Raw genomic sequence first — 57671 nt, 5'->3', positions numbered from 1 at the left:
TTGTTTTATAATTGAAATAGAAGTCCAACAACGAGTTTCTGTTGAGTCCTTCGTAAAAGTTCTCGTAATTAATACTTCCCGGTTTATTAGGGCTGGCAGGGCTGTATTGCTTACCTGAAAGCTCAGAATAATCAAGACCTGCATTCAAATTGAATTTTAAACCTTCCAAAAACGGGAGGTTGTAGTCGATATTGAAATTCGTAATATTTCGTTGGTTACGAGCTCTGTTATTATTGTTGGCCAATGTGAAAACAGGGTTGGTAAACGCCAAGTTCTGACCTACATGCTGAAAGAATGATCCATCCGGATTGTATACCGCCTGTGTTGGGTCAAATCCTACCGCTGCACCAATAGCACCGTGATCGGCAAACTTATTGTCGTCTATAATCCCTTTTGTGGTTAAGGTCAATTTCAAATTATTGTTTAAAAGACGTTTAACTGCTGAAAGGTTGATGGAATTACGTTCGTATAAATCGCCAGTTAAAATCCCCTGTTGTGAGGTGTGGTTAATGTTGGCACGGAAATTAAAACTTTCATAACCTTTTGAAACCGTGACATTATGTATGGCTCCAACGGCAGTTTGATAAATATGTTTCTGCCAGTCTGTGTTGGCATTTCCTAATAAACTAGCATTGTAATTGGAGTCCGTGAGGGCAATTGCTCTCACTTGATCAGCAGAAAGCACATCCACATAATCGCTTACTGTTCCAACAGACGCTTTTAAATCGTATTCTACTTTAAACGGCGAATTGGTCTTTCCTTTCTTGGTAGTGATCAAGATCACACCATTTGACGCTCTCGAACCATAAATTGCAGTTGCAGAAGCATCTTTTAAGATGACAAAATCCTCAATGTCATTTGGATTGATGGCATTCAATTGATTTCTTACACCTTGCACGCCACGTTGGTCCAATGGTAAACCATCTACAACAATTAACGGAGAGTTGTTTGCGGATAATGAAGCACCACCTCTAATTCTGATTTCAGAGCCACCACCCGGATCTCCACCTCCGGAAGTGATACGTACCCCGGCAGATTTACCTGCCAACAATTGCTCAGGAGATACAATGGCACCTTGATTAAATTCTTTTTCACCAATTTTTTCAACCGCACCTGTAGCGTCTTGCTTAGTTGTTGAACCATATCCAATCAAAACGATTTCGTCCAATTGAGCAGTATCCTCTATAAGCACAACGTTCAATCGCTGTTGTCCTGTATAGATGATTTCCTGAGATCCATATCCAACATAAGAAAACACGACAACATCGCCGTTATTTGCGCTGATGCTGAAGTTACCATCAAAATCTGTAGTAGTTCCTGTGGTAGTTCCTTTAATTACAATATTTACGCCCGGTAGGGGTAATGCATTAGCTTGATCTGTTACAGTCCCAGAAACAGTGGTTTGAGACCACATGACTGAGGGTATTAAAAATACCAATAACATTAAGCTATTCATAAATGTTTTCATACACTATTTTTAAAGTTGATTGTGTTAATAATTCACTTATATTTTCACTTCTTGGGTTAAACTTAAATAAATTTTAATTGGATTGCAGAATTAACATTGTCATATTCATAGCGAAAACGTTTTCGTGTTGACAACTTTTTTGTGTTTGGGGGGAATAATTTAAATATAATCAAAATAACGTTCAATTAGTAACAATGCCATACCTTTAGTTTTCGCTATTGAATTTGTGGTTAATTATAATTACATTATTGGCAATTAAATGCCATCTTTTGGCGATAGGTTATTATGAAGAAGAAAATTACTTTAAAACAAATAGCAAGAGAATTGGATGTCTCTATTTCAACAGTGTCTAAAGCGCTGAGAGACAGTATAGAAATTAGCGAAGATACCCGGCAAAAGGTACAGGCTTTTGCCAAACTTTATAACTATAGGCCCAACAACATCGCACTGAGTCTTAAAAACCGAAAAACCAAAACCATCGGGGTTATCATTCCAGAAATTGTCCATCATTTTTTCTCAAAAGTCATTAGTGGGATTGAGTTGGTTGCGAATAAAAGAGGTTATAATGTCATTATTGGGCTTTCCAACGAATCCTTTGATAAAGAGGTGATCAACATGCAAATGTTGGCCAATGGTAGTATTGACGGATTTATCCTTTCCATTGCCAAGGAAACTTTACAACAACAAGATTATCATCATTTTAAGGAGACCATTAACCAAGGAATGCCTATCGTGATGTTCGACCGTATTGTGAATGAGATCCACTGTGATAAAGTGATCATTGATGACTTAAAAGGCTCAAAAAATGCGGTGTCAAAACTGCTGTCCAATGGCTGTAAAAACGTGGCCATTATTACTACAAAAGATTATGTTAGTGTTGGAAAACTTAGAACTCAGGGGTATTTGGAAGCTTTAGAAGCTTATGAAATTACTCCAGATACAGATTTAATCCTAAAGGTAGATGACGAATTGGTTTCTGACGACCGTTTGGAATCCTTGGAAAGGGAGATTGAGGGCTTGTTTCAGAATAATAAAAATATCGATGGTGTTTTTGCTGTGAATGAGCTGTACGCCATTATAGCTATGAAAGTGGCTCGTAATCTGGGCATGAAAATCCCAGATGATATTCAGTTTATTGGCTTTACCGATGGCGTGCTTTCTAAGCATGCCACCCCGAGTTTGTCAACGGTAAGTCAGCACGGCCAGGAAATGGGGGAGGCTGCAGCAAAACTGCTGATAGACAACCTTGAGCGTGATGACGAAGAAGAGCGGTATACCACAATTGTTATTGAAACCGAGCTCATTGAAAGAAACTCGACAAAATAAGAAGTGCTTTTTCTGGGATGAAAGGAAAAGATCCATGGTGATTTTAGCGTAAGGCTTTAAGACGTAGAACATAAGTTGAATTCATTTCCTAAAGAATTTACAGAAGCACCAAAAACATATTGCAGATTTAAAAACTTTACTATCTTTACCACATAATCAAAACTTTGTTTTCACTTCTTACAAATAAGTTTTGATAAGTTTTATCGCTTATCAATAGTATTAATTTAAACATACTATGATGAAAAAGCGTACGCTTGGATTTTGGGAAATCTGGAACATGAGTTTCGGATTTTTAGGAATCCAAATGGGTTTTGCCCTACAAAATGCTAACGTTAGCCGTATTTTCCAAACTTTAGGAGCAGAGATTGATGACATTCCAATCCTCTGGGTGGCTGCGCCATTAACGGGTTTAATTGTTCAGCCCATTATTGGCTATTTAAGTGATAAGACTTGGCATTCCCGTTTGGGACGTCGCCGGCCTTATTTTTTGATTGGAGCCATTTTTGCCTCCTTGGCCTTGTTTGTGATGCCCAATTCACCCGTGCTTTGGGTGGCGGCAGGTATGCTTTGGATATTGGATGCCTCCATAAATGTTTCCATGGAACCATTCCGTGCCTTTGTGGGTGATAATCTTCCCGAAGAACAGCGAACGAGAGGTTTTGCCATGCAAAGTTTTTTTATTGGGATTGGTGCCTATGTGGCGTCAAAGCTGCCGTTAATGCTCACCTATTTTGGAGTGGCCAATACTGCGCCAGAAGGAATTATTCCTGATTCTGTAAAATACTCGTTTTACATTGGTGGTGTGGCTTTTTTCCTGGCTGTTTTGTGGACGGTTATAAAATCGAAAGAATACACGCCTGAAGAAATGAAAATTTTTGAAGAACAGGAAAAGGAATTCAAACCTGTACGTGAAAGTTTTTCTGAAGAGTGGTACCAAAAAAACGGAAAATCACATCTGAACAAAGGACTCCTCATTTTGGCCGTGGGTTTAATCTCCAGTTATTTGGTTTATACCTACGATCTGAAAAAAGATCTTTATGTGCTTACTTTAGGACTGATCACTTTTGGTGGGATCGCCCTTATTATTTCAGGGTATTTGCAAACACATAAAACCAGAAATGGTTTTGTAAATATTGTGAATGATTTCCAGATGATGCCAAAGGTCATGAAGCAATTGGCATGGGTACAGTTTTTCTCGTGGTTCTCATTATTTTCTATGTGGATTTACGCCACTGCTGCGGTAACTGAACATATTTATCAAACCACCGATACCACCTCTATAGCTTATAATACGGGAGCAAACCAAGTGGGCGAAATGTTTGCCAACTACAATATTATCGCTGCTGCGGTGGCTTTTTTACTGCCTTTATTGGCAAAAGCAACCAGCCGAAAATTTACGCATTTCTTGGCTTTGGTGGCAGGCGGACTTGGGATGATGTCACTTTACTTCATCACCAATCCAACAACATTCACCATGGAATGGTTACCAATGATAGGCGTGGGAATTGCTTGGGCCAGTATTTTATCTGTGCCTTATGCCATGCTTTCAGGTGCGCTTCCAGCTTCAAAAATGGGTTATTATATGGGCGTGTTCAACTTCTTTATTGTGATTCCGCAATTGGTGGCCGCTTCAATACTTGGATTTTTGGTGTCCAAATTTTTTAACAACGAACCTATTTATGCCTTATTGATTGGAGGCTGCTCAATGATTTTGGCAGGCATTCTTTCATTAATGGTAAACGACAAAGTAAATACAATAAAACATGACTAGAAAAGCATTCATCTTTGACCTTGACGGTGTGATTGTGGATACCGCAAAATACCATTTTTTGGCTTGGAAAAAATTGGCAGGTAGTATCGGTGTTGATTTTACCGAGCATCAAAATGAACAGTTGAAAGGTGTCAGCAGAGTCAAATCTTTGGAGAAAATTCTTGCTTGGGGGAATAAAACCATTAGCGAAGCTGAATTCACAAAGCTCATGGCACTTAAAAACACCGATTATTTGACCTATATCGATAAGATGGACGAACAGGAAATTCTTCCCGATGTCACCAAAACTTTAGATTTCCTTAGAAATGAAAACCAGCACATCGCTTTGGGCTCTGCAAGTAAAAATGCACGAATGATCTTGGAAAAAGTAAATATCCTCGAAAAATTTGACGTCATCGTTGATGGAAATGATGTCACTAAAGCCAAACCAGATCCCGAAGTGTTTTTAAAATCAGCCCAACATTTAAATGTTCCCCCCGAACATTGCATTGTTTTTGAAGATGCGGTAGCGGGAATTCAGGCTGCGAACAATGCCGGAATGATTTCCATTGGAATTGGCAAAAAAGACATACTTCATGAAGCCGATTATGTCTTTACCGATTTTACGGAAATTGACATTGATTTTTTAAACGAGTTAATCAGCAAGTAGTACAAAGTATTAAGAAAGAATAGTAATAAAAAAGAACAACCTCATTGCGACCCTTGCGAAAAGCCTTGCGTCCATTGCGGTTAAAAAATAAATAAACCACTAAACGTCATTCCGAGCGAAGTGAAGGAATCTCATAATAAAACCGTCATATTATTTCAATCCTCGGAATAGCTTAATAATTATAAAAAATGAATCAAAATTATATCGTACCAAACAATTGGTCCATCATTGAAGAGGGCTTTGAAGCCGATCGTGTCAAATCTTCTGAAAGTATTTTCAGTATTGGTAATGGTGCCATGGGCCAGCGTGCCAATTTTGAAGAGCACTATTCAGGAAAAACATTTCAGGGCAGTTATGTTGCCGGTGTTTATTATCCAGATAAAACCAAAGTAGGGTGGTGGAAAAACGGATATCCGGAATATTTTGCCAAAGTACTTAACGCTCCAAATTGGATTGGAATCAATGTCAATGTCAACGGTGAAGCCTTGGATTTGGCAGCGTGTAAAGAGGTCAGAAATTTTAGAAGGGAACTCAACATGAAAGAAGGTTGGTTGTCCAGAAGTTTTGAAGTGACGCTTCAAAATTCCATCGACCTAAAAGTGGAAACCAAACGCTTTTTGAGTTTGGATATGGATGAGGTTGGCGTCATTCAGTACAATGTAACGCCCTTAAACAATGACGCCCAAATAGTTTTTGAGCCTTATCTCGATGCCGGAATCACCAATGAGGACAGCAATTGGGATGATAAATTCTGGAATATTTTAAGTGTCGGTTCTGAAGGCGATCAAGCGTTTATTGTGTCGCACACCATGATTACTAATTTTCATGTGTGTACCGCTATGCAGACCCAATTGTCTTTAAACGGGAACGTTTTAAATGACACCAAGACCATAAACAAAACTGATAAAACCATTGCTTTTGAATACAGTTCAAAAGTAAACAGGGGAGATACGTTGACGATGACCAAATTCGGCGGCTATACCGTGGATCGCTATCATGATAAAAACGACTTGGTTTCGATTGCAAAGAAAACCTTGACCAACGCCTCAAAACTTGGCTTTGATCACATGCTTAAAGACCAAAAAGAAGCATGGGCAAAGATATGGAAGATGTCAGATATCACTATTGAAGGCGATGTCAGCGCACAACAAGGAATTCGTTTCAATATCATGCAACTCAACCATACTTATTTAGGTAAGGATGCGCGTTTAAATATTGGTCCGAAAGGGTTTACGGGTGAAAAATACGGCGGTAGTACCTATTGGGATACGGAAGCCTATTGTATTCCATTTTATATGGCAACCAAAGATCAAGAAGTAGCCAGAAATTTGTTGACCTATCGTTACAATCACTTGGAAAAAGCCATTGAAAATGCCCAAAAACTCGGATTTAAAGATGGTGCTGCACTCTATCCTATGGTGACCATGAATGGTGAAGAATGCCACAACGAATGGGAGATTACCTTTCAGGAAATCCACCGTAACGGTGCCATCGCCTTTGCAATTTTTAATTTCCACCGTTATACCGGCGATTTCAGCTATATCCCAGAAAAAGGATTGGAAGTGTTGATCGCTATTGCACGTTTTTGGAAGCAGCGCGCGACGTTTTCGACGGAAAAGAATAAGTATGTGATCTTGGGGGTAACAGGACCAAATGAATACGAAAATAATATCAACAATAATTTCCACACAAATTATATCGCACAATGGTGCCTTAATTACACTTTGGAAATCATTTCTAAAATGAAGGATGACTATGCTTCAGATTTGACACGTGTTGTGGACGAAACAAAGTTATTAGACAGCGAACTATCAGATTGGAAAGAGATCGCTTCAAAAATGTTTTTCCCATATTCAGAAGAGCATCAAGTGTATTTACAGCAAGATGGGTTTCTGGATAAGGAATTGATTACAGTAAAAGATCTGCCAAGATCAGAGCGTCCAATCAATCAAAAATGGTCTTGGGATCGGATTTTGCGTTCGCCTTATATTAAACAGGCAGACACACTTCAAGGATTTTATTTCTTTGAAGATCAATTTTCGATAGACGAACTGGAACGCCATTTTGATTTTTACGAACCGTTTACCGTCCATGAAAGTTCCTTATCGCCATGTGTACACAGCATTCAGGCAGCAAAATTAGGAAGAATGGAGCAAGCTTACCAGTTTTATGTACGTACCGCAAGATTGGATTTGGACGATTACAACCACGAGGTTGAAGAAGGATTGCATATCACCTCCATGGCAGGCACCTGGATGAGTATTGTGGAAGGTTTTGGCGGCATGCGCGTTATTGATAACAAACTGTCCTTTGAGCCTAAAATCCCTGAGCAGTGGGATTCTTATGCATTTAAAATCAACTTTAGGAATCAGATTCTTGAAATAAGCGTTGGTAAAACCGAAACGAAATTTGAATTGGAAGGCAATCAAGCTATGGATATTTTGGTTAATGGAAAAGTTATTACCATAAATCCGAATGATGCAGTAACAGTCTAAGCTGATCGTTATCTGATTATAAATTCAAAAATGAGATAGAATGAAGAATTTATTGAGCATTTTAATACTACTTTTAAGCATGACACTTTTTTCGCAAGTAGAAAAAATAGAGCCTCCTTTTTGGTGGACGGAAATGCATAATCCAGAACTTCAATTGATGGTTTATGGTAAGGATATCGCGCAATATGATGTGGCTTTTTCAAACACAATCCAAATTACCGATATTAAAAAAACCGAAAACCCAAACTATTTGTTTGTCACCATCAATACCAAGAATATAAGTCCTGGTACCTATGAACTTCAATTTTCAAAGGACAATAAAATTCTTGAAACAAGGTCGTATGAGTTGAAATCGCGTCGTGAGAATTCAGCCTTAAGAAAAGGCTTCGATTCCAGCGATTTGATTTATTTGATTATGCCCGATCGGTTTGCCAATGGAAATCCGGATATCGACAGTACCGAAGACACTCTTGAAAAAGTGAATCGGGAGGAACTTTCCGGTCGCCATGGTGGCGATATTCAGGGCATCATTAACCATCTGGATTATTTGGACGATTTAGGTGTGACGGCAATTTGGAGCACGCCTCTTTTGGAAGACAATGAGCCCATTTATTCGTATCATACCTACGCGCAGAGCGATTATTATAAAATTGATCCGCGCTTTGGAACCAATGAGGATTACAAACGACTGGCATCAGAAATGCACAAGCGCGATATGAAACTTCTCATGGATTATGTGACCAATCATTGGGGAAGTAAGCATTGGATGATTCTGGATTTACCAAGCAAGGATTGGATCCATTATTGGGAAAATGGCGAAAACGGATTTCAAAGAAGCAGTTATAGAATGACCACGCAATTTGATTCCAACGCCTCTGAAGCCGATAAAGAAGCTTGTATGAACGGTTGGTTTGATACTACCATGCCAGACATCAATCAGAAAAATCCATTGGTGTTGAACTATATGATCCAGAATGCCATTTGGTGGGTGGAATTTGCTGATCTGGACGGATTTCGTGTAGATACATATTCATATAATGATAAAGATGGTATTGCCAAATGGACCAAAGCAATTATGGACGAATATCCTAATTTCAATATCGCTGGAGAAGTTTGGATGCACAATCAGGCACAAATGGCTTATTGGCAAAAGGACAGTAAAATAGGAGCCATAGATAATTACAATTCCCATCTGCCAACCGTTATGGATTTTACCCTTCACGACGCCATTCTGAAAATGTTTTTAGAAGATGAACAGGGTTGGGATAAAGGGATGATTAGGGCTTATGAAAACTTTGCCAATGATTTTCTATATCCAGATATCAACAACATGTTTGTGTTTGCTGGCAATCATGATACCAATCGGATCAATGACATTTATGGATCTGATGTCAGCACCTATAAAATGATCATGACACTTATTGCGACTGTCCGAGGGATTCCTCAGGTTTATTACGGTGACGAATTGGGGATGTTGGGAAATAAGGATTTAAAAGGTGACGGAGATATAAGACGTGATTTCCCTGGAGGATGGGAAGGCGATCTTATGAATGCGTTTACCGCCGAAGGAAGAACTGCAGAACAAACCGAGTATTTCGAGTTTTCAAAGAAAATTTTTAACTGGCGAAAATCGAAATCAGTCATTCATACGGGTAAAACCATGCACTTTGTACCTGAAAACAATGTCTATGTTTATTTTAGATATAATGCTCAAGATAAAGTGATGGTGATCATCAATAACAATCCTGAAGTTCAAATTTTAGATTTAAAACGCTTTGGAGAAATGATAGGTCCAACATCGAATGGAAACGAAATATTGTCAGGAGAAAGAATATCTTTGGAAAATACTTTGACCATTGACGGAAAAGCGTCGATGATCATTGAGTTTTAAGTTTTACTAAAAATTTCACGAATTTCAATTCGTAATCCGCTAAGTTTTGCTAAAAAACAACCTGCAAGGTTTTGAAAACCTTGTAGGTTTAAAACAAAAGATGAAAAGAATTATTTACATACTTGTCATTTTCATTAGTTCACTTTCTTGTGAAACTAAAAAAGAAAAGAAAATTATCATTAAGCCAGCAGACACATCCAAGGTTCAAACAGAAACCATTGAAGGCGATTTTGCCGGAGGCACCTTGTTGCGAATTGATGATTTTCCATCCAATTATATTCCGCCAAGAAAAGTTGATATCTGGTTGCCAGAAGGCTATTCCAATAGTAAAAAATATGCCGTATTGTACATGCACGATGGGCAAATGTTGTTTGATAGCACCATAACGTGGAATAAACAAGAATGGAAAGTGGATGAAACATCCAGTCAATTGATGAGAGACAGCATCACCAGAGATTTTATTGTTGTCGCCCCTTTCAATATTAACGATTTGCGCCACAGTGAGTATTTTCCGCAAAAACCTTATGAATCCTTGCCAAAATCGGTTCGGGATTCTCTTTTTGAACAAGCCAAGTTGGACAATTTTAAGTTTGATACGGTCACCTCAGATAACTATTTGGGCTTTATCGTTAATGAGTTAAAACCTTATGTAGATGCCAATTATTCGGTGTTGACGGATAGAGACAATACATTTGTTGCAGGATCAAGTATGGGTGGATTGATTTCTATGTACGCCATTTGCGAATATCCAAAAGTATTTGGAGCCGCGGCCTGCTTATCAACCCATTGGCCCGGAACGAATCCTAATGATGGCGATTTATTGGCCGATACCATTTTTGAGTATATGAAGGCCAATTTGCCTTCTCCAAAAACTCACCGATTTTATTTTGATTACGGAACGGAAACATTGGATAAATTCTATCCGAAATACGCACAAAGAGTCAACTCGATTTTTAAGGAGAAGGGATATGACCAATCAAATTTTAAAAACCTGAAATTTAAAGGCGCAGAACACACAGAAATCTCATGGCAAAAACGATTGGATATTCCGTTGACGTTTTTGTTGAGAAGGACTGAATAGGACGTTATCAGACCTAACAGGTTTTTAAAACCTGTTAGGTCTTGAAAATCTTAACCTGTCAAAACAAGCAAATTAATTCCTTCCCTTGCTCATTGAGCTTGTCGAAATGAAGGGAATGTGGCTTTAATTCCCGGAAAGGAATTAAAGTCCTGTCTGCCGACAGGCAGGCGGAAGGGTAAAAACTTATCAGATGAAAAATTATATTATAATAATATTCCTATTCGCATCACTCCTGGGCTTCTCCCAAAACCCAAACCGAACATTTGAATCCTTTACTTACGATAACAACGTGTTGGAAATAAAAGTCAACGATGGTGCTTATAAAATCACGCCCTACAGTGAGAATATTGTTGAAACCACTTTTATTCCTAACGGAGAAAATTTCAATGAAAACTCACACGCGGTTGTTCTAAAACCACAACATGTAAAATCAGAATTGCTTAAATCCGATGCTTCTTATGAGTTGAAAACCACTGGAATTTCGGTTACCGTCCAAAAAAAGCCTTTTCAAATTTCATATAGTTATCGTGGCAAGCCCATCATCTCAGAAAAAATGGGCTACGTCAAAAACGACAGTTTGGAGACCATTCAATTTAATCTTGAAAAAGACGAAATTATCTATGGAGGCGGTGCAAGGGCTTTGGGAATGAACCGTCGCGGTCACCGTTTGCAACTTTACAACCGTGCGCATTATGGTTACGAAACCCATTCGGAGTTGATGAACTATACGATGCCAATTATGATGTCATCAAACCAATACATGGTCCATTTTGATAATGCACCTATCGGATTTTTAGATTTGGACAGTAAAAAAGATAACACCCTGACTTATGAAACCATTTCTGGCAGAAAAACCTACCAAGTTATTGTGGGCGATTCTTGGACAGATCTGATCGATAATTATACCGATTTAACTGGGAAACAACCTATGCCACCACGTTGGGCCTTGGGGAATTTTTCAAGCCGATTTGGCTACCATTCCCAAAAAGAAGTTGCGGCCACAGTTCAAAAGTTTAGAGATGAGAGAATTCCGTTGGATGCCGTGATCATCGATATTTTTTGGTTTGGAAAGGACATTAAAGGTCATATGGGAAATCTGGAGTTTTTGAAGGATTCCTTCCCAAATCCAACTCAAATGATCAAGGATTTAAAAGCTGACCATGTGAACACCATTTTGGTAACAGAGCCCTTTATTTTGACCACTTCCAAGCGTTGGCAAGAAGTCGTCGATAAAGATGTCATGGCGAAAGATTCTGTTGGAAATCCATACACTTTCGATTTCTATTTTGGAAATACCGGATTGATCGATATCTATAATCCGAAAGGAAAAACTTGGTTTTGGGATATTTACAAAGGTCTTGCTGAAATGGGTGTGACGGGAGTTTGGGGCGATTTGGGCGAGCCAGAAGTCCATCCATCAAAACTACTTCACGCTACAGGAACGGCAGATGAAGTCCATAATATTTACGGGCACGATTGGGCAGGATTGATTGCAGAAGGTTATAAAGCTGATTTTCCCAACGAACGTCCGTTTATTTTAATGCGTGCAGGATATTCGGGATCTCAGCGTTTTGGCATGATCCCATGGTCAGGAGATGTCAACAGAACTTGGGGCGGATTACAAAGTCAACCCGAAATTGCGCTGCAAATGGGCATGCAAGGTCTGGGCTACATGCACTCTGATCTGGGCGGATTTGCGGGCGACAATCAGGATGCAGAACTTTATACACGTTGGTTGCAATATGGCGTTTTCCAGCCTATTTACCGTCCGCATGCTCAGGAAGAAGTTCCTGCAGAACTGGTTTTCTGGGATGCTAAAACGATGGCAATGGCTAAGAAATCTATCGAATTGCGCTACAGATTATTGCCTTATAATTATAATTTGAGCTTTCAAAATCACAAGAAAGGCACACCGTTAATGCGACCGTTATTTTTTGAAGACGACTCAGAAGCACTCAAAACAGAGGCTTCGGAATATTTTTGGGGCGATGATTTTTTAATCGCACCCATTCTTAAATCTCAAGTTACTGAAAAGGAAATTTACTTCCCTAAAAACGGTAATTGGTTCGATTTTTATACTAATGAAAAGTTTGAAGGTGGAAAAAGAGTCACCGTTAAAGTTGCCGAAGATCAGATTCCGACCTTTGTACGTGGTGGTGCTTTTATTCCTATGGCAAAACCGATGCAAAGTACCAAGGACTATGATGGGAACACTTTTGAATTGCATTACTATTATGATGCTTCAGTTTTGGAAAGTGAAGGGCAACTATATAATGATGATGGATTAACGGCCGATGCCTATGAGAAAGGACACTATGAACTGATGGTCTTTTCATCAAAAGTGAGCGCGAAAGAAATTGAAATTGAACTTTCAACTGATATTGGTTCGGATTATCAATCGCAAACTAAGTCAATTGAACTTGTCCTACAAAACATAAGTGTGAAACCAAAATCGGTTAAAATAGGACGTAAAAAAACGGACTTCACTTATAATAAAGATCAAAAAACCACAACTATTCCTTTAAAATGGAACACTTCAAAAGAATTAAAACTAAACATCAAATTAAAATAAATACCATGAAAAAAATCATTTTGGCAGTCTTCAGTTTTATGCTGATTGTTGCTTGCAAAGAGGAAAAGAAAGTTGAAGCTATCATTGCAGAAGCGACTCAGGAGGAAATTCAACCCATTAGCGATGCCGTGTTGGAAACTGCCGTTATTTATGAGGCCAACATTCGGCAATACTCGCCTTCGGGACATTTTGATGAATTCACAAAAGATATTCCGCAGTTAAAAGAACTGGGCGTTAAAGTGATTTGGTTGATGCCAATTTTTCCAATCAGCGAAACCAAACGTAAAGCTACCGGTGGAGAGGACAGTAAATTTGCCTCCGATTTTCCAGAAGCGGAGCAATCAAAATACCTGGGCAGTTATTATGCCGTATCCGATTTCACCAAAATCAATCCAGAGTTTGGAACCCTTGAAGACTTTAGAAATTTGGTCAAAACTGCGCATGAAAATGGCATTTATGTTATTTTGGACTGGGTGCCAAACCACACAGGTTGGGATCATGAATGGATCAAAAGTCATCCAGATTATTATACAAAGGATAAAGATGGCAACATCACACATCCCGTAGATACGGATTGGACGGATGTAGCCGATTTGAATTATGACAATAAAGAGATGCGCAAAGAAATGATTGCCGACATGCAATATTGGTTGAAGGAAGAAGGTGTTGACGGATTTAGATGTGATGTGGCTGGCTCTGTTCCAACAGATTTTTGGCAAGAGGCGATTCCGCAACTCAGAGAAACAAAAGACATCTTTATGTTGGCTGAAGCTTGGGAACCTGAATTGGCAAAAGATGATTTGTTTGATGCGGTTTATGGATGGGATACACATCACGCCATGAATGCTATGGCTAAAGGAGAAAAAGGTTTAGACGCTTGGAAGGACCGATGGGCGGAAATTGAGTCCATCTACGAAAAAGATGATATTATTATGAACTTTGTAACCAACCACGACGAAAATTCATGGAATGGCACCATCAATGAACGTATGAAAGGCGCTGCACCGTTAATGACCGCGTTTAGTTACGTGATCCCAGGAATGCCGTTGATCTATTCAGGCATGGAGTATGATTTGGACCACCGATTGAAGTTTTTCGAAAAGGATTCCATTCCTAAAACGAAAGCAAAAATGTGGCCTTTGCTTGAAAAACTCGGAAAGTTGAAAAATACAAACCCTGCTTTAAATGGTGGGAAAAATCCAGCATCTTATAAAAATCTGGAAACTACAAACGATAAGGTATTGGCATTTCAACGGAGCAAAAATAATATCACCGTCACTTTTGTTGGGAATTTTTCAAATAAAGAGCAGTCGTTTGCTGCGCCTCTAAAAGGAAGTTTTACAGATTATATGACTAATGATCCTATCGAAATGAATGACAATGTGCTTGTTTTAAAGCCTTGGGAATATCGAATCTTAACAAATTAATTATGAGGAATTTTTTATGGTGTTTTCTTTGTAGCTTCGTTTTATTAAGCTGTAAAGAAGAGAATAAATTGATGACAATAAAAGAGAAAAAAGAAGCGCCTTTTATTTGGGAAGGTGCCAACCTATATTTTTTGCTGACGGACCGTTTTAATAATGGCGATACCTCAAATGATGTAAATTTTGATCGGACAAAAGAAACCGGCAAATTAAGAGGTTTTGAAGGAGGTGATTTAAAAGGCATCACACAAAAAATAGAGGACGGGTATTTTTCCGACTTAGGTATTAACGCTATTTGGATGACGCCTATTGTAGAGCAAATCCATGGCGGCACCGATGAAGGCACGGGCATTACTTACGGATTTCATGGATATTGGACCAAAGATTGGACGGCTATTGATCCAAATTTCGGGACTAAGGAAGATTTAAAAGCTTTGGTTGCCGCAGCACATAAAAGAGGAATTCGGATTTTACTGGATGCCGTAATCAATCATACAGGTCCGGTTACCCCAGTGGATCCTGTTTGGCCCGACGAGTGGGTGCGTACAGATCCTACCTGCGATTATACATCTTATGATTCGACCATTTCATGTACGCTGGTGAAAAATCTTCCAGATATTAAAACAGAAAGTGATGACGCTGTTGATTTGCCGCCACAACTTGTTGAAAAATGGAAAAACGAAGGGCGTTATGAACAGGAAGTTGCCGAGTTGGATGCTTTTTTTGAGCGTACTGGACATCCCAGAGCACCACGTTTTTATATCATAAAATGGCTAACGGATTATATTACCGAGTTTGGAATTGATGGCTATCGCGTAGATACGGTAAAGCACGTTGAGGAAACTGTTTGGACAGAGTTTAGAGCGGCATGTGATTTCGCCTTTAACGAATGGAAAACCAACAATCCAGAGGCCGTATTGGATGACAACGAATTTTACTTGGTAGGAGAAGTTTATGGTTATGGCATTTCAACAGGGACATCTTATGATCTTGGGGGTACCTCTATTAATTATTTTGAGGATGCGTTTAACAGTTTGATCAATTTTGAATTTAAATATCATGCCGCAAAACTCGATTATGAAAGTCTGTTCAATAAATACACGAACAAACTTGATGGTGACTTGAAAGATTTTGGCGTCTTAAATTATTTATCGTCACATGACGATGGTGAACCTTTTGATCCTAAACGAGAAAAATCGTTTGAAACTGCTACAAAATTATTATTGGCTCCTGGAACGTCACAAATTTATTATGGTGATGAATCTGCGAGATCCTTGGTTATAGAGGGAACTGTCGGTGATGCCACCTTAAGATCTTTTATGAACTGGGATCAGATGGCATCTGACGAAAATACCCAATCGATTTTAAACCATTGGCAAAAATTGGGTCAGTTCAGAAAAAACCATCCTGCCGTGGGCGCTGGGGTTCATCAAATGATCACCGAAAGTCCGTATGTGTTTTATAGAAGCTATACTTTAGATGATTATGAAGATTTGGTCATTATAGGTTTAGATCTTCCAAAGGGTCCTAAAACTTTAAACGTGGGCAGATTGTTTGAACATGGTACGCCATTGCGTGATGCCTATTCTAATCAAGATGTGGTGGTTGAAAATGGTGAAGTTAAAGTGGATTCCGAATTTGATATGGTGCTATTAGAGTTGAAATAATATTAAGTGAATTAAGGAGCAAGCTGGGCTTTTTTAATTTTTCATTGGTCTCAAATAAAGTTGAAACTATCTGTTTTAAGTGGATCTAACTTTAACCGCTAAAAATTTTGACACGAATCTAACAGAATTTCAGTCTATTGTAAAACCTCATGTCAGAACGTTTTAGGTTAAGATGGCTCTTTTATATCAATTGGTTTGGCTAATCAAAGAATCGTGGCGTTTTATTTAAAGCGGCGCGATTCTTTTTTTATAGCCTCCTCAAAAAGTCGTAAATTTGAGAAGATGTAAAAGTTATGAGAGATATCAATGATCAATTGGATTCGCCGTTAGCGCTCAAAATAAGTTTCGACAAGCTTTTGGAGCGTTATGAGACAATGGCGCAAAGTGATGATCCTTTTATGGTCGAAAAAGCGGAGCGTGTGTTGCAAGCTGGGAATTCTGTTCCTGAGCTAAGAGATGGTTTCAGTGATCCTACATTGCTGGAGACTTATCAAAAGGAAATCCAGATCATTCTTGAGGATTCTTTCAGCGAGGTTCTCACCCTAAACGAAATCAAGACGGCATCAATGCCGTTGCACGACCTCAATTTCAATGCGTCATCACGATTCAAATCCATCGTTGAAAACGCCGGTCAGGATTTTAGTTTAAAAATCTCCAATATGCCCGAAGATGATCATTACAGGGTAGCCTGTACCATCATTTTATACTTTTATTATGGCTATCAGATGAGTTTTAAAAGGTCTCTCTTTTACGAGATCCCAGATGCCAAGGGGATTTTACGAACTTATAAAATCTTGTTCAATGCCGATTTTGCCGAGGTTGTGAAAACAGCGTCAGCACCAGAGATCACTGAAGAAGATTACCGTTTGTTGTTGGGTAATTTTGAGGATATTGATTTATGGCGAGAGAAATTTCCTCCCCATAGTTATATTTATAAAGGTTTTACGATTAACAATATTTTTGATGTTACCGATGATCGGTCAATTTCTGATATCAAGTCCACGTTGTTGATCTCTGGAAAACGGAAGAATGATAATTTCATTGATGATTTTCAAGTAACGTTTGAATCTTTATTCAATATTAAAAATCTAAAAGTGGGTTTTGTTATATATAATAAGGAAAGTCAGACTTTTGAACGCGTTGAAGGAAAGTTTATTGAGAGTTATCTGCTTACGGATACGGCCATAGTGCCTTGTCAGAGTGCGCTTTGTGGCGATTCTTACAAATCACTTATTACCGAGAAAGAATATTTTTCAATTTTGGATGTGGAACAATGCTATCACAAGTCGCACGAGCCATTCTATAAAAATTTATACGATCAGAATATTAAGAGTGCCATCTTCGCACCCATCTCCAGTGAAGGGGGGTTGTTGGGAGTGTTGGAGATAGTTTCCCATAAAGTAGATGAACTCAACAGCGTGAATGCTAATTTATTGAGAGACGTCATGCCTTTTATTGTGTCTTCAGTGTTGCGATCAAAAGAGGAGGAAAAACATTTGATTGAAGCTGTTATTCAGCAAGAGTGCACCTCCATTCACCCAAGTGTGTCCTGGAGATTTGAGAATGCTGCGCGGGCTTTTCTTGACAATAAAAGAATTGAAGGCAAGACCGTTGCTTTTGAAGAAATTACTTTTGAAGATGTCTATCCACTCTTTGGACAAATTGATGTTATGGGCTCTTCGGAAACGAGAAATGAGGCGACACGACAGGATTTGTCCTTACAATTAAGTTTGTCAAAAGAAATAATTGAAGCGCAATTAAAAAAGGAACGCTTACCTATTTATGAGCAATTGTTACATCAGTTAGAGGTCTTTTTTAATTCCTTGGATCATCAGTTTATAGTCGATAGTGAGCAAGAAATCGGTAGCTTTTTTGAAAATGAAATCCATCCTTTGTTTGAGTTTATTGAGCAAAAGAATAATGCGCTTCGGAAGCATATTGAGAATTATTTCGCTAAAATAGACAGGAGTTTAAATCTCATATATTATCATCAGAAAAACTATGATGATACCATTGCCATGATCAACAAAAATATGACCCATATTCTTGATCATAAACAAGTGGAAGCGCAACACATGTATCCACATTATTTTGAGCGTTATAAAACAGATGGCGTGGAACATAATATGTACATCGGAGAATCCATAACAAAAGAGTATGGTTTCCATAAAATATATCTTTATAATTTAAGGCTTTGGCAGCTCCAGGTCATGTGCGAAATGGAGAATGAGTTTTATAGAAACAAACCCGATTATCCTTCATCTGTTGATGTGGCCTCAATGGTTTTGGTGTTCAATAAACCTTTGACCATTCAATTTAGGATGGATGAGAAACAATTTGATGTGTATGGCACCTACAATGCAAGTTATGAGGTGGTTAAAAAACGAGTGGACAAAGCGCTCATTAAGGGTACAAATGAACGCGTGACCGTAAATGGTAAATTGACCATCATATATTCTCAGAAAGAGGATGAGGAGGCTTACCTGAAATACATTAAATTCTTACAATTTAAAAAAGTATTTGACACCCCTATTGAATTGCTGGAATTGGAAGATCTTCAGGGCATCGCTGGTTTAAAAGCCATTCGAGTACCTATTTTGTACAATCATCATAAGGAAAATCACTATTTTACCTATGATGATTTGATCAATGAAATCCAATCCTAAACATAATAATTTTGCGATGTTCTTTGCTGAGGTTCAATGATGTTTATGGCTTGGTCTCCTGATTTTAAAACTTCATCAATATTAGCGTTTGGTGAGAATTTAAAAGAAACGGCAAAAGCAATGACGGATATAATCATGCCCACCATAAAGACGGTATAGGTCACTCTTAAAATGCGATATTTTCGATCCAAAACCTTTCCTAAAAAGTAAAGATCCTTTGTCAAGGAACTGTAGACGTAATTTTTATCTTTTAAAAGCTCAGTAATTGCCCATTCAAAATCTTCAAGTTTCATTTTATGGAAATTACCAAAAAAGGTCAGGTTCACTTTTTGGTTTTTTACATCATCTTTCGTGAATTCCCCGCTGGTGATATTTGGTCGTGTCGCGATGATGGATAGAATCATAGAGGTAATGCTGGAGAGCATTAAGATAATAGTTGGTACAATTAAAAATTGATTGGCTGGATTGTCAAATTTTGAGAACAAAGTGGAGAGCATCAACGATATGATAATTGCATTAACTGACAATAAGATGTTAGCTTTTGTATCGGCAATATCACTTAATTTGATATGATTCCTCAAGGCAGTTCTATAAAACGACTGAATGGCGCGCTCCGGACTCGCATCCTTGGCTTTTGCTTTAAACTGCGCCTTCATTTGTTCTTTCTTGTGCTTCTTTTTTTCTTTCCTTTTGGATCTGATGAGCTCAGCTAAATTAATCTCCTTTTGTTGCTGCCAATTTCTTAAGGCATAATCGGTATAAAATTGATGTTTTTGTGACAGCACTTCAATGTTTTCTGCCAGCCATTCTGAAGTTGTATAGGTTTTAACCTCTTGTAATTCCAACTCTTTTCGCAAAAACTCACTTGCTTCGTTGAAATAGTCCTTACCGAAATGAGAGGCATCAGCATCTCTGATTATTCTTTCGAGTTCAGTTTTTGGAGTGTCCTTAAATTTAGTTCCCATAATACATTTATTGACGGCGTCAATAATAGACTTGTCTACTTGTTGTTCTTCCAGGAATTTGGTGGCTATCTTAACACTTTCTTCTTCATGGTCCTCTCTTTTCTTGATGTAGCCAGTATCGTGAAGTAAGGCAGCAAGTTGGAGAATTTTGGAATCATCAGCAGTGACCTCAGAATTATCAAGAATCTCATTCACGCTTCGCAATACGCGTTTTGTATGCGTGAAATTATGGTAAAGAAAGGTGTTGGGTAAGTCTTCCTTAAACAGATTAAATACAAAATTTTCAGTTTTTGTGATGATATCGGCCATAAATTTGATGTAAAAAATTTCTCATACAAAGTACTAAAAAATAAGTGAAGAATTTGGATTCATTGACTACTATTTGTAATGCAAAACGTTAAAACCCGACCAAATACATATAATATTTTTTAACTTTAAGAAAAATACTTAAACATTATGCTTACATGGAAGAATGTGATGGAATTTGCCGTAAAAGGAAATCCAGAACCAGAAAAGAGAGTTGAAAAATCAGAGGCTGAATGGCGAGAACTGTTGACTCCAGAACAATTTAGGGTGGCAAGACAAAAAGGTACCGAAGCTCCCGGAACAGGTGCGCATTGCAATGTCTATGATGAAGGTCAATACAATTGTTTGTGCTGCAATACGCCTTTGTTTGACTCCACTATAAAATTTAAATCCAGTTCAGGCTGGCCAAGTTTTACCCAGCCTATTAAAGAAAATGCCATAAAATATGAGAGGGACACCTCATTTGGAATGGTCAGGGTTGAAGTGATGTGCAATGTTTGTGATGCCCATTTAGGACATGTGTTTCCTGACGGGCCAGAACCAAGCGGTTTGCGTTATTGTGTCAATTCTGAATCTATGGTTATGGAGACTTCTAAAAAGGAAGTGTGATCAATTAATAGAAAGATTATGTCGGATAAAAATTCAGAAATGATGACTGTTGGAGGTGGTTGTTTTTGGTGTATTGAAGCGATTTTTAATGAAATTAACGGGGTTGATACAGCGGTGTCAGGTTATATGGGTGGCACGGTTCCTGGGACACCTACCTACAGAGAAGTATGTTCGGGGTTGACAGGTCATGCTGAAGTAGTTCAGGTGAGTTTTGATTCTTCTGCTATCAGTTATAAGGATTTGTTGATCGTTTTTATGACCAATCATGATCCTACCATATTGAACGGACAAGGTGCGGATATTGGGACGCAATACCGCTCTGTTATTTTTTATCACAATGAAAAACAAAAGCAGATTGCCGAATTGGTGGCCAATGACATAGCACCATCTTATGATAAGCCCATCATGACGGAAATCAGTCCTTTAGAAACTTTTCATAAAGCAGAAGAGGTTCACCAAAATTACTATGCCAACAATCCAACCGCTGGGTATTGTAGTGCAGTCATAACCCCTAAATTGGCCAGGTTACGTAAAATGCACGCCGATAAAATCGTGCAACCTCAACCTGCAAGGTTTTCCTCCTTCGGCGGACAGGTAAAAACCATGTAAGTTTAATTATAAATTATAGTTTAATTATAAAACATCAGAAATATGAAAGTGATACACGATAAAGACAAGCGTCAATTTACTATGGAAGTTGATGGCGAGGATGCAACAGTGGACTATACGCTAAAAGACGGAAAAATGTATTTGGAGTATAGTGAAGTGCCATTTAATATCCGTGGACAAGGCATTGGGAAAGTACTCGTAGAAAAGACTTTTGAGAAATTAACCGAAGAAGGTTATCAAGCCGTTGCGGTTTGTGACTATATAAAATCCGTCGCCAGAAATAGTGAAAAATGGAATGCCATTATAAAATAAGCGATAATGACATTCAGAATTCTTGTTCTGAAATTTAAATAGACCTTTCAGGTTTTCAAGACCTGAGAGGTCTTAACAAAAAATACAATTAATGAAACTCAATATAAAAGATAAATTCACCACACAACTACCAGCAGATTCCAATTTGGAAAATACAAGGCGACAGGTGACTGAAGCGTGTTTTTCGTATGTGACCCCAAAACAAACCTCTAATCCGCAATTGTTGCATGTTTCACCAGAAATGCTTGATAAATTAGGACTTACACAGGCTGATGCTAAATCTGAAGAGTTTTTGAAAGTCATGACTGGAAATAAGGTTTTGGAAAACACCACACCTTATGCTATGTGTTATGGTGGGCATCAATTTGGGAATTGGGCAGGGCAGTTGGGAGATGGGCGTGCCATTAATTTATTTGAGGTAGAACATGAAAATAAAAGCTGGGTCGTACAGCTGAAAGGCGCTGGAGAAACCCCATATTCCCGCTCTGGCGATGGTTTGGCAGTCTTGCGTTCCTCAATCAGGGAGTATTTATGCAGTGAGGCCATGCATTATTTGGGGGTGCCCACCACAAGAGCTTTGTCCTTAGCTTTATCTGGAGATAAGGTTTTGCGAGATGTGATGTACGACGGCCATCCAGATTTTGAAAAAGGCGCGATTGTCAGCCGGGTCTCGCCAAGTTTTCTGCGATTTGGAAGCTATGAAATCTTCGCCTCACGCCAAGATCACAAGACTTTAAAAATCTTAATGGATTTCACCATAAATCAGCATTTTCCGCATTTGGGGAAACCGTCCAAAGAAACCTACCTCCAATTTTTTGCCGAAGTTACCCAGCGCACCTTGGATATGATCATTCATTGGCAGCGGGTTGGCTTTGTACACGGGGTTTTGAATACCGACAACATGTCCATTCTGGGGCTGACCATTGATTATGGGCCTTATGGATGGCTCGAAGGTTTTGATTTTGGTTGGACACCCAATACAACAGATCGTCAACATAAACGCTATAGATACGGCAATCAGCCCAATATGGGATTGTGGAACTTATACCAGCTTGCCAATACACTGTTTCCATTGATTGAGGATGCGAAGGCTATCGAAACTATTTTAGAAAAATACACGACCGATTTTGAGTCAGAATCCTTAAAGATGATGCGTTCAAAATTAGGATTGAAAACTGAAAATGCATCAGATCACTTGTTAATGCAGGATTTAGAAGATGTATTACAAGTAACGGAAACTGATATGACCATTTTCTTCCGAAATTTGGGTAATTTTAAAAAGGATGAAGCTTCTGAAGGTCTCACAATTATTAACGAGGCATTTTATGTGCCCACAGAACTATTGGATACCATCCTTCAACAATGGAATGCTTGGTTTGATCGCTATGCAGAAAGATTACAATCAGAATCGATTCCAGATTCAGAAAGAAAATCGCAAATGAACGCTGTTAATCCTAAATATGTGCTTCGAAATTATATGTCACAATTGGCGATTGACAAAGCCGATGAAGGGGATTATACAGGCATCGATGAGCTATTTCAACTATTGAAACAGCCTTATGAAGATCAACCCAAACATCAAAAATGGTTTGCAAAGCGTCCGGAATGGGCACGCCACAAAGTAGGTTCTTCCATGTTATCCTGCAGTTCATAACAACATAACGAGAGTAACAATAAAAAATTAATTAGCAATTCAACATACAAACAATGAGCACAAATAAAAAAGCATATATAGCCGGCGGCTGTTTCTGGGGAATGGAAGACTTGTTTAGAGTCCGTCCAGGTATCATCGACACCGAAGTTGGATATATTGGAGGCGACAACGAGCATCCAACTTACAGAAATCATCCAGGTCACGCAGAAGGTATTGAAATTACTTATGATCCAAATGTCACCTCATTTAAACATATTCTGGATTATTTTTTTAGAATCCATAATCCTACAACCGTTGATCAACAGGGAAATGATATGGGTTCGAGCTACCGTTCGGCCATATTTTTTCAGAATGACGAAGAAAAGGCAGAGGCCGAAGAAGTTATCAGCATTGTAAACAATTCTCAAAGATGGGATGGTGAGGTCGTAACGACCTTAGAACCTTATTCTAAATTTTGGCCGGCAGAACCAGAACACCAAGATTATCTGCTTAGAAAGCCAGACGGTTACACCTGTCATTACGAAAGATTTGATCAACCGTTTATTTGATTTCAATGTTTGAGACTTTCTCATATTTCGAATAAGGGTAATTCTTTGCGAACATTGCGGTTCTGGAAAATTAAAATATAAAAAAATTAAATATGAAAGCCATTTGGAACCATAAGATTATTGCGGAAAGTGACGCCACGGTTGTAGTAGAAAACAACCATTATTTTCCGCATGACAGTATCAAAAAAGAATTTTTCAATACGAGTGAATCCCATAGCACATGTCCGTGGAAGGGTGAAGCTTCCTATTACACGATCGAGGTTGATGGCAAACAGAATAAGGACGCCGCTTGGTATTATCCTGAAGTTTCCGACAAAGCTCAAGCTATCAAAAATTACGTCGCTTTCTGGAAAGGTATTGAAGTCAAATCATAGAACTTAATGGTCATAAAAACTTCTAAGATTGGTTTTGGTGGCGGATGTCATTGGTGCACTGAAGCGGTTTTTCAGTCGCTTGAAGGTGTTGAGAAAGTTGAACAGGGATTTGTGGCTTCTACAAAACCAAATAATGACTTTTCAGAAGCCGTTATCGTTCATTTTAATTTTAGATGCATCACCCTTCCAACTTTAATTGAAATACATTTGTTAACACACAGCAGTAGATCCAACCATTCCATGCGCGAAAAATATAGATCGGCAATATATACGTTTGACGATGTGCAACAAGAGGAAGTGAACTCTTTAATGGTGGGGTTTCAAAGAAATTTTAATGATGAATTGATCACAAAGGTATTGCCGTTTAAAAATTTTGAATCCTCAGAAGAAAACTTTAAAAATTACTATTTTAATAATCCTGAAAAACCGTTTTGTGAAACCTTTATCAATCCGAAATTGAAATTGCTATTGCAACAATTCTCAGGATTTGTAGACCCTAGAAAAGTCGTTCATTTAAAAAATTAAACCAATTGTATTATGCAAAGCACAAAACTCAATATCCAGAACTCCAAAGGACTTCAACTGCAAGCCTATTTGGAACTTCCTCCAAATCAAAAGCCTAATAACTATGCCATTTTTGCCCATTGCTTTACCTGCAGCAGTAGTTTAAAACCTGTTATAAATATTAGTAGGGCTTTGACCGCACATGGTTTTGGTGTTGTGCGCTTTGATTTCACGGGCTTGGGCCAAAGTGAAGGCGAGTTTGCAGACAGTCATTTTTCGGCCAACGTGGAAGACCTTTTGGCAGTTAATGACTATATGAAAGAACATTATGAAGCACCATCATTACTTGTTGGGCACTCTCTTGGCGGTGCGGCTGTGATTGTAGCAGCGTCACAACTTGATAACGTAAAAGCTGTGGCCACTATTGGTGCACCATCAACTACGGAGCATGTAAAACGACATTTTTCACACCAGTTTGATGAGATAGCAGAAAAGGGTGATGTAAAGGTTAATATTGGAGGACGACCTTTTAAAATAAATCAAAAATTTGTGGATGATTTTGATAAGACCGACTTGCCAGCAATAACAAAACAACTTCGTAGACCCCTCCTGATTATGCACGCGCCGTTTGACAAGGTCGTGGGGATTGACAACGCACAAGAACTTTTTATAAATGCATTCCATCCTAAAAGTTTTGTCAGTCTGGATGATGCCGATCATTTATTACTGAAGGAAAAGGATAGTAATTATGTTGGTAATTTGATAGGCGCTTGGGTTCAAGGTTATTTTGATACCAGTAACCATGCTATTTTAAATACAGAAGGTGAGCAGTTGGTGGGGCATTTAAATCTTTTGGAGGATAATTTCACAACCACCTTACAAACTAAAAATCATAGTTTTATTGCTGATGAACCCAAGAGTGTTGGAGGCGATGATTACGGGCCTTCTCCTTATGATTATTTGAGTGCAGGATTGGCCGCATGTACCGTAATGACTTTAAAACTTTATGCCGAACGAAAGAAATGGGATCTTCAGGAAGTGTTCGTATATATCACCTATTCCAAAAAACATAGTGAAGATTTGATGCAAGAATTGGAGAAACCAGCTCGTTTTGACCACCTATTGAAAAAACTTAAATTTGTCGGTAACTGGGATGATTCACAACAAGAAAGATTAAAAGAGATTTCCTCAAGATGTCCAGTTCATAGAACACTATTAAGCGAGATTGTTATAGAAACAGAAATAATTTCTTAAAATAAGCAGACATTCAATTTGACAGGTCATCTAAATAAATTAATTTGTTGCTAATAAAATAGAAACGTTTCTTTTTATAAATGATTTCCTTAAAACGTTCCTAATTGAATGCAAATCAAAATACTAAGAAGTAAATGACTCGTAAATACCAGGCGTTTACTTCTTTTTACTAATTATAAACGCCCTCAGAAAAGACATTTAAAAAATAAGTCAAATATTAATGAACACGATTAAAAAACTTCCCTTAATTCTTTTAACTGTCTTATTTATTAATGCCTGTGCCTCCTATAAACCGCAATATTTAGATACAAACCACCTACAAAATATATTTCCAGAAAAGGAAGTGGACAAGGTTTTCTATTTGGTTGGTGACGCGGGTTTGTCTCCAATGAATGGGATGTCACAAGGATTGACTGCATTTAAGGATTTTATTTCTGATAAGGATACCCAAGACGATTATACCTTGTTTTTGGGAGATAATATTTATCCTTCCGGCCTGCCTCATATAGAACATAAATACAGAGGTGCCGCAGAAAACATGCTGAATGCCCAAGTGAAAGCGGTAGAGCCTTTTAAGGGTCAGAGTATCTTCATTCCCGGTAACCATGAATGGTATTCGGGTGGAGTCACCGGGGTGCGATTGCAAGAACAGTACATCAAGGAGGCTCTTGATGAAAATAGCTTTTTTCCTGAAAACGGTTGTCCTCTAAAAACCATTGAAGTAAGCGAAACCATTCACATGATTATCATCGATACGCAGTGGTATCTCGAAAACTGGGACCGCCATCCTACCATAAATGAGGATTGCGTTATTAAAACCCGAGAACGTCTCCTGTTGGAATTAGAGAGCGAAATAAAAAATGCGCAAGGCAAAACCATCGTCTTTGCGATGCACCACCCTATGTACACGAATAGTACACATGGCGGCCAGTTTGCTTTAGAAAAACATTTATTTCCCCTTCAGAAAAAAATCCCAATGCCTGGTTTGGCATCCTTAGTGGCGCAAATTAGAGCTCAAGGTGGTGTTTCCATTCAGGATCGGTATAATGAACTTTATAATGACTTGATGCATCGTTTGGAAAATTTGGCGACAGAAAATGGCAACATTGTTTTTGTCTCTGGACATGAGCATACGTTGCAATACATTGACAACGGAAACATCAAACAAATTGTATCCGGTTCTGGTTCAAAAACTGGGCAGGTTAATCTAAAGGCACACGGCGTATTTGCCTATGGTCTTCAGGGCTTTGCTGTGCTTACAGTGTTTAAGGACGGCAGCTCTTGGGTGCAATATTTTGGTGCTGAGAACAACAAGCCACATCTATTGTTTCAAAAGGAAGTGTACCCGCCTAAAAAGCAATATGATACCTCAGTCTTACCCGAATCTTTTCCAAATGAGGTTGAAGTTTCCATTTATACGGATGAAAAAACTGATCAATCGCCACTATACACATTGCTTTTGGGGGAAGACTATCGGGATGTTTACAGCACCCCTATAAAAGTGCCTGTAGCTACTTTAGACACCCTTTACGGAGGTCTAAAAGTGTTGCGCTCAGGAGGCGGGCACCAAGCCAAATCTTTACGACTCAAAACAAAAGACGGAAGGGAATTGAATATGAGGGCATTGCGTAAAAGTAGTACGCAATATTTAGAAAAGGTGCTTTCCAGAAACTCTTATATACCCGATGATTATGAGCAAACAGAAATCGAAAGTCTGATTTTAGACTTTTATACTTCAGCCCATCCGTATGCTTTTATGGCGATTCCAGACTTGTCTGATGCAGCCAAAATATACCATACCAATCCGAAAATATTTTATATTCCCAAGCATCGTTATTTAGGTGAATTCAATGCCGAATACGGCGATCAATTATATATGATAGAAGAGCGACCTGAGGAAACCTATACCGACGAACGTAATTTTGGATTTGCTGATGATATTGAAAGTACCTACGATATTCTCGAAAAAGTGAGAGAAGACGAAAAGTACAAAATTGATGAAAATGCTTATGTCAGGGCACGTTTATTTGATATGCTTGTTGGCGATTGGGACCGGCATCAAGATCAATGGCGATGGGCGCGATTTAACCAGGAAAATGGAGATCGAGTCTATAAGCCCATTCCAAGGCATCGGGATCAGGTGTTTTCAAATTTTGACGGGGTTTTGCTGGATCTTGTAAAAATCATTTCGGGATCTTCACGCCAACTTCAGGTATATGATGAAACTCTGGAAGATATAAAATGGATGAACAGCGCAGGTGTAAAGCTTGATCGGGCGCTCTTACAACAATCCGGCAGGGAAGCGTGGTTGAAACAAGCCAAATTTCTTCAAGAAAATATTACCGATGATGTCATAGAAAAAGCCTTTCAAAAAATTCCTGTTGAAGTTCAAGACAGCATCATTGATGACATCAAACTGAAGTTAAAAGGACGTAGAGGTAATTTGGAAGATATCGCTGCGAGGTATTATGACTACTTAAATGAATTGGTCGTATTGACAGGAACGGATAAGGACGACCACTTTGAAATTACCAGACTTGATAATGGTTTAACACAAGTGAAAATTTCAACACTCCATAATGGTGCTATTCTTGAACCTTTTATTGATCGTACCTATGATAGTAATGAAACCAAGGAACTATGGATTTATGGACTGAATGGCGATGATCATTTTGAAGTCAATGGGAAAGGCAAACAGTTAATTTTTACTCGGATCGTGGGTGGCCAAGGTCACGATGTTTACGATATTAAAAACGGTAAAAGAATTAAGATCTATGACCATAAATCGAAAGAGAATACGCTAGTAGAAAAAAGTGGGGCGACCGTTAAATTTACGGATGTCTATAATTTGAACGTCTATAATTTCGAAAAAACCCGAACAAAAACATTCTCAATGACGCCAGGTTTGAGTGTCAATCCTGACGTTGGTGTTTTGTTGGGCGCTTCGGCAGTCTATACGGTTAACGGATTTCAGCGCAATCCATATTCTCAACAGCACGCTATTGATGCACAATTTGCTTTTGATACAAATGGTTTTAGATTGGATTATGAAGGGGAGTTTGCCAATTTCTTTTTAGATTGGAATTTGAACGTGGGAGGTATGTTCACAACACCATCTTACACCACTAACTTTTTTGACTATGGCAATGAAACGGTTTATGATGCGGATAGTTATAACTTCAACCGTGTTAAAAAAAGCATCTATAGTGGTCAGATTGGTATTGTTAAGCGTTCTGCATTTGGTAGTGATTATGGATTCAGAGCCATTTTTGAAGGCATTCAATTAGAAGATTCTCCCGATAGGTTTATTACTACTTTTCAGCCCGCAACTAATCAAGAGTTTTATGAGAGGCAGTATTTTGGAGCATTAGAGGCTGAGTATGACTATTTTGCGGCCGACGACAGAATCAACCCTAGTAAAGGCATGGTTTTTAATTTAAATATGGGTGCCAAAACCAATCTGCAGGACATTGATGAGGTGTATGGGTATCTTAATTCCAATATTGGTTTCTATAACGCCCTGACCAAAGATAACACCCTAGTGCTCAAAACGGATGTTCGCGCCCAGTTCCGATTTGGAAATAACTTTCTTTTCTATCAGGCAGCGAATATCGGTGGAGAATCCGGAATGAGAGGCTACAGGGCAGAACGTTTTACAGGAAAAAATGCCATGGTCGCAAGTGCTGATGTGCGTTATAGTTTTCCTTCCATAACAACACGATTGTTACCTTTGCAGATCACCATTTTTGGTGGGGGAGATCTAGGGAGGGTGTGGATGAAAGGTGACTTTTCTAATAAATGGCATAACGATTATGGAGGAGGTTTGAGAATTACAGCGGCAAAATCGTTATCAGGAACATTCAATTTGTTTACTGGCGAAGATGGATCACGATTTTCATTCGGTCTCGGTTTTAATTTTTAAAAAGTCCGATAACCTACAGGGCAATTATTAAAGTAAATTATGAAAAAACATCTTTACAATCTTCTGGAATATATTATCAAGTTGGAGAGCAATATTGCCTTCTATCCATCATTGATCAGTTTGGGTGGTTTGTTTTTTGCTTTTTTCATGTATTATCTTGAAAGTTGGGGCGTATCGGAATATTTGGTTGAAAATGCCCCGCTTTTGGTGATTAATAATATTGATACTGCAAGAGATCTTTTGACCACTTTTATCGGCGGTTTGATTTCTATTATGGTTTTCAGCTTTTCTTTGGTCATGATCTTGCTCAATCAGGCTTCTAGTAACTTTTCGCCGCGTCTGCTTCCAGGGCTGATTTCGAACCGAAGACATCAGATTATTTTAGGGATTTACAATGCCACGCTGTTATACTGCATCTTCACTTTGGTTTCCATAACACCGCACGGCGATAAATATCAACTTCCTGGATTTTCAGTATTGTTGGCCATTATTTTTATGACGGTTTGTTTGGCTGCTTTTATATACTTCATCCATTCCATATCGCAACAAATTCAGGTGGGGACTATCATGGATAAGATTTTCGATAAAGCTTATAAAAGGTTAAGTGCCCTTATCGACAATGAGAAAACTACAGAAATCAGGTTTCCGGATACTTCAGATTGGAATGCAGTGGTTTGTGCGAAATCCGGTTATTTCCAAGATGTGAGTTTAAATTCCTTAGCTGAATTTGCGAAAGAAAAGCAGGTGAAAATTGAAATTATTCAAATTAAAGGTACCTATGTTTTTAAAGGACAGCCGCTTCTTAATTATTCTGGAGCTCAATTGGACGCTGATGCCATTGCAGATGTGTTGGACTGTTTTCATTTTTCAAAGAATGAACTTGTTGAAGAAAATTATGTGTTGGCATTTAAGCAAATCACAGAAATAGCATTAAAAGCGATGTCTCCAGGAATCAATGATCCAGGAACTGCCATTAATGCCATTGATTATATGACCGAGTTGTTTTCCCTTCGGATGAAAAAAAGGGATAGTAGCTATTTGTTTGATGACGATGATAATGCCTATGTGAGTATTAAAACGGTGACTTTTGAAACACTGATGTATAGCGTTATGGCGGCAATGCGGACGTATTGTAAGCACGATATTATTGTGGTACAAAAACTGTTCATGATGTTGGAGTTTTTGCTACAACAAGCTGATGACTTTGATCAAGACTATAAAAAGACCATCCTGAAGGAAATTAGAAATTTGTATCAGGATGCCATTGAAAATCAGAAAAATGACGCCGATTTGTCAATAATAGAAAGTAGAATGTCAAAGCTAAAAGCCTTAAATAATTCAGATTTTACGATTTAATTTACTTCTAGTTTCCTTTTTAGGTTCATTTAGATACCTTTGAAAAAGCTTAAAAAACACATCATATGACAAATGTTCAAGAGTTAATTGAACTCATTGCTTTAAAAGAAATCACGCCAACGCAGTTTGAAGGTCTTAGTAGTTTTGTAGGAAGTCCTAACGTGTTTGGCGGTCAAGTCTTGGCTCAAGCAATCAATGCTGCAACAAGAACCATTACCAATAAGCGTGTGCTCCACTCCATGCATTCCTACTTTTTGGAAGCAGGCAATTTGGAGCTGCCCATCGTTTATAACGTCAGTATCATCAGAGATGGCGGGAGTTTTTCTGTAAGACGTGTGACTGCGGAACAAAACGGTTTGACCATTTTTATCCTATCTGCCTCCTTTCAAATCATAGAAGAGGGTTATAATCATCAGGTTGAGATTAATAAGTCGATCAAACAGCCGGAAGAGTTAATGAGTTGGACGGAAATCTTGGATCAGTTTGGAGAGGTTATTCCTAAAAAAACAAAGGGTTTTCTTGAAGCCGATCGACCTGTCGAATTTAAACCTGTCGAACTTGCAAATCCTTTTAATAAGGAAGACTTGCCAGCATTCACCAATATTTGGTTTAAGCTAAAAGGCGATACTACAAATCTGGATTTGGCTACAAAACAGCAAATTCTGACCTATGTTTCAGATTATAATATTTTAGCTGCGGTCATGAACCGACATGCCAGTAAAGCGCATTGGGGAAATACGCAAACCGCAAGTTTAGACCATTCCATGTGGTATTTCAGGGATTTTGATTTTGACGATTGGTTGTTATATGCCATCGATTCGCCCAACGCCGCAGGTGCCAGAGGTTTTGCTAAAGGGAATATCTTTACCAGAGATGGAAAACTTATTGCATCAGTAGCCCAAGAGGGATTGTTGAGACCGAAATAAATTATAAAATTCCATTTTTGAAATTCCAAACTCCAACTCAACACAAGCCTTCCCGTACGTAGTTTTTGCGGCGGTAGGAAACAGAAACAAGAAATATCTACAATTCGTGAATCAACCCTTAAAAATCGGCCATAGAGGTGCCAAAGGACATATTGCCGAAAACACATTGGAATCCATACAAAAAGCAATGGATTTAGGTGTTGATGGTATCGAGATTGATGTGCATTTATGTCAGACGGGGGAATTGGTAGTTTATCACGATTTTACTTTGGAAAGATTGACAGATGGGACTGGTAAAATTGCCATGAAATCTCTTGACGAGCTCAAATCACTAAAAATTAATGGCCAATTTGAAATTCCGACCTTATTGGAAGTTTTAGACCTTATTGATAAAAAATGCATGCTGAATATTGAGCTTAAAGGAAATGGAACAGCATTCGAAACTTGTAAAAGCATCCAATTTTATACCGAAACAAAAGACTGGAAGTTTGAGGATTTTATCGTGTCGAGCTTTGACTATGACGAATTGAAAAGCGTTTATAATATCAACAAGAATATCCCTTTAGCAGTTTTGACTGAATCCGATCTGGATTCGGCTACTAATTTTGCAAAAACTATTAAGGCAAAGGCCATCCATCCCCATTTTGTTTTGTTGGATCATAATAACGTACAACAACTTCAAATATCAGGATATAAAGTGAATACCTGGACCGTTAATGCCGCTGAAACCATTGCGCTTATGAAGACTTACGGAGTTGATGGCATCATTTCAGATTATCCTGATAGATTATGAATGTAAAAGATATCATCATTATTGGAGGTGGCGCTGCGGGTTTTTTTGCGGCCATCAACATTGCAGAACGCCACCCGAATTTAAAAGTGGCCATCCTGGAGCGTGGGAAAGAAGGGCTTCAAAAAGTCAAGGTATCTGGCGGAGGTCGCTGCAACGTGACCCATGCGGAATTTGTCCCCTCAGAATTGGTTTTGAATTATCCGCGAGGTGAAAAAGAATTGTTGGGTCCCTTTCATCAATTCATGACTGGAGACACTATAGAATGGTTTGAAACACGTGGTGTGACGCTTAAAATTGAAGACGATGGTCGAATGTTTCCTATAACAGATTCTTCACAGACCATCATCGATTGTTTCTTAAATGAAGCCAAAAAACATAAGGTTGAAGTATTATACAATGAAAGTGTCAAACAGATAGAGCTTCGGGATGAAACCAAAGATGTTGATCATCATTTTAAAGTAGAAACACAGTCCGGATTGTTTTATTGCAATAAACTTGTTGTTGCCACAGGGAGCAATCCTAAAATATGGAAATTAATAGAAGGCTTGGGCCATAGTATTTCGCCGGCTGTTCCATCGCTTTTCACTTTTAATATCAAAGATGAACGTATTAAAGATATTCCTGGTGTGGTTGCGCAAAATGTGGAAGTAAAAGTTGTTGGCTCCGATTTGTTTTCTGAAGGGCCATTGCTCATTACCCATGTAGGCATGAGTGCACCTGCCATTTTAAAACTCTCAGCTTATGGTGCCATTGAACTTGCCAAGCGGAACTATAAATTTGAGATAGAAATTAATTTTATCAAACAGTCCTTTGAAGATTGTTTGGAAAATTTAAAAAACCTAAAACAAGAGTTCGCCAAAAAAACCGTGTTTAAATCCGCACAGTTTGATTTGCCAAAACGTCTTTGGCACAAATTGGTTGAAGCATCAGGAATGGATCAGGAAACCCGTTGGGCAGATTTGAACAAGCATCAGTTGGAGAATTTATCTACCCAACTGACTCAAGCCGTGTTTCAAGTGGATGGAAAAAGCACTTTTAAAGAAGAATTTGTAACGGCGGGCGGCGTTGATCTTAAAGAAGTGAACTTTAAAACCTTTGAAAGCAAATTACATAAAAATCTTTATTTTGCTGGAGAAGTCATTAATGTGGACGCAGTAACGGGAGGCTTCAATTTTCAGAATGCATGGACAGGGGCTTACCTTGTTTCTAAAGCGATTTGAAACGGAATATTGGAAGAACATTTGGTTTTATTGTCTAGTTAAACGCTAAAACTCTTCAATTTCTTAGCAGTAAATTTATTCTAGATAAATGTTTTAGCCACGTCCCGATGGCTATCGGGAACACGAATAACACTGTGTTTTCTGTTAGCCTTTACCGGTTATTTCACATAGCAGACTTTCGGTTTGTATGATTTTATTTCGAAAATGATAGTTTTGAATTCTTCAAAAGTCTCAGGTTCTGTTTTAGGTTTCGGCAGCATTTAGAAGTGTCAGTTTGATAATTGTCTTAAATATTTGAACCTGATATTAATATTTTATATATATTAGATATATAAAATCTATATATCATGGGCAAGACAAAAAAGCTGATCGAATTAGACAATAAGATCATTGAGATCTTGGAGAAACAGGCGAAACTTCAAAAGCGTTCTTTGAAAAACTACATTGAATTTACCTTAGAAGATACTGCCATACGTTATAGTGAACCGTCTGAAGAGTATAAAAAGATGATGGATGATATGATTCAAAGGGATGAAAAAGGAGAATTGAAAACATATACTTGGGACCAGATAAAAGCGCGGTATGGGCGTTAAAGAAGTGAGGTTTTCTGAAGAAGCCAGAATCGAGCTTCATAAGGCTAAATATTTCATGGAGTTTTTAGGGAAAGAGGACGCTTTTTGGGGAGATATAGATAAGCAATTAGAACTACTGCTACAATTTCCGTATGCCTTTCAGGAAAGATATAGAGATATCAGGATAGTGTCCTTGGATCAGTTTAATTATTCTATTCATTATATTCCAAAACCTTATGGTGTCTTGGTGTATCGATTTCTCAATAAAAATCAAGACTTTTAATCATGTCAAAATTCATCGCATTGTTAAAAGGCATTAACGTAGGCGGACATAAAAAAGTCCCTATGGCGGAGTTGCGCCAACTCTTGACCAAAGAAGGACTCCAGAACGTGCAGACCTACATCCAAAGTGGGAATGTCATTTTCGATGCGATAGATGATGCCAGGATGATCGAAGATAAAATACAAAAGGCCATCCATTTGCATTTCGGATTTGAAGTTTCGGTAATTGTAAAAATGGGAGACGAAATCCAAAGCATTTTTTCTGCCTGTCCATTTTCAAATGAAAGAAAGGAAAAGAGTTATTTCATAAAATTTATAAGATGCCTTCAATAGAATTGGTTAAAGAAGTATCCAAAATAACCTATGAAAATGAAGAATTCGTCATAAAAAAGGAGTGTCTTTATTTTTACAGCGCATCGGGGTATGGTCAGGCAAAATTCAATTGGAATGCTTTCGAACGAAAACTGAAAGTAACAGGAACTGCAAGAAACCATAATACCATGGTTAAATTGATAGCAATGTCAGCGACTGACGAAAAAGACCGTTAGATTTCCTATTTTTGCAGCTTTTAATTTAAATTTAAAATCTGTCTTTTTGGATAGCTTGTATCATAAGATAAAAACACATGACTGAACACGATTTCATACCAAATATATACGACACCAATGTAGAAAAAGGTAGTGTTACTTGGGAATCTCCAAGCAATATCGCTTTGGTGAAATATTGGGGAAAGAAAAAGGATCAAATTCCGGAAAATCCTTCCATTAGTTTTACATTGAATCATTGCAAAACGATTACGACACTCGAGTTTTCTAAAAAAGAAGATCATGGCAGTTTTGAATTTGAAGTGTATTTGGATGGTGATAAGAAAGACGATTTCAAACCTAAAATCCATACTTTTTTTGAGAGGGTTGAAGTATATCTGCCGTTTTTAAAACAGTACCGATTTATAATAAAAACAGAAAACACATTTCCGCACAGTTCAGGAATTGCCTCTTCGGCAAGTGGCATGAGCGCTTTGGCTTTGTGTTTAATGAATGTTGAAAAACAACTGATAAAATCTGATGTGATCGTAGGTGCCGTGGAAGAGGATTTTGATAAAACATATTTTAATCGAAAAGCATCTTTTTTGGCGCGTTTGGGATCAGGAAGTGCGTGTAGAAGTATTGAAGGCGATTTGATTGTATGGGGGGAAACCAAATCTATTGAAGGCAGTACGGATTTATTCGGGATAAAATATCCGTATAAAGTCCACGAAAACTTCAAGGAATACCAGGATACTATTTTGTTGGTCGATAAAGGAGAAAAGCAAGTAAGTAGTACAGTTGGCCATAATTTAATGCACAACCATCCGTACGCGCAAAATAGATTTGAACAAGCCCATCAAAATCTTGAAGATCTTAAGGGAATTTTGGAGTCGGGAGATTTGAAGGCGTTTAATGCTTTGGTTGAAAGTGAAGCTTTGACTTTGCACGCGATGATGCTGACCAGTATGCCTTATTTTATCTTGATGAAGCCTAATACCTTGGAGATTATCAATAAAATATGGGGTTTCAGAGAGGAAACAGGTTTGCATATCAGTTTTACACTGGATGCAGGAGCCAATGTGCATGTGCTTTATCCGAAAAGTGAAAGTCAAGAAATCCTGCAATTTATTCAGAGCGAGTTGGTTGCCTATTGCCAAAACTGGCATTATATTTGCGATCAAATTGGTTTCGGGGCAGAATTAATTAAAAATGAATAGTTTATAATTAATAATGTAAGAGGGAATTGAGTATATTGGTTAGCACTAATCACTAAATCTCTAACAATGAAATCAAACATTATTAAAGACAAGAGCTTTAAATTTGCCGTTGACATTGTAAATCTTTATAAAGATTTATCGAACAATAAAAAAGAATATGTCATGTCAAGACAACTATTGAAATCGGGAACTTCAATAGGCGCTAATGTTAGGGAAGCTGAATTTGCTCAAAGCCGGGCAGATTTTACTAATAAAATGTCAATCAGTCTTAAAGAGGCCAATGAAACCGACTATTGGCTGGATTTATTGCACGCGACAGAGTTCTTAGATGCAGATCAATTTAAAGCATATAAGCCTAAAGCGCAGGAAATGTTACGACTATTAGTAAGTATAGTGAAAACATCTAAAGAATAATTCTTAACTTTGCATTATTAATTTTTCATTAAATGAAGATGAAAGGACCTCTATTTTACTCTAAAATCCTGCTTTTTGGCGAGTATGGTATCATTAAAGATTCCAAAGGTTTATCCATTCCATACAATTTTTATAACGGTGCGTTAAAATCTGACGGACTTGACTCTGAAATTGCCATAAAATCCAACAATAATTTAAAGAGATTTGTTGAGTATCTTAAAGGCATCAGTCCTGAATTGGTGACTTTTGATTTGGAAACTCTGGAACGTGATGTCAATGAAGGAATGTATTTTGATTCTTCAATACCACAAGGGTACGGCGTTGGGAGTAGTGGTGCTTTGGTAGCTGCTGTTTATGATAAATATGCACAAGAAAAAATTACCGTTTTAGAGAATTTGACGCGTGAAAAGCTATTGGTTCTTAAAACTATATTTTCTGAAATGGAGTCATTCTTCCACGGAAAATCTTCTGGTTTGGATCCGTTAAATAGTTATTTGAGCATTCCTATTTTGATCAATTCAAAAGATAATATTGAGGCTACCGGGATTCCTTCGCAAAAAAGTGACGGAAAAGGCGCCGTGTTTTTATTGGATAGTGGCATGATTGGAGAAACTGCGCCAATGGTCAGTATTTTCATGGAAAACATGAAACAGGAAGGTTTTAGAAGAATGCTTAAAAATCAGTTTATTAAGCATACCGATGCTTGTGTGGATGATTTTTTAAAGGGCGATTTCAAATCATTGTTTCTCAATACAAAAAAACTATCAAAAGTAGCCTTGAATCATTTCAAGCCAATGATTCCGCAACAATTCCATGCACTTTGGAAAAACGGTCTCGACACCAACGATTATTATCTTAAACTATGTGGCTCAGGTGGGGGCGGTTATATCTTAGGATTTACGGAAGATATCGAAAAAGCGAGACAGTCTCTTAAAGATTACAAGCTAGAAGTGGTTTATAATTTTTAGACCAATGTTTCTCCAAGACTTCTGGTGCCGTTTTAGTCGAAATGCTTTAACCCTGTTTTTATGTTAACCAGAAAGCAAAAACACCTTTTGCTCAAGTTTTTCAGCATGTTTTCTGTCATTAGGGGCTATAATATACTGGTTATTGTCCTTGCTCAATATTTAGCTTCCATTTATATTTTGGCGCCTGATAGACCCTTACGCGAAGTGGTGCTCGATCTGAATCTTTTTATGTTGGTGCTGTCATCTGCATTTACCATTGCAGGAGGTTATATCATCAACAACTTTTACGATTCAGAAAAAGATTTGATCAATCGTCCCAATAAATCGATGTTGGACAGATTGGTAAGTCAGAACACAAAATTATCTTTCTATTTCGTTCTGAATTTCTTGGCAGTGGTAATGGCCAGTTACGTGTCATTTAACACGGTCATTTTCTTTTCGTTATATATTTTCGGAATCTGGTTGTATTCACATAAATTAAAAAGACTACCATTTATTGGCAATCTTACCTCTGCAGTCTTAACCATAACCCCGTTTTTTGCCATTTTCATTTATTATAGAAATTTTGAAACTGTCATATTTTTCCATGCGATGTTTTTGTTTTTAATTATTTCAATGCGAGAATTGACTAAGGATTTGGAGAATATCAAAGGCGATCTGGCACAAAATTACCGTACCATTCCGGTTGTTTATGGAGAGCATGTATCAAAAGCAATGCTGACATCTTTGGCGTTGTTTACATTAATTCCAACGCTTTTGCTCATTGCCTATTTTGATATTGGTCACATGAATTATTTCTTTTATTTTAGTACATTGTTATTATTGGCGTTTATTATATTGTTGTGGAAATCAAAAACGAAATTACATTATCTCATTTTGCACAACATTCTAAAATTTATCATTGTGACAGGTGTATTTTGTATTGTGTTGATCAATGTGGATGTAGTGCTGAATAGGATTTAGAAAAATCGTAAATTGAAAGCTCTTAAATCGTTATATAATAAAGTATCTTTGCGTAAAATTTCAAGTCATGAGTAGACATCAAGGGAGTAGTGGAAAAGGAAAATCATCAGGAAGAGGTCAGGATAAAAACGGATCTCCAACTGGAGCAAGAGGACGTGATGACTCTAAAAGTAAGAGTTATTCAAGAGGAAATGCGCCAATGAGAAAAGTTACTAAAGACATTTCAAAACCCACTCCAGAAAAAAAGGGTCCAAGTAAAAAGTCGAATAGAGATGAAATTAGGCTAAATAAATATATAGCCAATTCCGGTATTTGTTCTCGTCGTGATGCTGATATGCACATCGCCACCGGCAGTGTGACCGTTAATGGAAAGATCATCACCGAAATGGGCTACAAGGTCAAGTTGGAAGATGATGTCCGTTTTGACGGTTCGCGTATTAACCCAGAGAAAAAGGCTTACGTTTTACTTAATAAACCAAAGGGGTTTGCAACTACAACAAGCGAAGGTAAAGGTAGAACAGTAATGGATTTGGTGGCAAATGCTACAACATCGCGCATTAAACCGATTGGTCGTTTGGGTAGAAACTCTTTAGGATTGATCTTATTTACAAATGATGACGCTTTGATGGATAAGTTTACCAATTCCAAAAACGGTGTTCCACGATTGTTTCAAATTGAATTGGACAAGAATTTAAAGTTTGAAGACCTTAAAAAAATCGAAGAAGGGTTAAAGATTGATGGTAAATTGGTTGCCGTAGAGGAAATTAGCTTTGTTGCTGGCGAATCGAAAAATCAAATCGGTCTGAAAATAAAAAATACAGGAAGTAGCATTATACGCACCATTTTTGACTATCTAAATTATGAGATTGTCAAAATTGATTGTGTGGCAATTGCAGGATTGACAAAAAAAGACATTCCCCGTGGGCATTGGAAACATCTTACGGAGCAAGAAGTCAATACGCTGAAGATGTTATCATAGTTTATGATTCAAAGTAAAAAGGTAAATGTTCAAACTTTTCAATTTCTCCCGATAGCGATATCGGGATTTAATTTTAACTTCAATGAATTAGAGCTTAATGCTCTTATAATCTTAAAAAAGTCACAAATTTTAGGGACATGAAGTGCTTATTCATATTTTTATGAATTGCGCCTTGTTTTGTAAAAATTTTATAGTTCTTTTGCACTTTATTTAGCTGAACCCTTGAACCGTGTTTCGATGTTTGGGCTTTTGAATTTTAAGAAGTCATTTTCAAAAGCAACTTATCAGATAAGTCGCCAAATTTTAAAGCTTACTTCTAAATTATCTGAATGGAAACACCTAGTTATCGTGTCTGTTCCTTCGCATCAACAAATCCAAGTTTGATACTTTCATTATTTATCAGGAATTTAGTACTCTAATTAAATTTTTTTTCAGAATTTTAAACCTTAATAAATCATAATGAATACAAAATATATTGATCTCATCAATCAAACCTTTTATTTTCCACAAGATGAATTTAAGCTGGAAGACAAAACCCTTCAATTTCACGATATTGATTTGATGCAATTAGTGGAAGATTACGGTACCCCTTTAAAGTTTACCTACCTCCCTCAAATATCAAATAATATTGGTCGTGCCAAAGATTGGTTTTCAAAAGCCATCAAGAAACATAAATATAAAGGCAAGTACCATTATTGTTACTGCACTAAAAGCTCCCACTTTAAACATGTGTTGGATGAAGCTTTAAAAAATGATATCCATATTGAAACGTCTTCGGCATTTGACATTGACATTGTCGAAAAACTGAAGGCTGATGGTAAAATAACCGATAAAACTTATGTCATCAGTAACGGATTTAAGCGTGCACAATATGTTACAAATCTTGCGCGATTGATTAATAACGGTCATAAGAATTGTATTCCTATTATTGATAACTATGAGGAAATTGATTTGCTGTCTCAGGAAATCAAAGGTAAGTTCAATATAGGTATCCGAATAGCTTCAGAGGAGGAGCCAAAATTTGAGTTTTATACCTCTCGTTTGGGGATTGGGTACAAAAACATTTTGCCTTTTTATAGAAACCAGATCAAGGATAATAAAAAGATAAAACTGAAAATGTTGCACTTTTTTATCAATACAGGTATCCGTGATAATGCTTATTACTGGAATGAGTTTTCTAAATGTTTGAAAGTGTATGCCAATTTGAAACGTATTTGTCCGTCGTTGGATAGTTTGAACATTGGTGGCGGATTTCCAATAAAAAACTCATTGGCTTTTGATTTTGACTATGAATATATGGTGGACGAAATCATTAATCAAATCCAAGAGTTCTGTGAACAAGAAGAAGTAGAAGTGCCAAATATTTTTACAGAGTTTGGAAGTTTTACAGTAGGTGAGAGTGGTGGTGCTATTTATGAAGTGCTTTACCAAAAACAACAGAACGACAGAGAGAAGTGGAACATGATCAATTCATCGTTCATTACAACGCTTCCAGATACATGGGCAATCAATAAACGTTTTGTCATGTTGCCAATCAATCGTTGGCATGATACTTATGAGCGAGTGCTTCTAGGAGGATTGACCTGCGATAGTGATGATTATTACAACAGTGAGCAGCATATGAACGCCATTTACCTTCCTAAATACAATAAGGAAAAACCATTGTATCTTGGGTTTTTTAATACAGGTGCCTATCAGGAATCTATCGGTGGATTTGGTGGATTGCAACATTGTTTAATACCTTCGCCAAAACATATCCTGATTGATAAAGATGAAAACGGTAATTTAACCACGAGAGTCTTTGCAGAACAACAAAAAAGTGAAGACTTACTTGATATTTTAGGTTATAATGACACGAACGGAAACTAATGGTTTCTGAAGAATTTAAACATAATTTGACCAATTGGCTTTTACCTTAAAATAATAATAATTATTGCAAAATGAACAGTAATATAACGTATGCAGGAATACCAGAAGAATATTCCAAATTAGAGACTGCTAAAATTGTTTTGATTCCTGTGCCTTACGATGGTACAAGTACATGGCAGAAAGGTTCAGACCAAGGTCCGAAAGCCTTTTTGGATGCTTCGGAAAACATGGAGCTGTATGACATTGAAACAGAAACTGAGGTTTACAAACAAGGCGTTTATCTTGCAGATGCCGTGACTGAGAATTCATCTCCTGAAAAGATGGTGGATGCCGTGCACCAAACTGTGAAGAAATATATTAAGCGCAACAAGTTTGTCACAGCTTTTGGTGGAGAACATTCCATCTCTATTGGTACTATTCGTGCCTTTAATGAATGTTTTGATAACTTGACCGTGCTTCAAATTGATGCTCATGCTGATTTGCGTAAAGAATATCAAGGCAGCAAATGCAATCATGCCTGCGCTGTTTATGAAGCAAGTCAAAACACCAATTTGATTCAAGTGGGTATCCGCAGTATGGATGTTATTGAAACCACAGTAATGGACAAAGAAAAAACATATTTTGCCCATGATATGGTCAATGATGAGTTTTGGATGGACAGTGCTATTGATCAAATGACGGACAATGTGTTTATCACCATAGATTTGGATGCTTTTGATCCTTCCATCATGCCTTCAACAGGAACTCCGGAACCAGGTGGCTTGTTATGGTATGAAACTTTGGACTTTTTAAGAAAAGTATTTGAAGAAAAAAATGTGGTAGGATTTGACATTGTAGAACTTTGTCCGGATCCGAAAGAAAAATCATCCGATTTTCTTGCCGCCAAATTGTATTATAAAATGTTAACTTATAAATTCTTGGACGATAATGTAGAAGATGGTTACGAAAGTAACTTTAACGAAACAAGTTCAAGCACAAACAAATTTTCTAAATTCGATAATGATGACGACAACTAATAAAGGAGAAATTTCTAAATTTATTGAAAAATACTACCTGCATTTCAACGCTGCTGCATTGGTAGATGCTGCAAAAGGATATGAAGCGCAATTGGCAAATGGCTCCAAGATGTTGGTGTCTTTGGCAGGTGCGATGAGTACAGCTGAGATAGGTAAGATATTTGCAGAAATGATCCGTCAAGATAAAGTACAGATTATTTCAAGTACAGGTGCCAACCTTGAAGAAGATATCATGAATTTGGTAGCGCATTCACATTATAAGCGTGTGCCAAACTATCGTGATTTGACTCCTCAAGATGAGTGGGATTTGATGGAAAAAGGCTTAAACCGCGTTACAGATACCTGTATTCCTGAAGAAGAGGCTTTTAGACGTTTGCAGAAGCATATTTTTAAAATCTGGAAAGATGCAGAAGATAACGGAGAACGTTTTTTCCCACATGAATTTATGTACAAAATGTTATTGAGTGGTGTGCTTGAGCAATACTATGAAATTGACATAAAAAATTCTTGGATGTTTGCTGCAGCAGAGAAAAATTTACCTATAATTGTACCAGGTTGGGAAGACAGTACCATGGGTAATATTTTCGCTAGCTATGTTCTTAAAGGAGAATTAAAAGCCAGTACGATGAAGTCGGGAATAGAATATATGACGTTCTTGGCAGATTGGTACACAGATAATTCTAAAAACGGTATTGGATTCTTCCAGATTGGTGGTGGTATTGCGGGAGATTTCCCAATATGCGTGGTGCCAATGTTGTACCAGGATATGGAGCGACCGGACACACCATTTTGGAGTTATTTCTGTCAAATCAGTGATTCAACAACAAGCTATGGATCGTATTCAGGAGCCGTACCTAATGAAAAAATAACTTGGGGAAAATTAAATATTGATACCCCAAAATTTATAATAGAAAGTGATGCTACTATTGTTGCACCACTTATATTTGCCTATATCTTAGACATGTAATTATGAGTAAACAAAGAGACAATCTAAAACGCGTTATCGTTGATTTTAAAAAATTGACACCAGAAATTCTCTCTTTGTTGGTTGAAAAATATCCTGATGGATACGATGATGATAATATCATCACTTTCAAAAATGCCAACAATGAAATCGTAGAAGCCGTTGAAGTAACTACCAGTGACACTAAATATTTGGTGAAAGTGAGTACCAAACTTCAGATGACTATGGAAAATTATGATGAGGACGACTATGAGGACTTTGAAGGTGATGATCCAGATGCAGTTCAAGATCCTGAATTGGGAGAAGACGATCCTGATATAGAAATTGAACTGGAAGATGTTGATGTTGATGAAGACGAGGAGGAAGACCTAGATTAGTTTGAGATTAAAATACAGTACCATGAACTATTTTCATAGATCATGATATCATATGAACTTAAAAGTTGCCCTTACACGGGCAACTTTTTTTGTATATGACATTTTGATGGATGTGAAAAAAGTGTAGGAAACATAATTGTATGTCGAAAAATAACGTAACTTTAACACGCACGCTATTAATAATCAGGTGAAAACAAACAACTTATGGCAACACAATTTCATCTCGCCTTACCTTGTGTAAGCATCAACAAAACACGAATGTTTTATAAAGATGTTCTTGGAGCAGAAATTGGACGCTCCGCTGTAAAATGGGCAGACATCAATTTGTTTGGACACCAAATTACATTTACTGAATGTGGACCATTTAAATTTGACTCTAAAAGTTATAATTTTAATGGCGATATTTTACCGTCATTTCATTATGGTGTGATATTGGAAAAAGAAGACTGGAACAAAATTCTTGAACGTTTGAAGTCTAATAATACGCCTGTGGTATCCCAGGTGAAATTTTTGGAAAATAAGACTGGAGAACATCAGTCCTTCTTCGTCAAGGACCCAAATGATTTTACGGTAGAATTTAAGTGTTTTACTGAGTTATCAGATATTTTCAACGGTTAAATATTGGATTCTTATAATCGTTATCAGCAATTGATGCCCACGTGCAAACTTCATCAGGATGAGGTTGCTAAAAGTACGGACTTGTTGTGGCTAACTTCCGAAAAGCAATTAGTTTCTATTCAAAATTGAAAATAACATGAAAATAAAGTTCACAATGGTAATTCCTGTTTTATGCCTTTTTTTAATGTCTGTTAAACCTGTGCAGGCAGAGGTAACAGGAGCTTCCTCAAGTTCTCAGGAGTTGAAAATAGAGGGCGTTTATGACGGTAATGAAGGCTATGGTTATAATTTTATTACGACACATAAAGACGATGGTTCTGAATTTACCATGACCTTTCAAAAAATCACTGATGCAGTCCTGAAAGAGTTTGATCTGGATGCCGAATTGTTTGTAAATCAGAAATTTGAAGTCACTTATACGGTTGTAACGGTCGTGACCAAAGATGAAAATGGTTTTGACGATGAGACTGAGGTATATACCATAACCCATCTAAAAGCATTATAATATTAACATTACTTAATTTGAAAGACCACCTCTTGGTGGTCTTTTTTTATGAACACTTCCCAAATAAAAACGGAATACACAACCAAGTATTCCAAAGCAATAATCCAAAGGTTTTCGGTGTTTTCAGAATTTGCGTATGCCAAATAGCTTAGAATAATCATGAACGACCAAACTAAAGGGAATTTGTAATTGGTAAACACAGACAAGATTAATAGTGTTGCCAAATACCAAGGATGGATTGTTGTAGAAATAAAATAATAAATACTTGCCGCAAAAAGCATGCTCACAATAAGTTGTTTTGTGGTTATGTTTTTCCTAAAGAAGGTTAAGATTAAAAGTGTAACAATGGTTACTAAAGGAATAAATTTTCCGATAATCGCAATTTCATTATAACCCGTTAGCCTGTACCCAATCTCTCTTGCTATATAATACAAACTAGCATTGAACTCAAAAGTGCTGAACCAAAGTCCCACCGTTTTTGCATAATTATTTATAAATTCTGATGAATAAAAAGGTGCAAATAGAAGTAAGATGGTGATGCCAATGATGGCATAAAAGCCTATAAGTTTTTTGAAACTAAGTGGCGAAGTGACTGAATTAATAGTTGCGTTTTCTGCGTCGTTAAAGCTCCTGTTGTTCTTGAGGAAATACTTAAAAAACAGCGGAAGAAACAATAATGGAATTAATTTTACTGAAACAGAAAGCGCAAAGATCACTGCGGCAATTTTCCATTTTCCCAAATGCAATTGATATATGCTTAAAAGAAGAAAGAAAATCATGATGCCTTCAAAATGTAGATTCCCCGTCAGTTCAATAATGACAAAAGGATTAAGGATGTACCAAAATATGTTATGAGTAGGCAATTTTAGGCTTTCTAAAAGCTTTTTGCCAATATATAGCGTTCCTATATCCGCTGCAATGATAAATACTCTAAAAACCAGTGCGGAGCCTAAAATACTCTTCCCAGAGAAAAGAGCGGCCATCATAAAAATGAATTGCTTTACTGGTGGGTAATTTGTAAAGTGGCTCGCGTTAAGTGCTCCCATGCCTTGATAAAGTTCTTGAGCTTGTGCGACTGGGAATTTACCGATGCCGATAAATGATTCTGGAGTAAAAAGATAGGGATTAAAACCTTCAAGAATCATGCGCCCATCCCAAATAAAACGATAGAAATCTTGCGAGAGATTTGGAGTTGCAAATAAAAAGACAACTCTTAAGACTATTGAAAATATCACCAATAGTTTAAAGTTACCCGAGTGATTTTTTACCAGCTGATAGAATACAACAAATAATAAAGCGTATAATATAATGAGTTTAGTGTATTCCGTTCTTACTAAGTCGTAGGCAAATAAGGCATAGAGGACAACACTTGCAAGTGCAAAAAAAACCGGTGTTCTATTTGATTTTAAGAATGTTGGATTGAACATTAAGGGTTATAAAAAGTCCAGCTTCAACATGGAAGATTTGGAAGTGTTTGACGTTGCAAGATAAGTTGATTATTTTAATGTCAAATAAAAAGACCTGACAGGTTTTTACTTTGACGACATCTTGTTCTTTAAGTTGATTTTAAATAAAGTTAAAACATCTCTAAGTGTATCTGACTTGAGCTTTTAAAAATTTAGACACGAATTTCACGAATTATCACAGATTCATTCCTGAAAAGTTTTGAAAAAACTATTTCGTTATCTATTTCGCGAATCCAACAGACTTTCAGTCTATTTTTAAAACCCCAGCCAGAACGATTTTCAGACTGATATTGTAATTTATTCTGTAGTGTTTTAGTTTGAGACAAAACCAAAAGATTATTATCCAGACCGATTTTAGATTTTAGAGGCAAGTGCAAAAAAAACCGGTGCTCTATTTAATCTTAAGAATGTTGGATTGAACATTAAGGGTTATAAAAAGTCCAGCTTCAACAAGGAAGATTTGGAAGTGTTTGACGTTGCAAGATAAGTTGATTATTTTAATGTCAAATAAAAAGACCTGACAGGTTTTTAAAACCTGTCAGGTCTGAGATTCTATAATTAAAAATTTATTGATGAACGAATTTGCGTTAGCGATAGAAACGGCATCCTTTTTAAGCAGGTGGCTGACTGAAAGGAGGCTGCCGGATTAAAAAGATATAGTGGATAGCGCGACCTGAGGCCTGCCTTAAGCTTGATGATCAGATGTGATTTTTATTGGCCGAAGGTAACGCCCAAATAAAAAAATAACTACACTTTAGAGGTCAACGATTGGAAGAATACATAACCAAATCCAACAAAAAGCATGAGATGGAATGGGAAGAGACCGAAGTCGCCGCCTTGATCTCCGATAACGAAGGCAAGATAAAGGCCAAATCCAAAGTAGAGCATGAGCGCACCTTCAAAAATGACGTTCATAGAAACTTTCTTGCGTAAATATTTATTGCCTTTCCAAGTGTCTTTTAATGTACTGATATTAAACTTTGGTGTTCTGATAAACTCACTACGCTTGCCCATATGTCCTTCAATAACGGCAATGGAGTTGTGAAGTGAAAAACCCATTGCAATGGAGAAAAACGTAAAGAACAAGAAGACATAATTGAAAAAGTTTTTAAATCCAGCGCCGTAAATCTCCCGATACATGATCCAGTAGCACACAAAAAAGATGATGGTGCTCAACACAAAAAAGCTCATAAAATAAAAGTAGAATCTTAAATGTGCATATTCATTTTTAATATAAAGCATTGGAATGCTTAAAATAGCTACCAAAAACACGTTTAAAAACATGGTGCTGTTCAATAGATGCAATAGGCCATGAAGTTTAGTTTTTGGAGAAATGTTCTTGGAGGTCAAGACACGCCACATCATTTTTCTGAAATTCTCTGCGCCACCTTTGTTCCAACGGAATTGCTGTGAACGTGCTGCACTGATCACTACCGGTAATTCGGCAGGCGTCTCAACATCTTCCAAATATTTGAATTTCCAATTTTTAAGTTGTGCTCTATAGCTTAAATCTAAATCTTCGGTAAGTGTATCGCCTTCCCAGTTTCCAGCATCAAGAATACAGGTTTTACGCCATACACCAGCGGTGCCGTTAAAATTAATGAAATGGCCTTTACTGTTTCTGCCAACTTGCTCCAATGTGAAATGTGCATCTAAAGCAAAAGCTTGAATTTTTGTAAGTATGGAATAGTTTCTATTGATATGTCCCCAACGGGTTTGGACCACGCCAATTTGTTCGTCCTTAAAATAAGGGATGGTCAGTTTTAACCAGTTTGGTTGTGGTAGAAAATCGGCATCAAAAATGGCAATATATTCACCTTTGGCAATTTTAAGGCCTTCTTTTAAGGCACCTGCTTTAAAACCACTCCGATCTGTTCTTCGGATATGTTCGATATCCAAGCCGGTCTTTTTTAATTTTTCGACATGTTCAGCGGTGGTAATAACGGTTTCATCAGTAGAATCGTCAAGGACCTGAATTTCCAATTTATCTTTTGGGTAATCCATCAAAGCGATGTTATCCAAAAGACGTTCCATCACATACATTTCATTATAAACAGGCAGCTGAATGGTTACAAATGGAATTTCTTCTGGATTGGAAAAATCAAAGACTTCTGAAGTATCCTTCTTTTTTTTGGCAGCTAAATAATTAATTAATAGATTTAGTTGTGCAAGTGCATACATTAAAATAAGTAGTAGAGCAATTGTGTAAACAACTATTATTAAGGTTTCTAGAATCATTTCTTAAAACTATATTTAAAAATCCAACCTAGGATTTTTACGCCCGCAAAGATAGAACCTTTTATGGTTCCTGATACTTTCGAGACCCCAATTCTTTTTTTATATTTTACAGGAATCTCCACATAGGTCAAATTTTGTTTGAGGGCTTTTAGTTGCATTTCAATGGTCCATCCATAAGTTTTGTCCTGCATTTGTAGATAAAGGAGTTTTTGATATTTTATGGCTCTAAACGGCCCAAGATCTGTGAAATTTGCACCAAACAAAATTCGCATTAAAGAGGTCGCCAGCCAGTTTCCAAAATGCTGTTGCGGTGTCATGGAACCTTTTTCCTGTAAGCGCCTGACTCGTGAACCAATAACAAAATCAATATTATCTTCAATAATTGGAGCGACTATTTGGATCAGTTCTTCTGGGTAATCACTATAATCGCCATCCATAAAAACAATAATCTCTGGTTTTTCAGATAATGTAGAAACATATTCCATGCCCTTTAAACAGGCATAGCCGTAGCCCATTTTGGTTTCTAATAAAACGGTTGCCCCAGCGTTTTGGGCAACTTCAGAGGTTTTGTCGGTGGAATTGTTGTTGACGACAATTATTTCGTTCACAACAGATGGGATATCATTGATGACGAGTGCAATGGAATCAGCTTCGTTATAGGCGGGGATAATAACTTTGATATTGGGCATTTGAAGATTTAAGTTGGGGCAAAAGTAAGAATAGTTTATTGAAACTGTGTATAAAGGTTACACAGAGGAACGCAGAGTTTTGTACAGGAGTCGCACGGAGAAATCGTTTTATTTTTCGATTGTGGTTAAAGCTTTGTGACACTCCGTGGTTCTCTGTGCATCTCTGTGAAATAAATAAATGATCATTTCTGATTCACCAAATCCATTAAATCCACATCATTCCCCAATAAAATATCATTGCTGTTGATACGTCCTTTTAAGGAATCGTTCTCAAGCTTTAGAACGCCTCTTGGGCAGACTGCGGCGCAAATCCCACACCCAACACAACTGCTTCGGACAATGTTTTCACCTTTTTGAGCATAAGCCCGAACGTCAATACCCATTTCACAATAGGTAGAACAGTTGCCGCAAGAGATACATTGACCACCGTTTGTGGTAATCCGAAATCTTGAAAACAGACGCTGCTGGAATCCTAAAACCGCAGCCATTGGGCAGCCAAAACGGCACCACACGCGGTTACCGAAAATAGGGTAAAAGCCTACGCCAATCACTCCGGAAAATATCGCACCGATTAAAAATCCGTAGGAGGATTGAAGGAAATACGTATTGAATAAAAACACATGTTTGGTGCCACTAAAATAATGCATGCCTATGATCACCATGATGATTACAAAATAACCAATGGCACCATATTGCGCGTCTTTTGCCAGTTCTTTACGCTTGAAAATCATGACCAATGCAAATACTACGGTCAGTAAAGTAGCTACGCTAAGGAGAAAAACATCTTTTGTCAACCAATACTTACTTGAATCATTCCCTAAATAGGAATAAATTACGGCAGTAGTCATGAGGGTTACAAAAACAACGACACTATGGACCACCCAACGTTCAATTTTCCAAGCCACTTGTGTTTTGTCGCTTAGATGTCTGAAAGGATCTCCAGCAGTTTCGGCAAGACCGCCACACCCGCAAACCCATGAACAATACCAACGTTTCCCGTATTTATAAGTCAAAATTGGCGTAATGACGAATATGGAAACAATTCCAAAAATTAAGAAGGCCAATCCAATATCCCCCGCTTCAATCATTGAGTCCACACGGTATTTGTCGAAATTATAATAGTTGAGCGGCCAAATGTTTTTTAGGTCATAATATGGAAGGCTAAAGGTCTCTGAATTTAGTCGTGCCATGAATTCTGGAATCAAAAAAGCAAATGCCAATTGAAAGAACATTACAGATACCGTTCTTAATTGTTCATATTTATTATGGCGGTATTTCAGCATGAATTTATAGCCAAAAACTAAAATCGCCGCGGTATATAATGTTCCGTATACAAACCACTGGCTTGCTGGTCCGCCGTTCAATAACCGACTTAAAGGATCAAATAATGCTACCAATCCGCTATTTGCTTCACCCTTTGCTGCCAATCCTAGCCATTCGGCTTTAAAATAGAGAACGATATAAAAAAGGGTCAGCACAATTCCCAATATCCATCCCCAAAACCCTCGTGATGCAATGGATTTGAACCAAACGCCATCATTTTGAATACCTGCTTCTTTTGTTAAATAGGCGTTGTTGGAAAATATGATGGTCCCCAAAGTAATCATCCCCAATGATAAGGATAGGAACACCGTTTTATTAGGGAAATCAACGTTGAAAAAAGCCAATATCATAATAAAAAGTCCGATAATTCCAATGGCGACTCCAATTTTTTGTGTTTTGGAAAGCGCTTGCGAATCGGGTTTGGCAAGAGACATGCTGGGGTTTAATTTATTGCTCATGATTGATTTTTTATTGGTTAGACCTGTCAGGTTTTTAAAACCTGACAGGTCTTATCTTGTTATTCTAAAAGTAATTCTTCCTTGATTCTTAGCTGTTTATTGTTGTGTGCAAATTGAAAATTTTCTCTATTATCAAATAAATCACGCACAAAATTCCTATGCAATAAAGTTGGTTGTTTTGACATGATTGATTTGTAAGAAGAATACTTGTAGGTTTTGAAATCATCGACGAATTGATGATGTGTTGGATTTGTATGGATGTAAATAATTAAAGATCTTAAATAATCCTCATCGGTAATTTTAATTCTTGAAAATCTATTTCTAAACAAACTTCCAGTACGATGATACGACTTGTTAATAGCTTTTGCGTAAGCATTAAAAAAATTTGAATAGCACTGCGAAATGATTTTTGATTCAAGGTTTTCCTTCAGAAAAACTAATAAATGAAAATGATTTTTTAACAAACAGAAACTTAAAATATCGGAACAAGGTAGAATGTGTTTCTTTAATAAATGCAAAAAATACTCATAGTTTTTTTCTTCAATAAAAATATCTTCTTTATTGTTTCCACAATTATAAATGTGATAATAATTACCTTCTATGAGTGGTTCGTAGTTCATTTATTTAAATTTTGTTAAAGACCTCACAGGTTTCAAAAACCTGTGAGGTCTGATCATTAGGCCATTTTAAACTGTTCAGAATAACTTTCTAAAATCTCTGATTCAAAAGTTTTATAGAATTCAGGATCAAAGTTGGCGTCCTTCAAATGCTCCATTACATAATCTGCAGAACGTTTTTCTGTCAGCCATCGGTCAAAAACCTCATGTTTCATTCGGATGCCGAAGGTGTTTATGCCTAAAAACAGATTGGTAGCGCTCTCATATTCTATGGTGATGCATTTGCTATCATCTTCATGTTTCCAATGAAAATGTGCATTGCCTTCTTTTGGTTGCGGAAATACCCAACCATAAGTTTGATATTCGATATTAAAAAACTTTGCAGAGTTGAACCAATGCCCAGGGTTGTATTTCATTTTATTACCGCAAACGGTCTGAGCAACGGCTTCGCCCATCATTCTGCCTGTGTACCAAAGTGGCTCAATGGCCTTTCTATTGCCAATGGGCTCTCGTTGTTGGGCACAATCGCCAATCGCATAAACGTCCGCTATATTCGTTTTTAAAAACCGATTTACCAAAACACCTTGGTCAGTTTCAATTTTAGTCATTTTCACCATATCGATATTTGGAGAAACACCGGGCGTCAAGCCGACCAGATTACATGTAATAACTTCACCAGTTTCTTCAACTACCACGGCATTTGCACGTCCATTTTCATCCGATTGTATTTCTTTAAGATTTGATTTTAATCGCAAATCAATGCCATGGCTTAAAATATGGCGCGAGATCATTTTTGCATCACCAATAGGTAAAGCATTATCCCAAAAATGATCTTCACGCACCAAAAAAGTAACGGGAATTTTCCGGGTATGAAGCATTTCTGCCAACTCAATTCCAATCAGACCGCCACCAACAATTACAGCGCGTTTGCACACCTCTTTATTAGGCGCTAAAAGTTCCAGTTGATCTAAATCCTGTTTACTGTACAAACCTAAAACACCGTTCAAATCCTGACCTTTCCATCCAAACTTATTGGATTTGCTTCCTGTCGAAATTATTAATTTATCATAATTTAAAAGCTCACCATCCTCAAAATATAAAGTCTTGCTATCTGTTTCAATGTTTTTAACAAACCCGAATTTTAGGTCAATCCGATTTTTCTTCCAAAACCAATCCTCATAAGGTTTGGTGTGTTCGTATTTCATGTGCCCCATATAAATATACATTAGGGCGGTACGTGAAAAGAAATGTTCGGTTTCGGCAGAAATTATAGTGATCCTTTTATTTGAAAGTTTCCGAATATGTCTTGCCGCAGTAACGCCAGAAATACCATTCCCGATGATGACGATATGTTCCATTTTGAGTCTTTAGAAATAGTTTGTCGTAGGTTTTTTGTAAAACTTAATTTTTTAATTTCAGTTTGTTTAAATTTAGGAATAAATATACGGTATGGGAATGATTTTTCGGATTTTATGTTTTGTATCCCTTTGTTTTATGCTCTCGTGTAGCGCAACCGTTGAAAAACCAGAAAAAATTAATGGTGTCAGTTATGTGGCATCAAGAGATAGCATCTATCAACAGCATATTGATCCTGTGGTCAATCTTGGAGCTAATTACGCAGCAATTATGCCTTTTGGGTTTGTTAAGGAGTTGGAACATCCGGAAATAATTTTTAACACCGATAGACAATGGTTTGGTGAAACTGAAAGAGGGGTAAAGCAATACGTCGACATCTTACATAGAAACCAAATTAAGGTGATGTTGAAACCACAAATTTGGGTCTGGCGTGGTGAGTTTACTGGTTTTATAAAAATGGCACATGAAGCCGATTGGGAGGTTTTGGAAAACTCGTATGCGGATTTTATCCTCGCTTATGCAAAAGTTGCCCAGGAAGCGAATGTCGAGATTTTCTGCATCGGTACAGAATTGGAAAATTTTATTGATGAACGACCTTCTTATTGGAAGGAATTGATTGTTGAGGTGAAGAAAATATATAAAGGCAAATTGACCTACGCCGCTAATTGGAATGAATATGAACGCACACCATTTTGGGACGATCTTGATTATATTGGCATTGATGCCTATTTTCCAGTGGATGCCAAACAATCGCCAACTTTGGAGGAAACAAAAAATGGATGGCAAAAGCACAAATCTGGAATGAAAAACTATTCAGTAAAACACAAGAAACAAATTTTGTTTACCGAATTTGGGTATCGAAGCATTGATTTTGCAGGACGGGCACCTTGGACGGTTGATCGGGTAGATAAACAAGTCAATCTTGAAGCACAGGCAATTTTGACCCAGGCACTGTTTGAAGAGTTTTGGCATGAAGAGTGGTTTGCCGGTGGTTTTGTTTGGAAATGGTTTCATAAACATGATGTTGTTGGTGGGAAAGATGACAACCGATTTACCCCACAAAACAAACCTGCAGAAGAAGTTATTCGGACATTTTATAAAAAGTATGATTTATGAGAACATTGGTAATTGGTGATATACACGGCGGATTGAAAGGTTTGAAACAACTGATGGATCGGACAAAAATTGTAGATGGAGACCGATTGATTTTTATGGGCGACTATGTAGATGGTTGGAGCGAATCGGCTCAAGTCATCCAGTATTTGATAGTATTGTCACAATTGAAAGAATGCATTTTTATAAAAGGGAATCATGATGTGTGGTGTGAAAAATGGCTTAGGACCGATAAACCAGACAAAATTTGGTTAGATCACGGTGGGAGAGGTGCCATCGAAAGTTATTGGAGTTTTTCGAAGGAAGATAAAAAAGCACATCTTGAGTTCTTTGAACAAATGAAATTGTACCATTTGGATGAACAGAACCGATTATTCGTTCACGGGGGATTTACGTCTAAGGAAGGTGTAGAGAAAGAAAATTTAGAAAGCACCTTCTATTTCGATAGGACACTTTGGGAAAGGGCATTGCATCTGGATAAAGAGATTGATGAAAATTCCGAGGTGTTTCCAAAATGCCTAAAACTTTATAACGAAATCTATATTGGGCATACACCAACACTTTATTTTAATTCCGAAGTACCATTACTGGCTATTAATGTTTGGAATGTTGATACTGGTGCTGCGTTTTATGGTAAATTATCTGCGATGGATATCGATTCAAAAGAGGTTTTCCAAAGTGATGCTCTAATGGAATTATATCCTAATGAAAAAGGTCGGAATGAACGTTCCTTAAATCAGATTTTAGGAAAGAGAACGCCCTAAACTAGCGCTGTGGAATGGATGTGTTGTAGGTGTTTTAAGAAAAACTATTTTTTAGACTTTATCGGGTAAATGGTTTGTTTGACAAAGGTTTTTGGAAAATCGTCTTCGTCATGAAATCCGAGTTCGATATCCCTTCCATCATGTGGTACATGATGTGTGTTAAAAATATAATCCCACAAGCTTAAAGTTAATCCGTAGTTCATACCATACTTTTTATGCTCGGGCAATTCTTTCACATGATGCCAGATATGCATTTTCGGATTGTTGAAAATATATTTCAACGGGCCATAATTCCATCCTAAATTGGCGTGGTTCAAATGCCCAATGACGATGGAGAAAAAGTAAACAATAGAAACATCTTGTACATTGAAACCTCCAATTATGGCAATAGGAATGTATAATATAGAATTATAGACTACCGGTTCCATCCAATGGTAACGCAAATGTGCGGCAAATCCCATTTCTTTAACGCTGTGATGCACCTTGTGAAAATTCCACAGCCATGGCACGCGATGCAACAAGATGTGAGTGTTCCATTGGACAAAATCGATGATCAAAAAGAAGATCAATAACCCCAACCATTTTGGTAATTCGCTCACACTAAAAACCTGTAAACTATCCACATGCCAACCAAAAAGACCAAGAATATCATTGAAAAACTCAGCCGTGGTATTGGAAAGTGCAATGAGGACAATCAAATTCAATAAGAAGAAATTGAAGAACATATAAAAGGTGTCCAGCCAAAAATCCTTTCTGAATATGGATTGGTTTTTACGCCAAGGAAACAAGATTTCCAATAGCCAAACCACTAAAGAAATAACGATTAATCCATAAAAATAGTTGTCCCAATGGTATACGTGGGTTAACTCATATTTGAGGTAACGCCAATATCCAGAATAGGATTTTAAAATGATGTCAATATATTTTTCCATACCTCATTCCTGCGCAGGCAGGAATCTCATAATTAAAACGTTAAAAACACCTTTCGCTTGAAAGGTGAATCCTGTATAATATTTAGTATAGTCGTATTTTTAATAATTGCTTACGGCTATTTATTTTTTCCAAAACATGAATGTTCTTTTTCGATTTTATAGAGGTTTCAGCTCTAAAGTTGAATTTTCATTTGCAAAGATTCTTGGCGGCATCGACTTATAAGTTTCACTATAGTTTTAACAAAGTTTAGTTGGGAAACCTGACAAGTTTTCAAAACCTGACAGGTCTGACTCAAATAATTTATAAACTCTTAATCAACTCCTTAAACAAAACAATCATATCCGGTTCCGCTTTTTCAGCCATGGCAATAATTTCTGAAATATCGACTAGTTTTAGATTGCTTGGATCGCATTCATCCGTTAAAACTGACACTGCTTTTAAATTCCTGCGCAGGCAGGAATCCTTTTTTTATGTTCTTTAGACCTTTCATGTTTTCAAAACCTGACAGGTCTGACTCAAATAAATTATAAACTCTTAATCAACTCCTTAAACAAAACAATCATATCAGGTTCCGCTTTTTCAGCCATGGCGATAATTTCTGAAATATCTACAGGTTTTAGGTTGCTTGGATCGCATTCATCCGTTAAAACTGATACCGCTTTTAAATTCCTGCGAAGGCAGGAATCTCTTTTTTTATGCTCTTGGGATCTTTTAGCTTTTAGTAACCTGTCAGGTCTAACTCAAATAATTTATAAACTCTTTATCAACTCCTTAAACAAAACAATCATATCCGGTTCCGCTTTTTCAGCCATGGCAATAATTTCTGAAATATCTACAGGTTTTAGATTGCTTGGATCACATTCATCTGTTAAAACTGACACCGCCGCCACTTTTAATTTTAAGTGATTGGCAACAATAATTTCAGGAACCGTACTCATCCCAACCGCATCGGCACCTATGATTTTTAACATGCGATATTCTGCTCTTGTTTCCAACTGCGGCCCGACCACAGAAGCATAGACTCCCTTGTGAAGTGTGATGTTATGGGTTTTGGCAATTTGCTCAAATTTATCATTAATTT

The 57671-nt window shown here is 37.4% G+C and carries 50 protein-coding genes and 2 pseudogenes (2 of these 52 running past the window's edge); 40 read left to right on the top strand and 12 right to left on the bottom strand.

What is annotated here, in order from left to right; genetic code table 11:
• Nucleotides 1-1468 carry the 5' portion of a SusC/RagA family TonB-linked outer membrane protein gene (locus ESZ48_RS10680; protein ID WP_129017472.1) on the bottom strand. Its footprint begins 1436 nt before the window's first position, so only the first 1468 of its 2904 coding nucleotides appear in the window; it begins with the start codon at nucleotides 1466-1468; the stop codon falls past the left edge of the window.
• A gap of 285 nt (nucleotides 1469-1753) precedes the next feature.
• Here ESZ48_RS10680 and ESZ48_RS10675 point away from each other — a divergent pair, with 285 nt between their 5' ends.
• The 10 genes from ESZ48_RS10675 (at nucleotide 1754) to ESZ48_RS10630 (ending at nucleotide 19010) form a co-directional block, all read left to right on the top strand.
• Entirely contained in the window at nucleotides 1754-2794 is a 1041-nt protein-coding gene (locus tag ESZ48_RS10675) for a LacI family DNA-binding transcriptional regulator (protein ID WP_129017471.1), read from the top strand.
• A 238-nt stretch (nucleotides 2795-3032) separates the two neighbouring features.
• Nucleotides 3033-4565, top strand: a complete 1533-nt coding sequence (locus tag ESZ48_RS10670) for an MFS transporter (protein WP_129017552.1) — start codon at nucleotides 3033-3035, stop codon at nucleotides 4563-4565.
• Nucleotides 4558-5214, top strand: coding sequence for a beta-phosphoglucomutase (gene pgmB, locus ESZ48_RS10665; protein WP_129017470.1), 657 nt, complete (start codon nucleotides 4558-4560; stop codon nucleotides 5212-5214). Before ESZ48_RS10670 ends, pgmB begins: the two co-directional genes overlap by 8 nt.
• 188 nt (nucleotides 5215-5402) lie before the next feature.
• A complete protein-coding gene (locus ESZ48_RS10660; protein ID WP_129017469.1) occupies nucleotides 5403-7709 on the top strand; it encodes a glycoside hydrolase family 65 protein in 2307 nt (768 codons plus the stop codon).
• 40 nt (nucleotides 7710-7749) lie between these two features.
• Nucleotides 7750-9600: a glycoside hydrolase family 13 protein gene (locus tag ESZ48_RS10655; RefSeq protein WP_129017468.1), complete on the top strand. Its 1851-nt coding sequence runs from the start codon at nucleotides 7750-7752 to the stop codon at nucleotides 9598-9600.
• Nucleotides 9601-9700: 100 nt separating this feature from the next.
• Nucleotides 9701-10681 carry an alpha/beta hydrolase gene (locus tag ESZ48_RS10650; protein ID WP_129017466.1) on the top strand — a complete coding sequence of 327 codons (981 nt, stop codon included), beginning with the start codon at nucleotides 9701-9703 and terminating at the stop codon, nucleotides 10679-10681.
• A gap of 190 nt (nucleotides 10682-10871) precedes the next feature.
• The gene (locus tag ESZ48_RS10645) at nucleotides 10872-13253 is read left to right on the top strand and encodes a glycoside hydrolase family 31 protein (RefSeq protein WP_129017464.1); all 2382 of its coding nucleotides are present in this window, start codon (nucleotides 10872-10874) and stop codon (nucleotides 13251-13253) included.
• A gap of 5 nt (nucleotides 13254-13258) precedes the next feature.
• Entirely contained in the window at nucleotides 13259-14680 is a 1422-nt protein-coding gene (locus ESZ48_RS10640) for an alpha-amylase family glycosyl hydrolase (RefSeq protein WP_129017463.1), read from the top strand.
• Nucleotides 14681-14682: 2 nt separating this feature from the next.
• Nucleotides 14683-16344, top strand: a complete 1662-nt coding sequence (locus tag ESZ48_RS10635) for an alpha-amylase family glycosyl hydrolase (RefSeq protein WP_129017461.1) — start codon at nucleotides 14683-14685, stop codon at nucleotides 16342-16344.
• Nucleotides 16345-16637: 293 nt separating this feature from the next.
• Nucleotides 16638-19010 (top strand): GAF domain-containing protein, encoded by a 2373-nt coding sequence (locus tag ESZ48_RS10630; protein WP_129017459.1) that lies wholly within the window; start codon nucleotides 16638-16640, stop codon nucleotides 19008-19010.
• Here ESZ48_RS10630 and ESZ48_RS10625 read toward each other — a convergent pair.
• On the bottom strand, nucleotides 19007-20284 hold the full coding sequence (locus tag ESZ48_RS10625) for a Pycsar system effector family protein (RefSeq protein ID WP_129017457.1): 1278 nt from the start codon (nucleotides 20282-20284) through the stop codon (nucleotides 19007-19009). The two genes, ESZ48_RS10630 and ESZ48_RS10625, sit on opposite strands and share 4 nt — an antisense overlap.
• A gap of 147 nt (nucleotides 20285-20431) precedes the next feature.
• On the opposite strand from ESZ48_RS10625, the gene msrB reads away from it, so the two are divergent.
• The 28 genes from msrB to ESZ48_RS10485 all read left to right on the top strand — a co-directional run bounded on the left by msrB (nucleotide 20432) and on the right by ESZ48_RS10485 (nucleotide 45633).
• Entirely contained in the window at nucleotides 20432-20890 is a 459-nt protein-coding gene (gene msrB / locus ESZ48_RS10620; protein WP_129017456.1) for a peptide-methionine (R)-S-oxide reductase MsrB, read from the top strand.
• Between the two features lie 18 nt (nucleotides 20891-20908).
• On the top strand, nucleotides 20909-21499 hold the full coding sequence (gene msrA / locus ESZ48_RS10615) for a peptide-methionine (S)-S-oxide reductase MsrA (protein ID WP_129017454.1): 591 nt from the start codon (nucleotides 20909-20911) through the stop codon (nucleotides 21497-21499).
• A gap of 42 nt (nucleotides 21500-21541) precedes the next feature.
• On the top strand, nucleotides 21542-21811 hold the full coding sequence (locus ESZ48_RS10610) for a GNAT family N-acetyltransferase (RefSeq protein WP_129017452.1): 270 nt from the start codon (nucleotides 21542-21544) through the stop codon (nucleotides 21809-21811).
• A 91-nt stretch (nucleotides 21812-21902) separates the two neighbouring features.
• Nucleotides 21903-23465: a protein adenylyltransferase SelO gene (locus ESZ48_RS10605; RefSeq protein WP_129017450.1), complete on the top strand. Its 1563-nt coding sequence runs from the start codon at nucleotides 21903-21905 to the stop codon at nucleotides 23463-23465.
• 53 nt (nucleotides 23466-23518) lie between these two features.
• Nucleotides 23519-24013, top strand: coding sequence for a peptide-methionine (S)-S-oxide reductase MsrA (msrA, locus tag ESZ48_RS10600; protein WP_129017448.1), 495 nt, complete (start codon nucleotides 23519-23521; stop codon nucleotides 24011-24013).
• A 92-nt stretch (nucleotides 24014-24105) separates the two neighbouring features.
• Nucleotides 24106-24387 (top strand): DUF427 domain-containing protein, encoded by a 282-nt coding sequence (locus ESZ48_RS10595; protein WP_129017446.1) that lies wholly within the window; start codon nucleotides 24106-24108, stop codon nucleotides 24385-24387.
• Between the two features lie 6 nt (nucleotides 24388-24393).
• Complete coding sequence (locus ESZ48_RS10590) at nucleotides 24394-24912, top strand: peptide-methionine (S)-S-oxide reductase (RefSeq protein ID WP_129017444.1); 519 nt, start codon at nucleotides 24394-24396, stop codon at nucleotides 24910-24912.
• Between the two features lie 12 nt (nucleotides 24913-24924).
• Nucleotides 24925-26145 carry a bifunctional alpha/beta hydrolase/OsmC family protein gene (locus ESZ48_RS10585; RefSeq protein WP_129017442.1) on the top strand — a complete coding sequence of 407 codons (1221 nt, stop codon included), beginning with the start codon at nucleotides 24925-24927 and terminating at the stop codon, nucleotides 26143-26145.
• Between the two features lie 220 nt (nucleotides 26146-26365).
• Nucleotides 26366-30067, top strand: a complete 3702-nt coding sequence (locus tag ESZ48_RS10580) for a metallophosphoesterase (RefSeq protein WP_129017440.1) — start codon at nucleotides 26366-26368, stop codon at nucleotides 30065-30067.
• A 39-nt stretch (nucleotides 30068-30106) separates the two neighbouring features.
• The gene (locus tag ESZ48_RS10575) at nucleotides 30107-31423 is read left to right on the top strand and encodes a DUF2254 domain-containing protein (RefSeq protein WP_129017438.1); all 1317 of its coding nucleotides are present in this window, start codon (nucleotides 30107-30109) and stop codon (nucleotides 31421-31423) included.
• Nucleotides 31424-31488: 65 nt separating this feature from the next.
• Nucleotides 31489-32349 carry an acyl-CoA thioesterase gene (locus tag ESZ48_RS10570; RefSeq protein WP_129017436.1) on the top strand — a complete coding sequence of 287 codons (861 nt, stop codon included), beginning with the start codon at nucleotides 31489-31491 and terminating at the stop codon, nucleotides 32347-32349.
• Between the two features lie 106 nt (nucleotides 32350-32455).
• Nucleotides 32456-33142: a glycerophosphodiester phosphodiesterase gene (locus ESZ48_RS10565; protein ID WP_129017435.1), complete on the top strand. Its 687-nt coding sequence runs from the start codon at nucleotides 32456-32458 to the stop codon at nucleotides 33140-33142.
• Nucleotides 33139-34362, top strand: a complete 1224-nt coding sequence (locus ESZ48_RS10560) for a BaiN/RdsA family NAD(P)/FAD-dependent oxidoreductase (protein ID WP_129017433.1) — start codon at nucleotides 33139-33141, stop codon at nucleotides 34360-34362. The genes ESZ48_RS10565 and ESZ48_RS10560 overlap by 4 nt, the downstream gene beginning before the upstream one ends.
• Before the next feature lie 347 nt (nucleotides 34363-34709).
• A complete protein-coding gene (locus ESZ48_RS10555) occupies nucleotides 34710-34955 on the top strand; it encodes a hypothetical protein (protein WP_129017431.1) in 246 nt (81 codons plus the stop codon).
• Entirely contained in the window at nucleotides 34945-35217 is a 273-nt protein-coding gene (locus tag ESZ48_RS10550) for a hypothetical protein (RefSeq protein WP_129017429.1), read from the top strand. Before ESZ48_RS10555 ends, ESZ48_RS10550 begins: the two co-directional genes overlap by 11 nt.
• Nucleotides 35218-35219: 2 nt before the next feature.
• A complete protein-coding gene (locus ESZ48_RS19575; RefSeq protein WP_129017427.1) occupies nucleotides 35220-35549 on the top strand; it encodes a DUF1697 domain-containing protein in 330 nt (109 codons plus the stop codon).
• Entirely contained in the window at nucleotides 35537-35764 is a 228-nt protein-coding gene (locus ESZ48_RS19570; RefSeq protein WP_129017425.1) for a hypothetical protein, read from the top strand. The genes ESZ48_RS19575 and ESZ48_RS19570 overlap by 13 nt, the downstream gene beginning before the upstream one ends.
• 77 nt (nucleotides 35765-35841) lie before the next feature.
• Nucleotides 35842-36960, top strand: coding sequence for a diphosphomevalonate/mevalonate 3,5-bisphosphate decarboxylase family protein (locus ESZ48_RS10535; protein WP_129017424.1), 1119 nt, complete (start codon nucleotides 35842-35844; stop codon nucleotides 36958-36960).
• A 66-nt stretch (nucleotides 36961-37026) separates the two neighbouring features.
• Nucleotides 37027-37374 carry a four helix bundle protein gene (locus ESZ48_RS10530; protein ID WP_129017422.1) on the top strand — a complete coding sequence of 116 codons (348 nt, stop codon included), beginning with the start codon at nucleotides 37027-37029 and terminating at the stop codon, nucleotides 37372-37374.
• Nucleotides 37375-37412: 38 nt separating this feature from the next.
• Entirely contained in the window at nucleotides 37413-38342 is a 930-nt protein-coding gene (locus ESZ48_RS10525) for a mevalonate kinase family protein (RefSeq protein ID WP_129017420.1), read from the top strand.
• 60 nt (nucleotides 38343-38402) lie between these two features.
• Nucleotides 38403-39305: a geranylgeranylglycerol-phosphate geranylgeranyltransferase gene (locus ESZ48_RS10520; protein WP_129017418.1), complete on the top strand. Its 903-nt coding sequence runs from the start codon at nucleotides 38403-38405 to the stop codon at nucleotides 39303-39305.
• A 67-nt stretch (nucleotides 39306-39372) separates the two neighbouring features.
• Nucleotides 39373-40284, top strand: coding sequence for a pseudouridine synthase (locus ESZ48_RS10515; RefSeq protein ID WP_129017417.1), 912 nt, complete (start codon nucleotides 39373-39375; stop codon nucleotides 40282-40284).
• A gap of 459 nt (nucleotides 40285-40743) precedes the next feature.
• Nucleotides 40744-42153, top strand: coding sequence for a type III PLP-dependent enzyme domain-containing protein (locus tag ESZ48_RS10510; protein WP_129017415.1), 1410 nt, complete (start codon nucleotides 40744-40746; stop codon nucleotides 42151-42153).
• A gap of 71 nt (nucleotides 42154-42224) precedes the next feature.
• Nucleotides 42225-43169 carry an agmatinase gene (gene speB, locus ESZ48_RS10505; protein WP_129017413.1) on the top strand — a complete coding sequence of 315 codons (945 nt, stop codon included), beginning with the start codon at nucleotides 42225-42227 and terminating at the stop codon, nucleotides 43167-43169.
• On the top strand, nucleotides 43156-44136 hold the full coding sequence (locus tag ESZ48_RS10500) for a deoxyhypusine synthase family protein (RefSeq protein ID WP_129017551.1): 981 nt from the start codon (nucleotides 43156-43158) through the stop codon (nucleotides 44134-44136). The genes speB and ESZ48_RS10500 overlap by 14 nt, the downstream gene beginning before the upstream one ends.
• A 2-nt stretch (nucleotides 44137-44138) precedes the next feature.
• On the top strand, nucleotides 44139-44510 hold the full coding sequence (locus ESZ48_RS10495; protein ID WP_129017412.1) for a hypothetical protein: 372 nt from the start codon (nucleotides 44139-44141) through the stop codon (nucleotides 44508-44510).
• 204 nt (nucleotides 44511-44714) lie between these two features.
• Nucleotides 44715-45128, top strand: a complete 414-nt coding sequence (locus ESZ48_RS10490; RefSeq protein WP_129017410.1) for a VOC family protein — start codon at nucleotides 44715-44717, stop codon at nucleotides 45126-45128.
• A gap of 184 nt (nucleotides 45129-45312) precedes the next feature.
• Nucleotides 45313-45633, top strand: coding sequence for a hypothetical protein (locus ESZ48_RS10485; protein WP_129017409.1), 321 nt, complete (start codon nucleotides 45313-45315; stop codon nucleotides 45631-45633).
• An 8-nt stretch (nucleotides 45634-45641) separates the two neighbouring features.
• Here the strand turns inward: ESZ48_RS10485 and ESZ48_RS10480 are convergent, their stop codons facing one another.
• The 6 genes from ESZ48_RS10480 to ESZ48_RS10455 all read right to left on the bottom strand — a co-directional run bounded on the left by ESZ48_RS10480 (nucleotide 45642) and on the right by ESZ48_RS10455 (nucleotide 53782).
• Nucleotides 45642-47060 carry a mannosyltransferase gene (locus ESZ48_RS10480; RefSeq protein ID WP_129017407.1) on the bottom strand — a complete coding sequence of 473 codons (1419 nt, stop codon included), beginning with the start codon at nucleotides 47058-47060 and terminating at the stop codon, nucleotides 45642-45644.
• A 786-nt stretch (nucleotides 47061-47846) separates the two neighbouring features.
• Complete coding sequence (locus ESZ48_RS10475; protein ID WP_129017406.1) at nucleotides 47847-49337, bottom strand: cellulose synthase family protein; 1491 nt, start codon at nucleotides 49335-49337, stop codon at nucleotides 47847-47849.
• On the bottom strand, nucleotides 49334-50026 hold the full coding sequence (locus ESZ48_RS10470) for a glycosyltransferase family 2 protein (RefSeq protein WP_129017404.1): 693 nt from the start codon (nucleotides 50024-50026) through the stop codon (nucleotides 49334-49336). Before ESZ48_RS10470 ends, ESZ48_RS10475 begins: the two co-directional genes overlap by 4 nt.
• A 182-nt stretch (nucleotides 50027-50208) precedes the next feature.
• Nucleotides 50209-51807, bottom strand: a complete 1599-nt coding sequence (locus tag ESZ48_RS10465) for a 4Fe-4S binding protein (RefSeq protein WP_129017403.1) — start codon at nucleotides 51805-51807, stop codon at nucleotides 50209-50211.
• A 59-nt stretch (nucleotides 51808-51866) separates the two neighbouring features.
• Nucleotides 51867-52427 carry a transposase gene (locus tag ESZ48_RS10460; protein ID WP_129017401.1) on the bottom strand — a complete coding sequence of 187 codons (561 nt, stop codon included), beginning with the start codon at nucleotides 52425-52427 and terminating at the stop codon, nucleotides 51867-51869.
• Between the two features lie 56 nt (nucleotides 52428-52483).
• Nucleotides 52484-53782, bottom strand: a complete 1299-nt coding sequence (locus ESZ48_RS10455; RefSeq protein ID WP_129017399.1) for an NAD(P)/FAD-dependent oxidoreductase — start codon at nucleotides 53780-53782, stop codon at nucleotides 52484-52486.
• A 136-nt stretch (nucleotides 53783-53918) separates the two neighbouring features.
• Here ESZ48_RS10455 and ESZ48_RS10450 point away from each other — a divergent pair, with 136 nt between their 5' ends.
• A complete protein-coding gene (locus ESZ48_RS10450) occupies nucleotides 53919-54896 on the top strand; it encodes a glycoside hydrolase family 113 (RefSeq protein WP_129017397.1) in 978 nt (325 codons plus the stop codon).
• Entirely contained in the window at nucleotides 54893-55657 is a 765-nt protein-coding gene (locus tag ESZ48_RS10445) for a metallophosphoesterase family protein (RefSeq protein ID WP_129017395.1), read from the top strand. Before ESZ48_RS10450 ends, ESZ48_RS10445 begins: the two co-directional genes overlap by 4 nt.
• Before the next feature lie 44 nt (nucleotides 55658-55701).
• On the opposite strand, the gene ESZ48_RS10440 is transcribed toward ESZ48_RS10445, so the two are convergent.
• From ESZ48_RS10440 to ESZ48_RS10425, 4 genes and pseudogenes are all read right to left on the bottom strand, one after another.
• The gene (locus ESZ48_RS10440; RefSeq protein WP_129017393.1) at nucleotides 55702-56589 is read right to left on the bottom strand and encodes a sterol desaturase family protein; all 888 of its coding nucleotides are present in this window, start codon (nucleotides 56587-56589) and stop codon (nucleotides 55702-55704) included.
• 301 nt (nucleotides 56590-56890) lie between these two features.
• A pseudogene (locus ESZ48_RS10435) lies at nucleotides 56891-57031 on the bottom strand (purine-nucleoside phosphorylase); the annotation flags it as partial.
• An 83-nt stretch (nucleotides 57032-57114) separates the two neighbouring features.
• Nucleotides 57115-57255: pseudogene (locus tag ESZ48_RS19565) on the bottom strand (purine-nucleoside phosphorylase); the annotation flags it as partial.
• A gap of 84 nt (nucleotides 57256-57339) precedes the next feature.
• On the bottom strand, nucleotides 57340-57671 hold the final stretch of the coding sequence (locus tag ESZ48_RS10425; protein WP_129017391.1) for a purine-nucleoside phosphorylase. Its footprint extends 481 nt past the window's final position; the window shows 332 of its 813 coding nt (coding positions 482-813); its start codon lies off the right edge, out of view; its stop codon occupies nucleotides 57340-57342.

The sequence above is a fragment of the Gelidibacter gilvus genome (genome assembly GCF_004115975.1).
GTDB lineage: Bacteria > Bacteroidota > Bacteroidia > Flavobacteriales > Flavobacteriaceae > Gelidibacter > Gelidibacter gilvus.
Note: the sequence above shows the minus strand (reverse complement) of the source record. Positions and strands in the feature narration are given on the sequence as shown.

Coding starts and splice junctions, on each gene's coding strand:
- ESZ48_RS10675 (WP_129017471.1), top strand. CDS start 1,754: ATGAAGAAGAAAATTACTTTAAAACAAATAGCAAGAGAATTGGATGTC.
- ESZ48_RS10670 (WP_129017552.1), top strand. CDS start 3,033: ATGAAAAAGCGTACGCTTGGATTTTGGGAAATCTGGAACATGAGTTTC.
- pgmB (WP_129017470.1), top strand. CDS start 4,558: ATGACTAGAAAAGCATTCATCTTTGACCTTGACGGTGTGATTGTGGAT.
- ESZ48_RS10660 (WP_129017469.1), top strand. CDS start 5,403: ATGAATCAAAATTATATCGTACCAAACAATTGGTCCATCATTGAAGAG.
- ESZ48_RS10655 (WP_129017468.1), top strand. CDS start 7,750: ATGAAGAATTTATTGAGCATTTTAATACTACTTTTAAGCATGACACTT.
- ESZ48_RS10650 (WP_129017466.1), top strand. CDS start 9,701: ATGAAAAGAATTATTTACATACTTGTCATTTTCATTAGTTCACTTTCT.
- ESZ48_RS10645 (WP_129017464.1), top strand. CDS start 10,872: ATGAAAAATTATATTATAATAATATTCCTATTCGCATCACTCCTGGGC.
- ESZ48_RS10640 (WP_129017463.1), top strand. CDS start 13,259: ATGAAAAAAATCATTTTGGCAGTCTTCAGTTTTATGCTGATTGTTGCT.
- ESZ48_RS10635 (WP_129017461.1), top strand. CDS start 14,683: ATGAGGAATTTTTTATGGTGTTTTCTTTGTAGCTTCGTTTTATTAAGC.
- ESZ48_RS10630 (WP_129017459.1), top strand. CDS start 16,638: ATGAGAGATATCAATGATCAATTGGATTCGCCGTTAGCGCTCAAAATA.
- ESZ48_RS10625 (WP_129017457.1), bottom strand. CDS start 20,284: ATGGCCGATATCATCACAAAAACTGAAAATTTTGTATTTAATCTGTTT.
- msrB (WP_129017456.1), top strand. CDS start 20,432: ATGCTTACATGGAAGAATGTGATGGAATTTGCCGTAAAAGGAAATCCA.
- msrA (WP_129017454.1), top strand. CDS start 20,909: ATGTCGGATAAAAATTCAGAAATGATGACTGTTGGAGGTGGTTGTTTT.
- ESZ48_RS10610 (WP_129017452.1), top strand. CDS start 21,542: ATGAAAGTGATACACGATAAAGACAAGCGTCAATTTACTATGGAAGTT.
- ESZ48_RS10605 (WP_129017450.1), top strand. CDS start 21,903: ATGAAACTCAATATAAAAGATAAATTCACCACACAACTACCAGCAGAT.
- msrA (WP_129017448.1), top strand. CDS start 23,519: ATGAGCACAAATAAAAAAGCATATATAGCCGGCGGCTGTTTCTGGGGA.
- ESZ48_RS10595 (WP_129017446.1), top strand. CDS start 24,106: ATGAAAGCCATTTGGAACCATAAGATTATTGCGGAAAGTGACGCCACG.
- ESZ48_RS10590 (WP_129017444.1), top strand. CDS start 24,394: ATGGTCATAAAAACTTCTAAGATTGGTTTTGGTGGCGGATGTCATTGG.
- ESZ48_RS10585 (WP_129017442.1), top strand. CDS start 24,925: ATGCAAAGCACAAAACTCAATATCCAGAACTCCAAAGGACTTCAACTG.
- ESZ48_RS10580 (WP_129017440.1), top strand. CDS start 26,366: ATGAACACGATTAAAAAACTTCCCTTAATTCTTTTAACTGTCTTATTT.
- ESZ48_RS10575 (WP_129017438.1), top strand. CDS start 30,107: ATGAAAAAACATCTTTACAATCTTCTGGAATATATTATCAAGTTGGAG.
- ESZ48_RS10570 (WP_129017436.1), top strand. CDS start 31,489: ATGACAAATGTTCAAGAGTTAATTGAACTCATTGCTTTAAAAGAAATC.
- ESZ48_RS10560 (WP_129017433.1), top strand. CDS start 33,139: ATGAATGTAAAAGATATCATCATTATTGGAGGTGGCGCTGCGGGTTTT.
- ESZ48_RS10555 (WP_129017431.1), top strand. CDS start 34,710: ATGGGCAAGACAAAAAAGCTGATCGAATTAGACAATAAGATCATTGAG.
- ESZ48_RS10550 (WP_129017429.1), top strand. CDS start 34,945: ATGGGCGTTAAAGAAGTGAGGTTTTCTGAAGAAGCCAGAATCGAGCTT.
- ESZ48_RS19575 (WP_129017427.1), top strand. CDS start 35,220: ATGTCAAAATTCATCGCATTGTTAAAAGGCATTAACGTAGGCGGACAT.
- ESZ48_RS19570 (WP_129017425.1), top strand. CDS start 35,537: ATGCCTTCAATAGAATTGGTTAAAGAAGTATCCAAAATAACCTATGAA.
- ESZ48_RS10535 (WP_129017424.1), top strand. CDS start 35,842: ATGACTGAACACGATTTCATACCAAATATATACGACACCAATGTAGAA.
- ESZ48_RS10530 (WP_129017422.1), top strand. CDS start 37,027: ATGAAATCAAACATTATTAAAGACAAGAGCTTTAAATTTGCCGTTGAC.
- ESZ48_RS10525 (WP_129017420.1), top strand. CDS start 37,413: ATGAAAGGACCTCTATTTTACTCTAAAATCCTGCTTTTTGGCGAGTAT.
- ESZ48_RS10520 (WP_129017418.1), top strand. CDS start 38,403: ATGTTAACCAGAAAGCAAAAACACCTTTTGCTCAAGTTTTTCAGCATG.
- ESZ48_RS10515 (WP_129017417.1), top strand. CDS start 39,373: ATGAGTAGACATCAAGGGAGTAGTGGAAAAGGAAAATCATCAGGAAGA.
- ESZ48_RS10510 (WP_129017415.1), top strand. CDS start 40,744: ATGAATACAAAATATATTGATCTCATCAATCAAACCTTTTATTTTCCA.
- speB (WP_129017413.1), top strand. CDS start 42,225: ATGAACAGTAATATAACGTATGCAGGAATACCAGAAGAATATTCCAAA.
- ESZ48_RS10500 (WP_129017551.1), top strand. CDS start 43,156: ATGACGACAACTAATAAAGGAGAAATTTCTAAATTTATTGAAAAATAC.
- ESZ48_RS10495 (WP_129017412.1), top strand. CDS start 44,139: ATGAGTAAACAAAGAGACAATCTAAAACGCGTTATCGTTGATTTTAAA.
- ESZ48_RS10490 (WP_129017410.1), top strand. CDS start 44,715: ATGGCAACACAATTTCATCTCGCCTTACCTTGTGTAAGCATCAACAAA.
- ESZ48_RS10485 (WP_129017409.1), top strand. CDS start 45,313: ATGTCTGTTAAACCTGTGCAGGCAGAGGTAACAGGAGCTTCCTCAAGT.
- ESZ48_RS10480 (WP_129017407.1), bottom strand. CDS start 47,060: ATGTTCAATCCAACATTCTTAAAATCAAATAGAACACCGGTTTTTTTT.
- ESZ48_RS10475 (WP_129017406.1), bottom strand. CDS start 49,337: ATGATTCTAGAAACCTTAATAATAGTTGTTTACACAATTGCTCTACTA.
- ESZ48_RS10470 (WP_129017404.1), bottom strand. CDS start 50,026: ATGCCCAATATCAAAGTTATTATCCCCGCCTATAACGAAGCTGATTCC.
- ESZ48_RS10465 (WP_129017403.1), bottom strand. CDS start 51,807: ATGAGCAATAAATTAAACCCCAGCATGTCTCTTGCCAAACCCGATTCG.
- ESZ48_RS10460 (WP_129017401.1), bottom strand. CDS start 52,427: ATGAACTACGAACCACTCATAGAAGGTAATTATTATCACATTTATAAT.
- ESZ48_RS10455 (WP_129017399.1), bottom strand. CDS start 53,782: ATGGAACATATCGTCATCATCGGGAATGGTATTTCTGGCGTTACTGCG.
- ESZ48_RS10450 (WP_129017397.1), top strand. CDS start 53,919: ATGCTCTCGTGTAGCGCAACCGTTGAAAAACCAGAAAAAATTAATGGT.
- ESZ48_RS10445 (WP_129017395.1), top strand. CDS start 54,893: ATGAGAACATTGGTAATTGGTGATATACACGGCGGATTGAAAGGTTTG.
- ESZ48_RS10440 (WP_129017393.1), bottom strand. CDS start 56,589: ATGGAAAAATATATTGACATCATTTTAAAATCCTATTCTGGATATTGG.